Origin of the sequence: Paenibacillus sp. FSL H7-0940 (assembly GCF_037979415.1) — a bacterium.
GTDB classification, from domain to species: Bacteria; Bacillota; Bacilli; order Paenibacillales; family Paenibacillaceae; genus Paenibacillus; species Paenibacillus amylolyticus.
In genome coordinates this window covers 1,326,446-1,384,116 of sequence record NZ_CP150280.1, presented here as the reverse complement: position 1 = coordinate 1,384,116, position 57,671 = coordinate 1,326,446, and the positions used below count along the sequence as shown (strand labels likewise).

Sequence of the window (57,671 nt, the reverse complement as noted above, 5' to 3'; positions counted from 1 at the left end):
AAGCTAAAACGTCCGCTGGAGCTATTAAAACGAGCATCCGAGAACATTTCGGCCAACGATCTAGACTTCCGCATTTCCTATGACAGCCAGGATGAGATGGGCGAGCTGATCACGCTATTTGAAAACATGCGCTCACAATTGGAAAAAAACCTTAAGACACTTTGGCGTTCGGTTGAAGAGCGCAAGCAGATCAATGCTATTTTTGCCCATGATCTGAGAACACCCCTGTCCGTGTTAAAAGGAAACGCCGAGCTTCTCTCTACCTATCTTCCCCAGAAGAAGTTGTCGGAAGAAAAGGTGCTGGACCTGATCCATACTATGAACCTTCACATCTTGCGTCTGGAGAGTTATGCAGAGGCCATGAACTCCATTCAGAGGCTGGAGGATGTGCCGTTGAACTTCCAATCGATGGATACGATTTCATTGACGGCTTTGCTGGATGGCAGCGCTGAACAAATCGCGAAACAGTTCGGTATTAGTTTCATTTCTTCCGTGGAATATGATAATGCCTCAGTACATGTAGATCCCTATCTCGTCATGCAGATATTCGAGAATATAGTGGCTAATGGGGCAAGATACGCAGCCAGTCAATTAAACGTTCACTATGACGTGAAGGGTGGCATTATGAAGATTACCGTCTCAGAAGACGGTCCTGGTTTCTCTGACGAAGCACTGAGTAAGGCTATACTCCCTTTTTACCGAGGCGAAGTATGGGATGCGAGCGAACATCGCGGGCTGGGCCTTTACGTTTGCAAGGTATTTTGCGAAAAACATGAAGGTAGTCTTCGGATTGCAAACGGTCCTTACGGAGGTGGAAGCGTCACGGCAAGTATTGGGACCCAAGTTGATAAATAGTTGAAAATGATCTGATAACATCTCCTTATCTTGAATTCAAGGAGTGTTATCATGCTAAAACTGAAAAAAAGAATGTATATCACAATTAGCTGCTTGTTGTTATGTACCGCGTGGGCGTCCCCCTTATCCGCCAATGAAGCCAGAGACAGGACAGAAGTGCTGCAGGAGATCGACGAATATATGAATCGGAGCATGAAGGCCAATCACATTAAGGCTGCTTCACTGGCAATTGCCAATAACGATGAGGTTTATTACGCAAAAGGCTACGGGACATTTGCGGATGGCCAGAAGGTTACGGGCAACACCCCTTTTCCCATTGCTTCACTTAGCAAGTCCTTTACTGCATTGGCTGTTCTGCAGCTGGTGGACAAGGGTCAGATCGACTTGGATGCGACTTACGCTTCCTATTTTCCAGAGCTTTCTCCACAGGACCCCCTCGTTCTTGACATCACGGTCCGTCATTTACTGAATCAGACGAGTGGTCTTAATGACAAGATTAATCCCGATATGACAAAGACTCCGCAATTCCAATCACTGGCTGAAGCGAACCAATTATTAAACACAGTTCAACTTGCTCATATCCCCGGAACTGCCTACAGCTATCATAATCCCAATTACGTGCTGCTGGCGAACCTCGTGGAAAGTGTTAGCGGAGAGCGCTTTTCGGATTATCTGAAAAAACATATTTTTGAACCGTTAGGAATGAATCATACCTTCAGTGTCAATACAACGCAGCAATTCTATGAGAATAATACTATCCCGCTAGGACATTACCTGAGCTTGGGACGCGCTATAAGTCAATCCGAACCGCTTTGGTTCATTGAGGGCCCCGCCGGCATCGTTTCAACCGCAGAGGACATGTCCCTATGGATGCTTTCCCAATATAATGGCCGCCTCGTTTCCCCTGTGCTGATGAAACAATATCATGCCTCAGGAGCGATCGGTCCGTACGGCATGGGCTGGCTTGCAAACCAAGATGCGTCTAACGGCCAAACGATCTCCCACAGCGGCATTTTCTGGACCTACAAGTCCGAAGAACAGGTTTATTTGAACGAGCAAATGGGCATTGCCGTAATGTTTAATTCTGGTATAAACGCTTATGTGAATTACTCGGCATTTATTGATGGAATAGCGGATATTATGAGGGGGCAGGAACCCCAAACCTCGTTTGTAAACGGTCGGAATATGGAAATGATTATGATTGCGCTGATCATCGCTACGCTTGCATGGGGCATCTACGGCTATTCTCGTATACTTCGGAACTACCACCGCCTAACGATCAGCAAATTGATTCTGATCACGGTCGGAAGACTGATCCCGGTTCTAATTCTCTTATTTCTGTCCCACTTGGTTACGTTTATCGGCGGAGGACGTGTTGTGCCTTTGTTTGGCATCTGGACTACCCTATCAACTCCAATCATATGGCTTATGGTATGGTCACTTGTGAATTTCGTGCATTTGGCTTGTTATATCTATGTCTATTTTCAGAATACAAAAAGCGACCCTTTGGAGCTACCTCAGTAATCGATTTTTAGGTTCCTCTATTTAGTCGGCTGTTATAGTATCTGTTGAAGTATTCGGTCAAGAAAAATCAGGAGTTCTATGTATAGCTGACTTATTAAGCTAATTTAGCTTCTGAAACTACAAAAAGCTTCTGTCTCACCGATGGGAACAAGGTCCCTTGGGCGAGGCAGAAGCTTTTTGCTATGCGATACTTTAACGATTAACCGAACAGTTTTGCCGCGTGGCGTTGTTCGTAAGCAGCGATTTCATCATCATGTTGAAGAGTCAGACCGATATCATCCAATCCTTGCAACAGGAATTGACGACGGTGCTCATCCAGATCAAAATCGATATGCAGTCCGTATGCATCAGTAATCGTTTTGTTTTCCAGATTTACATTCATCTCATAGCCTTCATGTGTCGCTGTACGTTGGAACAAGTCTTCAACTTGCTCTTCTGACAACTTGATTGGCAAGATTCCGTTCTTAAAGCAGTTATTATAGAAGATGTCTGCATAAGAGGGAGCGATGACACAACGGAATCCATAGTCCAAAATCGCCCATGGCGCATGCTCACGGGAAGATCCACAGCCAAAGTTGGCACGTGAGATCAGGATGGATGCCCCTTCATAACGAGGTTTGTTCATTTCGAAGGAAGCATTATTGTTGCCCTCTTCATCGAAACGCCATTCATAGAACAAAAATTGTCCAAATCCGGTACGTTCAATCCGTTTCAGGAACTGTTTTGGAATGATTGCGTCTGTATCTACATTGACCCGGTCTACCGGTGCAACGATGCCTTGTAATGTTTTGAATTCTTCCATATTAAACGTTCTCCCTTCTGTCTGTTATAGATTAGATCGCTGCTTCTGTTTTGAAATTCCAATCCCGTACGTCCACAAAGTGACCCTTAACCGCTGCTGCTGCCGCCATTGCCGGAGATACCAGGTGCGTACGTCCTCCGCGTCCTTGGCGTCCTTCAAAGTTACGGTTGGAAGTCGAAGCACAACGTTGTCCTGGCTTCAATACATCCGGGTTCATCGCCAGACACATACTGCATCCCGCATCACGCCATTCAAATCCAGCTTCCGTAAAGATTTTATCCAAACCTTCTTGTTCAGCCTGAATTTTAACACGTCCTGAGCCTGGTACAACAATTGCTGTAACCTGACTGGATACCGTGTGACCTTTAGCCACTTGTGCTGCTGCACGCAGATCTTCGATCCGACCATTGGTGCAAGAACCGATAAATACATAATCAATTGGAATCTCGGCGATTGGTGTTCCCGGTTCAAGTCCCATATATTCAAGCGCTTTTTCAGCCGCTTTGCGTTCGTTTTCTGTAGGCAATTCAGCCGGAACAGGAACTTTCGAAGAAATGTCGGTTCCCATACCTGGGCTTGTTCCCCAAGTTACTTGCGGAATCAATGTCTCTACATCGATTTCAACCACATGGTCGAATTCGGCACCTTCATCGGTTACAAGTTGTTTCCAACCCTCTACAGCTTCATCAAACTTCGCATCCGCTGGTACGTATTCACGTCCACGCAGATATTCAAATGTTGTTTCATCCGGCGCGATCAATCCTGCTCTTGCTCCACCTTCGATGGACATGTTGCAGACCGTCATACGCTCTTCCATGCTCAACTCACGGATGGACTCACCTGTGTACTCAATAACATAACCTGTTGCAAAGTCTGTACCGTATTTGGCGATGACTGCGAGGATCATGTCTTTTGCGGTTACACCCGGGTTACGTTTGCCGACAAAACGAACTTCCATCGTTTTGGCTTTTGCTTGTTGCAAACATTGAGTTGCCATAACGTGCTCAACTTCACTTGTTCCGATTCCGAATGCCAGTGCGCCAAACGCACCGTGTGTGGACGTATGACTGTCACCACATACAATCGTTTTACCCGGGTGAGTCAGACCCAGTTCAGGTCCCATAACGTGTACAACGCCTTGATCAATCGTGTCCAGATCATACAATTTCACGCCGAAATCACGACAGTTTTGCGAAAGTGTATCAATTTGTTGTTTGGAGATAGGATCTGTAATGTTGAAACGGTCTTTCGTTGGAACGTTGTGGTCCATTGTTGCAAATGTCAGTTCAGGGCGACGAACTTTACGTCCGCTGAGACGAAGACCTTCAAATGCCTGCGGAGAAGTTACTTCGTGCACCAGATGCAGATCGATATACAGAATGCTTGGTTTGCCTTCTTCTTGATGAATTACGTGGTTTTCCCAAATTTTCTCAAACATCGTTTTTTTACTCATCATTTTCACCTCATTATAAGTTCGGTCCTTGGAAGAGCCTCTGTTTTCTTTAAAAAGTGAAGCTCTTGAATGACATAAATATATCACCCTGTCCTTCATTGTTCCAAGATATAATATCTATAGATGTAATAGGTTTATCCTATAATGAGAGAAAGACAAATAAACCACTGCTCATCGCAGAGGTTTCAATTGATAACAATTATCATTATCAGATAAGTCTTATACTACGTTTCCGCTGCTTCGCTGTCAATGCTTTTTATCTAGAACATCAAAAAACAGCCCTGAATCCAGAGCTGCTTTGCTAACTACTATATTACAAACCGTTATTCGCGATCACATCTTTGTACCAATAGAAACTCTTCTTGCGTTTTCTCTCCAGTGTTCCATTGCCGTCATTATCCTGATCTACATAAATAAAGCCATATCGTTTCTCCATCTCTGAAGAAGAATAACTAATCAGATCAATTACTCCCCAACTGGTATAGCCGAGCAGTTCAACACCGTCCAGAATCGCCTCATGCATCTGTTCAATGTGAGAGCGGAAATAATCAATACGATAATCATCCTGAATGCTACCATCCGCTTCAATCGTGTCTACCGCTCCAATTCCATTTTCAACGATAAACAAAGGCACCTCGTAACGACTATACAGTTCATTCAGTGAGATACGCAGACCTACCGGGTCAATCTGCCAGCCCCAATCATTCGTTTGCAGATACGGGTTCTTCACCCCTCCAGTTGTATTGCCACTCACCTGCTCCAATCGGTCGCCATCCACACTTGATACGAGGGACATATAATAACTGAATGAGATAAAGTCCACAGTGTGTACTTTCAGAATCTCTTCATCCCCCTCAAGCATATCCAGGTTAATCCCTTTTTCGGCAAAAAACCTCTTCGTAAAGTATGGATACGCTCCCCGCACCTGTACGTCCGTAAACATAAGATTAAATTGATTATCCCGGGAAGCAACAAGTACGTCTTCGGGATTACATGTATGAGCGTATGTTGTCAGTTTGGTAAGCATACATCCAATCTGGGAACCGGGAATGATCTCATGACAGTATTTCACTGCGAGCGCACTCGCTACAAATTGATGGTGTAACCCCTGATATACAGCCTGCTCCACATTTTCGAAACGCTCTGGCACAATACCACCACTCGTAAACGGATGACGAACAATGCTGTCAATTTCATTAAATGTAATCCAATACTTCACTTTGTCCTTATAACGGGTGAACACGGTTTTGCAAAAGTGAACAAAATACTCGACGACTTTCCGATCCGTCCATCCATCATGGTGATTCACCAGATACATCGGCATCTCATAATGCGACAACGTAATCAATGGTTCAATCCCTTGTTTCAGCATGCCATCAATAACGCGGTCATAGAACTGCAAACCGGCTTCATTCGGCTCTGTTTCGTTGCCATTCGGGAAAATTCGGGTCCAAGCAATAGATAAGCGCAACGTTTTGAGACCCATCTCCCCAAACAGGGCCAGATCCTCCTCATAGCGGTGGTAAAAATCAATGCCTCTGCGTTTCGGATATTCTCTGTCCGAGGTAGACTCCATCGCAGTTTTGATCTGTTCTTCATTGATCGCATTATGCTTTTTATACTCACTCTTGGCTACACCTTTTCGATAGATAGCAATGTCGGCTGTAGACAGACCTTTGCCATCCACATTCCACGCTCCTTCCGCCTGATTGGCAGCAATCGCTCCTCCCCATAGAAAATCTTCTGGAAACGTTCTTGTTGTATTGGTCATTGTGTATTCCTCCTTTGATTATCTCTGTGACTCTTTCATTCTTGCTCAATTGCGACTCATGACCCGATTGATATGAATAATCAAATACATCATCTCTTCATTGGAGATCGTATGTTCAAACCGAGCTTCAATATAATCCTTGATTAGCAGTACGCAGGCTTCCTCCTGCGGATATTTATTCGCGATCTGCTCAAAGAGCTCATGATCCTGCGTGTTTAACGTTTTATGTTCAAAAAGCCGTTGAATGAAAAACTGCAAATGGGTCAAAAAGCGTGAATAGTTGATGCTGTGTGTATCCAGCTCCACGTGATAGTGAATTTTGATAATATTGAGTACATCCTTGACGGTATTGGTCATCATCATGACCTGATTCATATTGTCATCATTCTGCTGCGCATTAACGAGATGAAAGGCAATATTCGCCGCTTCCTCTTCAGGCAGGGAGAGTCCAAGCTGTTTTTGAATGAGAGACAGACCATGCAACCCGATGCTGAACTCCTGCGGATAGAACTTTTTCACTTCCCACAACATTCGGTTCTGGATCGTCATATTGTCCTTGAATCGCTTCATGGCCATATACAGGTGATCTGTTAAGGCGACATAGAGATGATCACTCAGATGGCGGGACAATGTATGTTTGGCGTGAGAGATGATTTCATCAGCCAGAATCAGATATTCTTTTGGCGTTTCCTTCATCAGGGCGGTGAGATCCGAAGAGATCGTTTCATTTTCAAGGACATAGATCTTCTCGATCTCATCCTCGCCCACGACATCTCCCGGTTTGCTCCTGTAGCCGATGCCCTTTCCCATCACAATAATTTCCTTGTCATCCTCAACACGTCTGGCAAGAACAATGCTCGAATTCAGTATTTTTATGACTTCCATATCAGGCTGCCTGCCTTTCATTCATATTTCAGCGAGTTATAACACCGTAATTAATGGTTTCCCCGGTCCTGTTGTCGCCGCAGTTTCATTGCCCAGTATCTCCAGATAATCTGATGAATTGGTCACAATTACAGGGGTCGTCGTGTCATAACCTGCCGCTTGTATAGCTTCAAGATCAAATTCAATCAGGAGTTGACCATGAGAGATCTGTTCTCCTTCATTCACTTTTACATCAAAATGCTGGCCTTTCAGTTTCACCGTATCCAATCCGACATGAATCAGAATTTCTACACCTTCTACCGATCTCAGACCGATAGAATGTTTGGTACGGAACACCGTCTCAACGGTACCATCAAACGGGGCAAACACCTTGCCAACACTTGGCTGAATGGCCATACCTTGTCCCATAGCTTCTTGCGAGAAGGCCTCGTCCTTCACCTCTCTTAATGGCAGAACTTTACCTTCCAATGGAGCAAAAACGATCTTTTTCGATTTGATCCCTTTGGATGGCTGGATTTCAGATTCGCCTCTCGCTTTGTTTGTATGACTGCCTGCTATCGACACTGCTGTTGGAACAACATCCTGAAATCCAATGACATATACAGCGACAAACGCGACAATGGCAGAGATCAGCATGGTAATGATCGCATAGATAATATTCATATGATCTTCACTGATAAACATAGGCATAGATGCAATCCCCGGACCCACGGCAGCATATGCCTTGAGATTCACAATACCTGCGAACAACCCAGCGACTCCGGCGCCGATCATGCAGGCAAACAGCGTTTTCTTGAGCCTTAAATGTACACCGTACAGAGCAGGTTCCGTGATACCGAATACACCTGAAATTCCTGCAGACAAAGCGACTTGTTTCAGCTTGATGTCTTTGGTTTTGAATGACACCGCCAGTGCGCCTGCTCCCTGCGCCATATTGGATGCCAGCATCGCGACCAGCACCAGTGTTTCATATCCAGGTGAAGCCAAGGCTGCGAAAATAATGGGATAAAATACTTTATGCATACCGAACATGACAATCAGAGGCATCAGTATAGCCATAATGACAACGGTCAACCATCCAATCTTATCCTGAATCCAATAGATCAGGTTGGACATTCCCGTTCCGAGATACATCCCCAGAGGTCCAAGTACAATCAGGGCAACTGGAGCAACAATGAGAATAACAATCAAAGGTTTAAGGAAAATTTTGACCGGTCCTGGTGAGATCTTGTCCGCGAACTTTTCAATGTAAGACATGAACCAGACCGTTAAAATAATCGGTACCACGGATGTCGCATATTGAACGGATGCAACAGGTATACCAATAAAGGACACCGGATCTTCACCGCCAAGCAGACCAATCATATTCGGGTGTAACATGATTCCACCAAACAGAACGGCAACAAAGGGGTTGGTTTTAAATCTATTTGCACTGGAATAAGCCAGTAGAATCGGAAGAAAGTAAAAGGCAGCATCAGACATGACACTCAAAACGGTATATGTCTGGCTCTCTTTAGACATCAGGCCGGTCACGGTCGCCAGTAGCAAAAGTGCCTTAAGCATGCCCGAGGCAGCAATGGCTGGGATAATAGGTTGGAAAATGCCTGCAATGACACTGGCAAAAGTATTAAACAGTCCTTTGGGGCTATAATCCGCTTTTTGTTTCTCCTGAATTTCGTCTGATTGCCGAGTATCCATCATCTTGGCAAGTTCATTGTAGACGTACGCGACGTCATTACCGATAATAACCTGATATTGTCCGCCGCTATTCACTGCGCCAATAACACCATCAAGGCTCTTAATTTCTTGGGTCTTCGCCATATCCGGATTCTTCAGGGTAAGTCTGAGCCTGGTAGAGCAATGAATTAACGTGTTGATATTATCATTGCCACCGACCAGCTCCATAATCGATTGGGCTAATTGTTTGTAATTCATGGTGCACCTCCGTTTCTTGATGGGAACAAAAAAAGACCTAAAAAGGGTAGGAAAAGAGAAACTCTTCCCACCCAATCTAGGTCTTGCCTGCCGAACAGTAACACGCCATCGTTGGATGAATGTTATTCAATTATATGAACGAAAAAGAATATGAACATTTGAAATGGTTCTGTTAACACTTGAAACTGGTACACATGAAAACGTTGATTTTGTTTTACCCGGGTAAGTTGTTCTTATTAAGCGTTTTCAAAATCAGTATAACAACTCTTCTGATGGAGTGCAAGCGGTTAAGCGAAATTAATGATTTCTTCATCTGTAATGATATAATGGTGGCATAACGAAAGGAATGACCGATGACGATGGAATTCAGACAACTTCAATATACGCTGCAAATTGCGGCCGAACGCAATTTCTCCCGGGCAGCAGAGAAGCTGCATATTGCCCAGCCTTCATTAAGCCAGCAATTATCCAAATTGGAAAAAGAATTGGGAGTCCTGCTATTTCAGCGTAATACCAGTACCGTGGAGTTAACCCATGCGGGTGTTACGTTTGTCGAGCAAGCCCAGAAGATCGTAGATGCCGTGGAGCTATTGCGTCAGGAAATGTCCGATATCTCCCAGCTTCGCAAAGGTAAAGTCGTTGTGGGCAGCATGCCAATCACGGGCTCACACTTGCTCCCACATGTGCTTCCTGCGTTCCAACAAGCTTATCCCGAGATTGAGGTTACCTTATTGGAAGACTCCGGGCTTACGCTTGAGAAATTGACAGCAAGCGGCAAAGCAGATCTTAGTCTGTTATCTCTTCCTTTACAAGAGCCAAGTCTCGCCTACGTTGCCATTGGAGAGGAAAAGATTGATCTGGCAGTTCCCCCGAATCACCCTTTGGCACGCAGGGCAGATCCGGAACATCCGCTTCCTGTGCGAATTGAAGAGCTTCGGGATGAACCTTTTGTTGTGTTGAAAAAAGGGCAGGGCTTCCGCAAACTTACATTCGATCTCTGTGAGCAGGCTGGTTTTGATCCCCAAGTTGTGTTTGAGAGCACCAATATTGAAACCGTTCAGTCGCTGGTCGCCACAGGTATGGGTATTACCCTGGTTCCACGCTTTATCGCCCGTGCGCCGCGCAGTGAGTTCGTGCCTGTGTATGTGCCACTTGCTGAGCCTACTCCTAGCAGAACACTTGTTGTGGCTTATCGTCAAGGAAGAGTGCTGTCGAAGGCAGCCGAAGCATTCATCCATACGTTTCAACAAACCGTGACCGAACTGTCAAAGGGAGACTAAAAAATTTCTCCTATGGGTATGGGTACATTTCATACTGAAACAAAACAAAGGCTTGACCCTTATGGGCCAAGCCTTTGTCATATACTCGTTTCCCGCATCCGCAGGATAGAGTTCTTACATTGCAATCACAGTGACTGGTTACAGTACAATGTTGCTTGTTAAGTTGTTTAGCTACAATGCTAATTTATAATGTTAACGTAGAAACGTACATAAGAAAACTTCATGTCTGGCGGTTTATTTACGCAAATTACGATCGCTTGTCAGCCTGTTTTGCTGATTCATTACACGGCCTTCGTCCTGAACAGTTGAATCAGGGGGTGATAGCCCTCCTGCTCCATTCTCTAAGAATGCCCTTAAGTGATCTTCCCTTGTGTTATCCTGTTCCAGTCTCCTGAGCGTATCTTTCACATGGTTGTCCATTGATTGATCATCCTCCTTGGTGACGGGATAGTTATCATTACCCGCGTCCTGGAAGAATAAACACTTTTTCTGAAGAATTTTATTTCAGTTTTTATTTTCCGCCAAAATAAACGCCAGGTCGACGGTCTTCAAATACGGGAATACGTCCGCGAACCTCGTCTACCAGAGATGGACGAATAATTCCGGTCACGATCTCTTCCCCTTCGCCACCTTCAGCCACAATCTCACCCCAAGGATCAATGATAAGGGAATGTCCGAAAAATTCGGTCTCTCCCCCTTTACCTACACGATTACATGCGATCACATACATCTGATTCTCAATCGCTCGTGCGGTAAGCAACGTACGCCAGTGGTGCAAACGAGGGTTCGGCCATTCGGCGGGTACAATCAATGCCTTGGCACCATTCAAAGCAAGGGTGCGGGCAAGTTCCGGAAACCGGATGTCATAACAGATCGAAGCACCCGCTGTAAGACCGTTCTGCAATTCAAAAATTTCAGGTTCCGCACCTGGCTGTAAATATTTCTCTTCGTCCATCAGACGGAACAAATGTAATTTATCGTATCGTGTTACCTGTTTTCCTTCACGATCATAAGCGTACATTGTATTGTATATTTGACCATCCCGTTTCTCAGCAATTGAACCGCCAACGATGGATATTTGATGTTTTTGAGCAAAAGCAGACAGCCATTCCCGAGATTTCTGGCCTTCCGGGTCAGCGAGTTCATGAATTTGAGTCAAAGCGTATCCGGTATTCCACATCTCAGGTAACACAGCCAGCCCCAGATCCGGATATTGTTCTACCGCACGCTCAAGCAACGTCTGCATATGTTTATGATTAGCCTCAGGGTCTCCGAGTTGAATATCGCCCTGAATCAGGGCTACACGCATTTCTCCCTGTTGTTTTTCTGTCATGACAAGCACTCCTCTGAACCGTAATACCTGCTATCATAGCTTGATCCTCTTGAGGACTGCAAGCCTGTTTTTATTATGAACTTGCACACAACAACTCAGGGAGCAGGGTCAACAATCGATCACTCGTGAGCGCATCACCCACATTCCATGTTGACTCCTCCACAGGATATACCCGTCCATTCTGCACAGCCGGAAGGGCCTGCCAACTGGGACTTTTCATCAGCATCTCTGTAGCCTGTCTTGCCACAACTTCCTCAGGCAGCATAACAAACACATGATCTCCCGCGTACTGACGTACCGCTTCAGCCGAGATTTCCTTATAGGCTCTGCCTGCCACAAGTGCTTCCTTCACTTTGGTAACTGGCCTGAATCCCATTGGATGATATAACATAGGCGCCAGACCGATATTGCCCATAACAAATAATCGTGCACCCCGATGGTATGTAAATACGGATGCCGTTTCCCCCTCTTCAATCACAGTATGGATCTTCGCCCACATCTGCTCAGTACGCTCCGCATAGGAGGTTAGCCATTGTTCAACCTGCGGTTGTCTGCCAAACCAGCTGCCCAATCTGCGCATTCGTTCTTCCAAAGTGGCATGTGAATTGTAAGCAAGCGTCGGTGCAATCCGGTAAAGTTGTTCATACTGCTGTTCATTGCTGCTATCAAAAATAATCAAGTCCGGCTTCATGATAACAGCGGCTTCCACATTAACCGGAGCGACCGCGTCATATGTCCGTTCTTCTAGCAACTGAATGCCCAGCATCAGCATATCCCCAGCGCAATATCCGTAATACATAATTCGCTCCGGATTTACTGGAATATTCACATCATGACCCAACCAATCTTGTACTAATGTCTGCTGCTGAATCGATCTGTCATATTGACGAGGAGATAATCCGGTCATTTGGCGAAAACGCCTGCTGAAATAATACTCATCCTTAAACCCCACGCGGCTCGCAATATCCCGAAGTGGTTCATCTGATTTGCGAAGCCAGTCCTTGGCATGTTTGATGCGTACATGATTCACATAATCGAGCGGCTTGTGACCCGTGAGTTGTCTGAAAAGGGTCGTATATTGTACAGGTCTGATCTCCGCAAGTCGTGCCAGTTTCTGTACAGTGATTTCTTCAGCATAATGGTCGTCCACATACTGAATCGTACTGTGTAGCCTTGCTTCCATACTCTGTTCCGTCTTTGGAGAAGTGTACCGGGTAATGATCATCTCCATCCATTTTTGGAACTGTGCATTCAGATGGCTGTATTCAGCATCTGTTCTATAATTCCGAATGACATACATCTGCTCCAGCAACCCACTTAACGGAGCATAGGGATAACCATTCAATTGGTTTCTGTGCTCAAATACAGCGCGGGTAAAGAGTTCGGGATCACCCGTCAACACATGAATAACATCAAAAGCCATTATGATATATTTCAATTCCGAGTTATTACGATGTTCAATCTGGTACCCCTCTCCCGGAGAAAGCGGATAAACACATCCCGTAGTAAACGGAAACTGTTCATGCCCAATATATAAACGCCCATCCCCTTCTTCACAGATCAGGAAGGCATGTTTCTCGCAAGCAACTTCCAGCATCACCTGTTCAGGTAGTTCAATTCGACGTACCAGATGATCCAGCCGAAACATGAATGCTGAAAAGAACAACGCTCCCCCATCGGCATCCAAAGCCTGCATGTCGGTTCACCTCGTTTTTCTAAAATGAGAATAATTATCAATCATTCTGTATGGTCTGATTATAAGCGAGAGATTGTTAATAATCCAGATATGAGTTTAATCAGCAAAAAAGAGCGTTCAACGAAATGTTGAAGGCCCCTTTCACTTTTTTTATAACTGCATTACTCAAAGGTGTTACTGCTGCCTCACTAGCTCGTCACCATTATTGAATCATCTGTTTTGGCAGCTCTTGTAACAGCCACTCTCTGGAAAGAGCATCACTAGAAGCTTTTACGATATTAAAACGATATACTTTCCCTTCTTTCACCGCAGGCAGGTTCTTCCAGATTGTACTATCCAGCAATTCCTTGGTGGATTGCTTCGCATCGTCGGTCACAGGATCCAGAATAAATATCCGATCACCGGCAAATTCAGATAATTTTTCAGTCGAAATCTCTACAAATCCCATGTCTTCATCCAATACTTTCTGGATTTCCGCGGTTGGCTTCAGCCCGTCTTTTCCGTATAACAACTGTGGCAATCCTGCACCTGCCATGACAAACAGACGATTCCCGGGATACATGGTGAATACCGAAGCGGTCTCCCCTTCTTTTAATCCGTTCTCATGAAGTTGCGTCCACATCTCTTCCGTCGCTTTTTGATGAGCCGTAATCCAATCCTCCGCTTCTTGCTTCTTATTCAATAAGTCGCCAAGGATACGCATGCGATCTTCTATTAAACCAAATGAATCAAATGTAACTGTGGGTGCAACCTTTGCGATCTGATCATATTGAGCCTTGTCACTGTTGGAAAAAATAATCAGATCGGGATTCAGGTCTAACGCCTTTTCCACACTGATCGGAAATCCTACATCTTCTGCCTGAGCAACCTGATCATCAAATACGGTTCCCTCTTGACGAAGTATGCCGACAGGAACAACACCAAGCGCGAGCAGATCCCCTGTAACTTCTCCATGATAGATAACTCGCTTCGGATTTACAGGAATCTCAACTTCATGGCCAGTCCAGTCTTTGAATATCCGGGTCTCGCCCTCATTCGTCTCTTCCACTGCAGTCGTGGTCTCTGTGGTTTCTGTGGCTACTTTGGAATCATCTGCGCCAGCAGCAGGTGTTGCAGCCTGATTTCCACAAGCCAGTAGCAGGATGGATAACCATGTGATCGTTAATAATACTCCCGTATTTCGTATGCCCTTTTTCATTTCTATTTCTCCCCCTATATCATGTGCGTTGTGCTAGAAATTAATGATATTGATTATCATTATCGGATATTATCATAAAACATGGCTTCTCTCAGCTCAATGGACAAAACTAAATGGGCACTTTCAGTTTTGTACAATACTCCGCTCTTTGCTCCTATGTACTGTATATTCAAGTGCATTTCCCTCTATACAGCTCGGGATTTGCGTGATAAATTAATGAGAACTATTTGCCATTATTAATAACCGGAGTGATGAATATAATGACCCAATCAGACCATACATCTGCTCGTTCAGCTTTTAAGATACCGACTTCTGATGTGATGACACAGCTGCCAACGCAATTTTTTGCTACCCTTGTTCAAAATGTAAATCGTGAAATCGCAAGTGGACATGACGTGATCAATCTGGGTCAGGGGAACCCAGATACACCTACACCACCTCATATTGTGAAAACACTGCAAGAGTCGGCTGAGAATCCCCTCTACCACAAATACTCCCCTTTTAGAGGGTACTCTTTCCTGAAGGAAGCCGTCGCCAAACGTTATAAGGAAGATTACAACGTTGATCTGGACCCCGAGACTGAAGTAGCCATTCTGTTCGGAGGCAAAACCGGATTGGTTCAGTTACCTCAGGTCCTGCTAAACCCCGGCGACACCGTTCTCGTTCCAGATCCGGGCTACCCGGATTACTGGTCTGGTGTTGCACTCGCCAAAGCAAACATGTCATTTATGCCTTTGCTCGAGTCCAATGCATTCCTGCCGGATTACGAAGCTGTTACAGCCGAAGATCGGGAGAAGGCCAAGCTGATGTTTCTGAACTATCCCAACAACCCAACGTCAGCAACGGCACCCCTTTCGTTCTACGAAGATACGGTTGAATTTGCCATTCAAAATCAAATCGTAGTAGCCAGTGATTTTGCTTACGGTGCGATTGGATTTGACGGACATCGTCCCGTAAGTTTCCTACAAGCCCCTGGTGCCAAAGAAGTGGGCATTGAGTTCTATACGTTATCCAAAACGTACAATATGGCTGGATGGCGTGTTGGATTCGCGCTCGGTAATGCAGAGATTGTCTCTAAAATCAATCTGCTTCAGGATCATATCTATGTCAGTCTCTTCGGTGGAATTCAGGCTGCGGCAACGGAAGCACTTACTGGCTCACAGGAATGTGTTGCCTCACTGGTTTCACGCTACGAATCGCGTCGCAATACGTTTTATGACGCTCTTTCCTCGATTGGCTGGCAAGCTTCGAAACCCGCAGGTTCATTCTTCAGCTGGTTGCCTGTACCTGCCGGTTATACCTCCGCTTCATTTGCAGACTTGTTACTGCGAGAAGCCAAGGTAGCCGTAGCCCCAGGTATTGGTTTTGGTTCGCATGGCGAAGGCTATGTGCGCGCGGGACTGTTAAGTGATGAAAACCGATTACGCGAAGCTGCCCAGCGGATTGGTAAGCTGAATTTATTCAAGTAATTTACAGGACCATAACCCCTTTGCATATGCCAAGTTTCCATGGTATGTTATAAGAAATATTGAACGAAACGTGATGACGGGACCAGTAAGAGAATATCAGTCGCGCCCAGAGAGTAAATTCCACCCTGCTGAAAGAATTTACCGCGGCTCTTCTCTGAAACCTACCCCTGAGCGGCCTGTTACGTGCAGGACAGTGCCTTCTGTTACAGGGCATGAAGCCGGATGATCTAATCATCAATAAAGGTGGTACCGCGGAAGTAACGAACTTTCGTCCTTTTTAACTAAAGGGCGGGAGTTTTTTTTGTACCCGCTAAAGCCTGCTCCAGAAGCACTTATTAATCATGTTTAAGGAAGTGAAACCATGACTTCACGTATTGTAGTTAAGATTGGAAGCAGCTCGCTTACAACGGAAGAAGGCGGTCTGGATCGCAGTTCTATCACTTTTTTTGCCGGAGAAATTGCAGCATTGGCTAATCAGGGCCATGAAGTACTTCTGGTCACCTCAGGAGCGGTAGCGGCCGGATTCCGGGAGATCGGTTACCCTCAGCGCCCCAAACTGCTACATGAGAAACAAGCCGCAGCGGCCGTTGGGCAGGCATTACTGATGCAGGCATATCAACAGGCTTTTGCAGCGCACCGCGTTACTACGGCGCAAATCCTGTTAACTCGTACAGACTTTCACAGTCGTAAACGCATGGGTAACGCAGGTATGACCGTAGAAGAGCTGCTTAAACAGCGAGTGATTCCGATTTTTAATGAGAATGATACGGTATCGGTGGACGAATTGAAGTTTGGTGATAACGATCTGTTGTCCGCATTGGTTGCAAATCTGGTGAAGGCTCAGCATCTGATCATTCTTACCGATACCAACGGCCTGTACACCGCAGATCCGCGCAAAGATCCATCTGCCGTGCGTTACGACCGTATCCCCGAGATCACGGCGGAGATCTACGCTTTTGCCGGCGGTTCAGGTTCAGCGGTTGGCACAGGCGGAATGCGATCCAAAGTCGATGCAGCCAAGGTAGCTACACGTGGAGGCGTACCCGTATTTGTGGGAAGTGTGAAAGAACCCGGAGATATGCAGAAGGCAGTTGATGGCACGGGCAAAGGAACTTACTTTGAGACACGACTCGCTTCGTTATCCCGTAAAAAGCAGTGGCTGGGCTTCATGTCTACTCCGCTGGGAACCGTCGTTGTGGATGATGGTGCTGAAGAAGCACTTGTCCATGGGGGCCACAGCCTTTTACCTGTAGGCGTCAAGCGGGTACTAGGAACGTTCCACGCCGGAGACGTCGTAGAGGTCATCGGAATGGATGAAACCTTGCTCGGTCGCGGTATTGTCAATTATGATGATGACCAGCTTCGACTCATTGCCGGACTTCCCAGTGGCGAAGTGATGAAACAACTCGCTAGCATCCACAGACTTGAAGTTATTCATAGAGACGAATGGATTACGTTAAAATAAACATGAAGCTATATTAAGTTAAACTAATCATTTACACGTAACGGAGAGGACAGAAAAAACCTGAAAAAGCGGAGCGTTCGCCTAAAAGCTTTCTGAAAGAAAGCTACATCGGAAGCATACGCTTATCTCCGGATTTTCCCTTTAGAAAAGGGAATCAAAAAAATCTGGGGATAACAGCGATTGGAAGGTTATTCTGTCATCGTAGTGTATGTGTAAATAATCTTTAGTCCAACATGAGGTTAAAATTTTAACTTTATATATATGAGGAGGAATTACGATGAGTGAAGTCAGAGAAAAAGCCAGCAAAGCCCAAGCCGCGGTTCCACAGCTGAACCGATTGAATACAGAACAGAAAAATACGGCCCTGCGTGTCATGGCAGATGCTTTGATTAAGGAGACGGATTCCATCATTACGGCAAACGCCGAAGATCTGGCACGAGGCAGAGAACAAGGCACGCCGGAATCCATGCTGGATCGTCTCGCACTTAATCCAGAGCGGATCGCAGGCATTGCTGAAGGGTTACGTCAGATTGCAGATCTGCCTGATCCAGTCGGCGAAGTGTTAGAGACATTCACCCGTCCTAACGGATTACATGTTGAAAAATTAAGAGTGCCGATTGGCCTGATTGGCATCATCTACGAAGCTCGTCCTAATGTAACTGTAGACGCAGCCGGATTATGTCTTAAAACAGGTAATGCAGTGCTTCTGCGCGGCGGCTCCTCTGCCCTGTCCTCCAATCGTAAAATTGTGGAGGTGCTGCATCAGGCACTCACAACGACAGACATGCCTGCTGATGCTTTGCAATTGGTTGAAGATGCAGATCGTGCTTCCGTAGATGAGATGCTCAAGTTGAACGGATTGCTGGACGTCATCATTCCACGCGGAGGAGCTTCCCTCATTCGTAATGTGGTTGCCAATGCAACCGTACCTGTCATCGAAACTGGGGCGGGCATCTGCCATACCTATGTGGATGAATCAGCCGATCCAGTTATGGCAGCCGAAATTGCCATCAATGCCAAGGCACAACGTCCATCAGTATGTAACTCCATGGAAACGTTGCTGCTGCATGCCGCATATGCGGAAGAGCATCTGCCTGCTCTTGCCGAGCAATTCCGTGAGGCCAATGTGGTCTTGAAAGGTTGCGACACGGTGCGCCGTCTTGTCCCTTCCGCTCTTGAGGCAACCGAGGAAGACTATGCGACCGAGTACAACGACTATATTTTAAATATCCGGGTGGTCGAGAACCTGGACGAAGCGATGCAGCACATCGCACATTACGGAACCAAACATTCCGAGTGTATCGTAACCCGGGATACAGCCCATGCAGAGCGCTTCATGCATGATGTGGATGCAGCAGCCGTCTATCACAATGCGTCCACACGTTTCACTGACGGATTTGAATTTGGCTATGGAGCCGAGATCGGAATCAGTACCCAGAAACTGCATGCACGTGGGCCGATGGGACTTCCAGCACTCACGTCGACCAAATATCGGATTACAGGCAATGGACAGATTCGTCAATAATATCCCAGCACCAGTTATATAGGAGGAACGATAAATATGAGTCAAGAGCAACAGACGTTACTACAACAGAAGATTACTTTCCACGGAGCAGGCGCGATGGCTGAAGCCATCGTGCGCGGACTGATCTCCCGCCTAGTCGTTCGTCCTCAGGATATTACGATGCTGAACCGCAGCAACCAGAAACGTCAGGAGGAGCTCAGCACCCGTTATGCTGTACATACCGGAACTGCCTCGCAATCCTTGGATCACCTTGCCTCCACTCCGGTCATTGTACTCTGTATGAAACCCAAAGATGCTGCTGCAGCGCTGCGCGAACTTGGGCCACTGTTATCACCGGATCAACTGATCGTATCTGTCATTGCCGGATTATCAATCCGCACGATGCAGTCCTTGCTTGGTCGTAAACAACCGATCGCGAGAACCATGCCGAACACATCCAGTACCATTGGACTCGGTGCAACCGGGCTTGCCTTCTCTGCGGAGATTACGGATGAACAGCGTAGTACGGTGATGACCATGTTTGAAGCGGTTGGTATCGTAACCATCGTACCTGAAGATAAACTCGAAGTGCTCACTGGGATTTCCGGAAGCGGCCCTGCTTATGTATACTATTTAATGGAGGCCATGATTGCGGCAGGTATTCGTGGTGGCTTATCCAGCCAGCAATCTCGTGATCTCACTGTTCAGACGGTGCTGGGCGCATCACGTATGGTACAACAAACCGGTTTGGAACCGATGAAGCTTCGTAGTGATGTGACATCCCCGGGAGGGGCAACCCAGGCAGCACTGAAAACGCTGGACGAAGGTGATTTCTTCGAAAATGTAATCGCAGCCGTCAACCGCTGTGCAGAGCGCTCACGGGAGATGGGAGCTGCTTTGGAAGGGGATTTAAAATGAATAACATGTGCACAGCCACATATCGTCTGCATGATGATCATGCAGACTTTCGCAAGAAAGCTCAGTCCATCGCGATTGGCATGACCGTGGGTAGCTGGACTGAGTTGCCGCAAGCACAACGTGAAGCGATGCAGAAGCATCTGGGCGAAGTAATCAGCGTAGAAGTCCATGAAGCTGATGGCATGGCTGCGGGTGAGCGTTACGCTGATATTACTATCGGATATCCTGATGTTAACTTCAGCCGTGATATCCCTGCCCTGCTCGTGACGGTCTTTGGCAAAATCTCAATGGATGGCCGGATTAAATTAACCAAGCTTGGTTTCTCGGATGGCTTCCTGAGTGCATTCCCGGGTCCAAAATTTGGACTGAATGGTGTTCGTGATCTGCTTGGTGTGCATGATCGTCCACTGTTAATGAGTATCTTCAAGTCAGTTATTGGGCTAAATGCAGATGAACTGCGTGAACAATTTATTCGTCAGGCTCTTGGTGGCGTTGATCTGATCAAGGACGATGAGATTCTGTTCGAGAATAAATTGACACCTATCGAAAAAAGAGTAGAGGTCTGCATGAAAGCTGCCGAACAGGCACGCCAGGAGACCGGCAAGAAACTTCTGTATGCAACCAATCTTACAGGGCCTACATCTCGTCTGAAGCAACAAGCTGAACGTGCTATTGGTGCAGGAGCCAATGCCCTGTTATTCAACGTATTGTCTTACGGATATGATGTGCTGCATGAACTCAGCAGTGATCCTGACATCAATGTGCCAATTATGGCTCACCCTGCTCTTGCAGGAGCACTGTATCCTTCACCACATTATGGCATGTCGGCTTCGGTTGTACTTGGTCAGTTGATGCGTCTTGCAGGTGCCGATCTGGTGCTCTTCCCTTCTCCTTATGGTTCGGTTACGATGCCGAAGGAAGAAAATATGGCGATCACGGAGCAATTACTGACAGCTGATCTGCCAGTACGAACCAGTATGCCAGTACCTTCAGCAGGCATCCATCCAGGCCTTGTACCGCTCATTTTGCGTGACTTTGGCACAGATGTCATCGTTAATGCTGGTGGCGGTATTCATGGGCATCCTATGGGCACTGAGGCAGGCGGACGTGCATTCCTGCAAGCCATTGAGGCAGCTCAGCGTTCCATTCCACTCGCGCAATATGCAACCGAGCATCCGGAGCTGAAAAGCGCATTGGACCTGTGGGGTGGCGAACGATGAGAAGTGATAAAAAAACAGTCATTTTCTGTGACTTTGACGGTACGATCACGCTCTCGGACAACATCGTAGCGATCATGAAACATTTCAAACCTGATGGCATTGAAGCGATTATGAAAGATACGATTGAGCAAAAAATCTCGCTTCGTGAAGGTGTTGGAGCCATGTTTGCTCTGTTGCCTGCATCGCAGAAAGATGAAATAGTGGAATTTGTGCTTGGACAAGCGGGGATCCGTGAAGGATTCAGCGAGTTTCTTGACTACGTTCGCAGCGAAGGTATCGAATTCAATGTGACCAGCGGTGGTATGGACTTTTTCATTGAACCGTTACTCGCACCATTTCATATCCCGCAGGATCATGTCTATTGCAATGGAGCTGACTTCTCGGGTGAAACCATTAAGATTGAATGGCCGAATCCCTGCCAGCCTCCTTGTGAGAATGGCTGCGGCATGTGCAAAACAACAGTCATTCGTACCTTCCCGGAAGAACAATACAATCGAATCCTCATTGGAGACAGTCTGACGGATTTTGAAGGTGCCAAAATTGCCGATCTCGTCTACTCCCGCTCCATTTTAACGGACAAATGTATTGAGCTGGGTGTGGACCATGTGCCATTCGCTACCTTTTACGATATCATCGAAGATATGAAACAGAAGCAAACACAAGGAGTGCTGTAAACGATGGGCTTTGAAAAGATTACATTGGAACACAAACGTCAGGTCCTTGAAGAACTGGCTGATATTAAAGCGTTGTTTGCCAGTCGTAACTGGTTCCCTGGAACAAGCGGCAATCTGTCGATGCGTGTAGGAGACTTTGACCCGGAGCAATTTTATTTTGCGGTTACCGCCTCAGGCAAAGACAAATCCCTTCGCACTCCGGAAGACTTCCTTTTTGTGGACAAACACGGCAAAGCGATTGAGACAACCACGTTGAAACCAAGTGCCGAAACATTGATTCATTGCGAAATCTATCGTTTGACTGGTTGTGGTGCTGTATTCCACGTGCATACCGTGTTTAACAACCTGATCAGTGAATTCTTTGGAGCAGATGGACACGTACCGATTCAAGGAATCGAATTGATCAAGGCTTTCAACATTTGGGAAGAAAATGCGGAGATTCGTGTACCCGTTCTGCCTAACTTTGCGGATATTCCATCTATCGCTGAATTGGTGCCAGGTGTACTTGATGCCAACGTACCAGGAATTTTGCTGCGTAACCACGGCATATATGCGTGGGGCAAGGATGCTTTTGAAGCGAAACGTCATCTGGAAGCGTTCGAGTTCCTGTTCGAAGTGATGTACCGTCAACTTCTGCTGAAGGGCGCTACGAAATAGCAATCATTTATTCGAAAACAAAGCTGCAAAACCAAAAACACGCCAGAGGCTGATATACATAGCCCTTGGCGTGTTTTTTTGTTGAGGGATAACAGCGATTGAAAGGTTGCTCTGTCATCGTAGTGTCAGTGTAAATAATCTTTAGACCACTCTACAGTCGATCATCCCGATCCTTGAATAGAAAGAGGCTGTCTGCTCCCTCATCATTTCCTTGAGCAGCACTATGGATACCCGTCCCCCTCTGCTTGCCTAACAGCAGTTTCAAACCGCCAAAAATGAGCAGCAAGGATACGATGACGGTGTTTAAATAGGAACGGATTTCGTATGTCATAAATGCATTAGGGAACAGCTCATTCAGCTGTGGAATGACAAGCCGGATCGTCAGGTAATATAGACCCAGCGCGGCGATCCCGAATCCAATCAGACGCTGATGGCGGGCCCAGTCCTTGAAGATCGGTTGATCAACCAAAGGCTCGCGTCCATAACGACTGGAGCACTGGAGCCCGTCAAAGAAGCTGTAGAACCAGATCAGTGGAATCATGAACAGAAACACCGATAAGTGAAGCAGGTCGAGAACATAGATGCTGCCCAGGAACAGGAACATCAATTGCATGCCTCTTTTCTGCAATCCCAGATATAGATGACCTGCACCTGGAAAAGCGGATAGCAGCGTTGCAAGCACTTTGCTACGTCGTCCGGCTACCCTGCCCATCTCCAATTCTTCGAACAATGTCCGATCCTGCAACACCTCACCAGCCTGCTTACGATGGACATGCTGCACCGCATCAAACATGCAGTATACCCATATTACAGGCAGTATGAGTAGAAACATTAAAAATACCGATTCATTGGTGATCGAAGCTACAAAAACCATCATGGCAAATGAACCAAAGAACGCCATCAAGAACGACAAACCGCGATGCAACAATCCCAGATGAAGGTGTCCCAATCCCGGAACAAATGAGAGCAAAATGGTGAAGAACCGTTCACCCTCACTGCCTTTTCGGTATATGGGTTGACCATAGGGTCCCTCAGGATGGCCATATTCACCACCTGGATGTTGATGTAGCTCATCTTCATTCATCTGCTCCGTAGGACCTTGCTGACCCATGTATGCTCCCTGGTAGGCTGCTCCTTGGTGTGGAGGCGCTCCATAAGCCGCACCGTATCCCCTATAATGTGCTTCTCGGGCAGAAGGTGTACGGAGCAGAACAATAACCATATCCAGCATGCTGATCCCCCAGAAGAAAGCAGCAAAAAGTGCACCGAAAATTAATAAATCTTGTTCATTAGTGACCATGGCTAACATGAATGAGCCAACAGCTGTTCCGAAGAAAAGCAATGGATAGATCACGGCTCTTGCAGCCCGTCCCCAATACATGAAACCGAGACCTGGTATCAGGTTTAATAGAAATGCGAGTAATTTGTTACGATCTGAGTGCACAGTCGTCATCCTTTCTTATCAGGCAATGCGAAACTATTTATGGTTTAGGCTTGAGGTTATCCAGCCATGAAGTGGCTGCCTCCGTCCATTTCTCGGTAAATGACCCTCTGTGGTCGCCATCCTGGAACTTGTGATATGGTGCTACCTTGTCAAAAAGTCCAGACGAGAGGAAGATCAATGTCAAACAGGCTGCTACCGCGTAATGGAACACTTTATGATCAAGCCAGCGCCGGTTTCGCCCAGCACGGGACTTGCGTTGTACCTTGGGTGATTGAATGCCCTCAATCCGATGCATGACTGAATCCGCAAACCCTGTTGGGTCATGTAGCGGAGGCAGTTCTCCATGGATACCAAGCGCTTCCAGATAGATGTCCATCGCATCCGGATCTTCCATCAGAAGCTGTTCCATTTGGTTCGCTTGAGTTTCACTCATACGGCCTTCAATATAATCAGTCCATTGCGCAGCGGTATACTTCTCCTGTTTACTCACGCCATTCATCCTCCTTCCAATTTTTTCGAATCCACTGCCGGGCACGATACAAGCGGGATTCCACAGTCTTCACAGCCACCTGTGCATCACTGGCAATCTGCTCATAATTTTTTTCGCTTAGATAATACGCAGTGATAATGTCACGATGCTGAGCAGGCAACTGATTAATTCGTTCGCGAAGTTTATCCTGACGTTCTTCACGAACGAGACGGGTAAGAACGTCTTCATCCCGTCCGGGCATATTGATTATTTTTTCTTCTCCACCCAGATCCTCAGCAGTTCGTCTGCCCAGCTTGCGTTTGGCATCAATCGCTTTGTGAAAGGCAATTCGGGTTAACCACGTTTTGAAACCTTCAGAACGGTAGTCGGGGAGAGACTTATACATCTGTATGAACGCCTCCTGAGCTGCATCCTGTGCTTCCTGATCGTTCCTGAGTACGGAATAGGCCACATGGTATACATGCTGGCTATATTTATCAATCAGAGTACGCATCTGGGATGTATCTCCTTGACGGATTTGTTCGATTACGCGCGCTTCATCAATAACTCTCCCCTCCTCTCCAATACAATAGACGACAGCTTGTGCGTTAACCCCTGCGTGATCTATCAAATTTTTGTAAAACAAAATGAAATCATTGCCTGAAAGGTTGATGTTGCTGATCACTCATCCAATCTTTAATCCAAAAAAAACAGGCACAGAATGACTTCTGGCCTGTTTCTTGTCCCTGCCTACGCTGGAATTAACGTCCACCATTACGAAACCGCTGCGTGTACGCCTTCGCGTCTTGAACGGTCTTGACACGATTGCGACTCCACTCAAGCAGAATTCGATCGATATACCTGAAATGTACTTTGCCTGCAAAAACCGCTTCCTTCAGAGCCATTAGAATTAATTCCTCTTGATAACGGTCCTGATCCAACCAGCCGGATATCGTCTCGCACTCCATTGGAGAGAGCGGACGTCCAAATTCTTTTTCAAAGATGGAGAACATGTTCCGTTCTTCCTCTTCTTTTTGAACACTGTTCGAATCTTGACGTGCTGTATTGTTACTCTGCTGCTCCGCACGGAATGCGGCTACTTCTTCAGCAGTGCACTTTGCAAGCTTGGCATATAATCCATGTAAATCATATCGCTCGTACTGGATGTCCCGTTCTTCGTCACGGTGCTCGTCAATAGCAATATACCCATCCCTCATCAGACGTTGCAACATTCTGGCAATGCCTTCAGGTGCAAGTCCCATGCGCGCCGCAAGCTCTTCAAGCGTGGGAAACTCATTGAACTCTGCCTGACGGAACCCTAGCAGTTGAATCAGAAGAAGCACTTCTGCATCTGATAGACCAAGCTGGTGATAAAAACGTAACAAGGCATACGGCAGATGGGCTGTACCCGAAGTCATGCCATAAGCTGCTCCATCCAACCAAGCTTTGGATGTGGTGTCTTCCATAGACGCTCCTCGGTTAAACATTAAGGGTACAGACGATAGAGCATACGTGGGAATGCGATTGTTTCACGTACATGATCCAATCCACAGATCCATGCTACCGTCCGCTCCAATCCCAGACCGAAACCGGAGTGAGGAACCGATCCGTATTTACGCAAATCCAGATACCATTGGTAAGCTTCATCCGAGAGATTGTGCTCCTCAAAACGTTGTTGCATCAATTCCGGATCATCGATACGCTGCGAACCGCCAATAATCTCTCCGTAGCCTTCTGGTGCAATCATATCAGCACAGAGAACAACTTCAGGACGATTTGGATCTGGTTTCATATAGAAAGCCTTGATTCCAGCAGGGTAATGCGTGATAAAGACAGGTGTATTGTACTTCTCAGCAATAGCTGTTTCGTGTGGTGCACCAAAGTCTTCTCCCCAAGGAATATCAAAGCCTTGTCCATGCAGGAATTCAATCGCTTCATCATACGTAATACGCGGGAATGGCGCTACGATGCCTTCGAGTTTGGATACGTCACGACCGATAGATTCCAGTTCTGCACGGCAGTTTTTAACCACGGATTGAACGACATGAGCGATAAATTTCTCTTGTACGCGCAGACTTTCCTCGTGATCTACAAATGCCATTTCCGGCTCAATCATCCAGAACTCAATCAAGTGACGACGTGTTTTGGACTTCTCTGCGCGGAATGTTGGACCAAAGGAATATACTTTGCCCAGCGCCATGGCTGCGGCTTCCATATACAATTGACCACTTTGTGTCAGATAAGCATCTTCATCAAAGTATTTGATGTGGAACAGGTTCGTTGTTCCTTCAGCAGACGATGGTGTCAAAATCGGAGGATCAACTTGTGTGAATCCGTTACCATCAAAGAACTGCTGAACAGCGCGAATAATCTCTGCCCGAATCACCATAACAGCACGTTGCTTCGTAGAACGAAGCCACAGATGACGATGGTCCATCAAGAAATCAACACCATGCTCTTTAGGCGTGATTGGATAGTTTTCAGTCAGGTGAATGATTTCAACCCCTGTAACAGTCATCTCGTAACCGGACGCACTGCGAGGTTCTTCACGAATAATACCTGTAACATACAAAGAGCTTTCTTGAGTCAGGCTCTTGGCATTGTTCCAGATCTCTTCACTAACTTCACTTTTCACAACAACCCCTTGGATATATCCGGTTCCATCACGTAGCTGCAAAAACTGAATTTTACCGCTGGAACGTTTGTTGTTAATCCAGGCACCGATTGTTACGGTTTCGCCCACATGCTCGTTCACATTACGAATTACACAATTCGTATTCATGCCCATATCTCCCCTTGGTTCCTGAATTTGAAAATGCAGCGGGCAGGCTTATGCCTGTCCCCTGCACTTCCTTGTCATTCTATATTTACTTTACAGTTAGATTACTGAGAATTCAATACGATTCGGTGTGTATCACGTGCAATTACCAATTCTTCGTTAGTTGGCACAACGAGAACTTCCACTTTGGAATTCGCTGTTGTGATCCGGCGTGGTTCGCCAGAACGAATGGCATTCAACGCTTCATCCAGTTCAACGCCCAGATAAGTGAGCTGCTCACATACTTTTTGACGAAGTACAACGGAGTTCTCACCTACACCAGCCGTAAAGACGATCACGTCTACACCGTTCATTGCAGCTGCATATGAGCCGATGTATTTACGCAGACGGTACTCGTACATTTCAAAAGCAAGCGTGGAGTTGGCATCGCCATTCTCCATACCTTCCGTAATCTCACGCATGTCACTGCTGATTCCGGAGATCGCAAGCAATCCACTGTGTTTGTTCAACATGGAGTTCACTTCGCTTACGCTCAGTTCTTCCTTGTTCATTACATAAGGTACGATGGCTGGGTCAAGGTCACCAGAACGCGTTCCCATCATCAATCCTTCAAGCGGAGTCATACCCATCGAAGTATCAACGGATACGCCACCTTTAACTGCTGTTACACTACCGCCGTTACCGACGTGACAAGTGATAATTTTCAGATCTTCCACTGGACGATCCAGATATTCAGCAGCTGCCTTGCTTACGAAATCATGGGATGTACCATGTGCGCCGTAGCGACGTACTTTATATTTTTTGTAAAGTACACGCGGAATAGCATACAGATATGCTTTTTCCGGCATCGTTTGATGGAACGCCGTATCGAAGACCATTACCTGTGGCACACCAGGCATATTTAATTCAGCCGCACGAATACCCATCATTGCTGCAGGGTTATGAAGTGGAGCCAAGTCGAACAAACGACGAATTTCAGCTTTGGCAGCATCATCTACCAATGCAGATTCTTTAAATGCTTCACCACCGTGAACAACACGGTGTCCAACAGCTTGAATTTCACTTACAGAATCCAGTACACCATTTTCTTTGTGAGTCAAAATATCAATGACTTTACGGATCGCTGTTGTATGCTCCAGAATCTCACTAACTTCTGTAACATCCTCACGGCCTGTCGGTTTGTGTGTCAGGATGGAGGAATCCATTCCGATCCGTTCTACCAAACCTTTAGCCAGTACAGATTCGTCAGTCATATTATACAGTTGATATTTGAGCGAGGAACTCCCCGCATTAATTACGAGTACTTTCACAGTCGGTCACCATCCTTGTCGTACTTGAAGAATCCTTCGCCTGTTTTGGCACCCAGGTGTCCTGCACGCACCATTTTCTTCAGGACTGTAGAAGGACGATATTTCAATTCTCCGAATTCACGGAACATTCTTTCGAGTGCAGCTTCAACAGAATCCAATCCGAAACGGTCAGCCATTTCGAGTGGTCCATGTTGGAAGTTGTATCCGATACGCATTGCATCATCGATATCTTCAGCAGATGCAACACCTTCTTGCAATACATGCAACGCTTCGTTAATCAGCAGGCAGATCAGACGGGAAGTTACGAATCCAGGGGATTCATAAATCATGACTCCTTTTTTGTCCGCTACTTCTTCAACAAAACGTCTGGTCTCTTCGAATGTTGTATCCGAAGTTTTCAGTCCACGAATAATCTCTACAAGATCAACCCGGGATACCGGGTGAATAAAGTGCATACCAATAACACGCTCTGGGTATTTGGTCGAGCTTGCAAGCTCGGTCAAACTCAGCGTGGATGTATTACTTGCCAGAATGACATTGCTTGGACAAACTTGGTCCAGTTGGCTGAATACTGCTTTTTTCGCATCCAGATCCTCTGAAATTGTCTCAATGACCATGTCGCAAGTTCCAAGTTCAGCTAAATGAGCTACCTTGGTAATACGGGAAAGAATCAATTTCTTCTCCGCTTTTGTAATCGCCCATTTCTCCAGTTGTTTATCCAGATTGGTTTCGATCATGTCATATGCATGATCCAGCTTTTGTGTTGTATGCTCCACGAGAAGCACATCAAGTCCTTTGGCTGCGAGCATCTGGGAAATACCTTGTCCCATCGTACCGCCGCCGACAACTCCTATTTTTTTGAAAAACATGGTTCTGCTCCATCCTTTCGGTTCTCTATTTCTCTATTGTACCCTGTTCGCCGAAAATTACAAATTTCGACCCAACATATAATAATATCTTAGCACGAGTGAAATGTAAAAAAAAATAACCAGCATAAATAAATTATGCTGGTAGAAGGGCACTGTCACGAAATTGACAACGAAATTGCTCGCCAGACAAAACTTCCTCACGAATCAAGATGTCGAGTGAATTGTCGAAAATTGTCCGTTGTTCTTCAAGCAACCGCTTTGTCTGTTCCATCAGTTCTTGCAGAATTAATTTATTCTCTCGCATCAGTTCCTCGGTTGTGACCATATCCATGTTCACAATCCCAAGTGAAGTCAACCCCGAAGCCATCATCGTCTGTACAACATTGGTGGCCTGATCAAAGTCATTGCGTGAACCTGTGGAACGACCACCGTAGTACATTTCCTCCGCAGCTGCTCCTCCGAGTGCAATCATGATCTGCTCTTCCAGAAAGCGCTTCGTATAGAGGAACTGTTCCTGTTGCGGGTTATGACGTACATATCCCAGTGCCTGACCACGCGGACTAAGTGCCACCTGGCTAACACTGCCTGGACGAACGAGTTCAGCCATAATGGCATGTCCCAACTCATGAATGGCGACCCTTTTCTTCTCTTCCACGCTCGACTCACGGTCTGTCTTCTCACCCATCATGACTTTATCAATAGCCAGGGATAAATGCCGCTGTTCGATGTTTAACAGCCCGTCTCTCATGGCGTATATTGCTGCTTCGTTCATCACACTTTCGAGCTGTGCACCGGAGAAACCATATGATTCTTCCGCTGTTTTCTCCAGATTAACTTCCTTCAACAGAGGTTTGTTCACCGCATGCAGTTCCAGAATATGCTTTCTGCCCTTTTTGTCAGGCAAGTCCACTTGAATGTGGCGGTCAAAACGTCCCGGTCGCGTCAGGGCGCTATCCAGCATCTCTTTACGGTTCGTTGCAGCGATAACAAGAATTCTTGGCGTATCAGAAGAATAGATTCCATCCATTTCCGTCAGGAGCTGATTCAGGGTCTGATCGTATTCACGCTGTTGACCACCCTCACGTTTCCCCCCGATGACATCGATTTCATCGATAAAGATAATAGCGTTTTCCTTATTTTCCTTGGTGGCACGGGTTCTCGCGTCCTTGAACAAATCCCGAATTCTGCTGGCACCCACACCAACATACATTTCCACGAACTCACTACCCGATGCTGCTACAAAAATAGAATCGGTGTAATGGGCAGCAGCCTTGGCCATCAACGTTTTCCCTGTCCCTGGAGGGCCCGTCAGCAAGATCCCTTTTAACGGGCGAATCCCGAACTTCCGAATTTCTTCATGTTTGATGAGAAAATCAAGCGCTTCACGCAATTCCTGCTTGGCACTGTCCTGTCCGCCAATTTCTTCAAAAGTAAGCTTGGAAGGTCCTTTTTTCTTCCGTTTACGTTCCTGTGCAGCGCCTACTGTAATCCCGCCACGCATTTGCATCATGAACAGCAAAGCTCCGACAAGCACTGCTGCAATCAGGATCGGAACAATATTAACACCAGTAAAAGCAAGGAAAATAATCAATACGGGAAAAAATCCGATGGCAACTTCTTTTGTCCACTTAGGCATTAGGCCACACTCCTATCTGACCGGGCACACGCGGCAGAATAATAAACTTGCTGGCATCTCCGTCTCTGAGACTGACATATACATTGTTGTCATCCATCGCTGTATTTACCTTAATTCCATTCGTCGCCATCTTTGACAACGTTGGTGTAATCTCGGTATATTGCTTGTTCTCCATCGCCTGAGCTACGGTGAACATCGCATCACCCCACCAACTTTCCAGTGCTTCACTGGAATGATCCACAACATCCAACTTTAGTGAGCGTGTTCCAATCAGGGTCTGTCCTTCTTTGTGAATATATTGTACCAGTCTGCCCAAATCAACATCAGGTTGCAGATCCAGTTTCAATTGTACGTCATTGCGGTTAATAGTTAATTGAACGTCATTGACTCCATCGTACTGGGTAACCATCTTTTCAATCGGATTCTGCACGGCCACTTGACGATATACAAACCAACCTCCAAACAACACAACGGCTGAAATGACGGCAGTTATAGCAATAGGCAATACTTTTAGCTTCAAGTGAATTACCCCTCCCAGATTTTGGCCCAACCTACTGGCTTATTGGTATATACGAATATGTGTACATTGACTCCTGCGAGAATTTCGACAGGATTATTTGTTTTTGAATGTAACTTTGAGTACATATCTGAGTATATCACATCGTATATACAATTTCGAAGGCGAAAATATGAATAAATTATTAATTTTAACTATTTAAATCAAATATATTTACAAGCAACACAAAGAACCGGTTCAGTCGGATATCCGTCTGCCGGTTCTTTCATTTCTTTAATTCTCTAGTTATGTCACTCTATTTGTTCTAGCTGTTCGGGAGTGTGTAGACCAAGTCCACCTGTTCTCCGTTGCTAAAACGATAAAAGCGATAGTGGTTATGCGTACCGTCTTTATAATACACTTGCCACACATATATTCCATTCACAACTCCAGGCATGATTCGTTTAATCTCACCGGCAGGAACTTCAGAACTGAAGCGATTGCGTATCTGTGCTTCGGACATACCATTCTGCAGCAGCTCACTGTGTACAGCGTTTGCACCCTTAACCGGTTGATTGTTTGCATCGAATTTAACCCAGACCATAACATCCTGGTTATCCTTGTTTTTGCCGATCAGGGTCCAGTAGATGTTGTCAGAGCCTTCTTTGTCTCCCCAGATGTACTTGCGCAATTCATCATAGGATGTAATGCCCAGTTGCTCCTGTGCTGCTTGTATGGCGAGCGCTTCTTCCTTGCGTTGGTCCTGCGTGACATGGACGTAATAACGCTGAAGTCCAAACAGAATCAGAACCAGTGCAAGCAGCGAAATCCATATCCACTTCTTTTTTTTCTTCAAAAGCCGAACTTCCTTTCCCTATGATGCTGTCCTGCAATTAACGAGCAAGCAGACCATCAAATGCCAATTGAGACTCACACAAAATGCGTTCTTCATCCAGCGTCAGGCATTCGCCATGTTTCACCACTTGTTTCCCATCCACCCATACGTGCTCAACATCCTTGGCAGAAGCCGAGTAGATTGTATGTGAGATCAGGTCTGTATGTGGATAGAAATGTGCCTGTTCAATGTCCAAGGCGATAAAGTCAGCCTTCATGCCGACCTGGAGTGCTCCGGTATTGTTCAAGAAGATAGATTTGGCACCGTATGACGTTCCGAGTAGTAACGCTTCGCCTGCTGGCACTGCCGTCGGGTCACCAGATACACCTTTGTGGATCAATGCAGCCAGTCTCATTTCCTCGAACATATCCAGGTTGTTGTTGCTTGCCGGTCCGTCTGTTCCGAGTGACACGGTAACTCCTGCTTTCAGCAACGCAGGTACCCGCGCAACACCGGAAGCGAGTTTCAGGTTACTTCCCGGGTTATGGGATACAGCCACATCATGACGGGCCAGAATCTCAATCTCTTCATCATTCAGATGCACCGCATGTGCAACCAGGGATGGACGAGAGAAAAAGCCCAGTTTCTCCAGATGTGCCACAGGACGCAGTCCATAATCAGCCACGTTCTGCTCGACTTCACGAAGCGTTTCCGACATATGTGTATGAAGGGGAAGGTTTAGGTCGTTCGCGACCTGCACAAGCTTCTCTATGTAGTCAGGAGGGCATGTATATGGTGCATGTGGCGAGATTACGGTTGTAATGCGACCATCTGCCTGTCCATTCCACTCACGCGCAAACGCAGCCGACTCCTCCAGCTTCCGCAATTGTTCTTCTTCCGAGCACAACCCGATTACACCACGTGCCAGTGCTGCTCTAACGCCGGATTGCTCCACAACTTTGGCAACTTGATCCATGTGATCGTACATGTCCAGGAAAGCTGTAGTTCCGCCTTTCAACATTTCAAGCACCGATAGCGAAGTTCCCCAATATACGTCTTCTGAAGTCATTTTCGCTTCCATCGGCCACATTTTTTCCTGCAACCATACTTGCAATGCAAGATCGTCTCCGTGCCCTCTGAGCAACGACATCGCTGCATGACCATGCGTATTGATCAGACCCGGCAGGAAGAACAGTCCTTTTCCATCCACTTTGGTACAATTTTTGTCTTCATCCGGCAATGTCTCACCAATATGCACAATCTTGTCATTCTCAACAACCATGTATCCGTGGACCACGTTCCATGTTGTGCCGCCTTCATTAACGGCAAATTTGCCGTTGTGAATTACCCATCTATTTGTTGTCATCTTCCTCGTCGTCCTTTCCAGTCTCCAAGTAATAGGCCAAACTAAGCAGATCCGTTGTAAAGTCAGCATGGTGAATGCGGATATGCGGCGGTGTTTTTAGAATGGTTGGTGCAAAATTAAGGATCGCTTCAATTCCTGATTCAATAAGCTGATCGGCTACATTTTGGGCTTCCGTATCCGGAACCGTGATAATTCCGATGCGAATGTTTTCCGTTTTAACCGCTTCCGTCAATTCATCCATTGGTTTTACCGTCAAACTGTTGATTTGACTACCAATCTTCGGTCCATATGCATCAAATACAGCAACAATCTTCATGTTGTCTTTCAGATACGCGTTATAGTTGGACAAGGCCTGTCCGAGATTACCCGCGCCTACCAGAGCTACATTAATTTGCTGATCGATTTTGAGAATGTGACGAATTTTCTCGATCAAATAGGATACATCATACCCGATCCCTTTACGACCAAAATCACCGAAGTAAGCCAGGTCTTTACGAATTTGGGCCGGATTCAGATCCAGCCTCTGTCCAAGCTCTTGAGAAGAAACAGTAGCCACCTCACGCTGATGCAACTCGTTCAAATAACGCAAGTAAACAGGCAGGCGTCGTACCACCGCTTCCGAAATTTTATCCGATTTCATTCTTGCTCCCCCTTACCAAGGCCACGATAAAATAATAGATGAAAAGATGAGCATTCTGTATAAAACTCAAAGATAAACGTGACATTTTATACAGAATGCTCCTTGTAATTTAGGTTATAAGTTCTTACGTGCAACTGCTTTAATCGGATACGGAAATATCTAATAAAGTTTAACGCCAAACGATAGTGTCATGCAATGATATAACGAACAAAACAACCATTATTTTTGTTCATTAGCAGGTTTTTCCAACCACTCGGTAATTCGTGGAACCATTTGCTCCGTGAGCATGTGCTCCATTTTGGGACCAGGTAATGAGTACAAAAAGAATTTACCATAATACGCTTCAATCACCCGTGTATCATAAACAATGACAATTCCTCTGTCCTTCGCTGTACGCACCAACCGGCCAAATCCCTGCTTGAAACGAATGACCGCTTGCGGCACGGACAGTTTCATGAATGGATTTTTCTTCTGTTCCTGAAGCAACTCACTCTTGGCTTCCACCAACGGATGATTCGGTGGCTGGAAAGGCAGTCGCACAATAGCGAGACAGGTTAGCGCCTCTCCCGGGATATCTACACCCTCCCAGAAGCTGCTTGTACCCAGAAGTACCGTAGCTTTGGCATCTTGGAACCTGCGAGTCAGCTTGGAGCGGCTTCCACTGTCAACGCCTTGCCCAAGCAACGAGATGTCGTTACCAGATAGCGCCTCCTTCAGCGGATCATAGACCTGTCGCAACATCTTGTATGAAGTAAACAGAACCATCATGCGTCCACGCGTGGCAATTGCCGTCTCTGCAAGTGATTGCACCAGCATATTAACAAAGTGCGCATCACCCACACTACCCTTCACACTCGGGAAATCACGCGGAATCACCAGAAGTGCCTGATCGCGATAGTTGAAAGGTGATGGCAGCATCGACGTTAACAACCGATTATTCTCGGAAGCTTCCTGCAAGCCAAGCTGTTCAATCATGAACTGGAATGATTTATCTACCGAAAGCGTAGCCGATGTAAGCACAACACTTTTCTTTTTATCAAAAAATAAATCCTTAAGTTGTGCACTGACATCTACAGGTACAGCATACAGCTGGAGAGATTTGCTGCGGAATTGACCGCTGGCTTCCATCCAGTACACCGTTTTGGCATCATCCATACGCATGAAGAAACGCAGATTCTCCTTCAATGTGGTCAGATCTTTCAGCAATCCTGTAATGTCCGTAATCAGACTATCCGATTGATAATCATCCTGATCCTCTTTCACTTCAAGCAGCAATTTGTCCCCTTTGCGAACCAAATCGCCCAGAGTCACATAGATCTGGTTCTCCAGATCCTGCAACTCCTGCCATTTTGCAGGTTTCTGAGAAGCTTTCAGACGCAGGGAAAATTGCCCCGTCTCTCCCGGTGAAGCATCACTTCGTTCAGGCAACAGACCGAACAAGGCATCACTCATACGATCCCACAGCTCCTTAACTTCAAGAGCGAGCGGGAACATCTGATCCACCATGGAGCCCCATTGCACCGAATTTTCATGCCCGGATAACTGCGAACGAAGCATAGGCAGCTGTCCATTACGACTGTCTTTAAACAGGCGGGTCAGTGTATGAACCAAGGTGAAATATTTCATATGCATTCCAAGATGTTTACCAGCGACATCCTCCAGATGATGTGCTTCATCGATCACAAGACTCTCATAGGCTGGCAGCAGCTGATGCGCGGCTTTCACATCCGTAAATAATTTGGAGTGATTGGTGATTACAATATCAGACAACCCGGCCTCATGTTTGGCACGATGGTAGAAACATTTGCGGAACCATGGACATGATCTTCCCAGACAAGACTCAGATTCGCTCTGTACCGTCTCCCAGAAGTCCCCTCCGCGTCCGCTAAGGTTAAGTTCCTCATCATCTCCGGTTTCGGTCTGCGTAAGCCAGACAATCATCTGAGCAGCTGTGAAATAATCCTCTTTAGGTGTGGCGAATTCACGTTTATTGATTTTGTGTTCAAATTTGCGCAGGCACAGGTAATGTCCACGTCCTTTGAATACAGCAGCCTTAAACGGGAACGGAACCACTTGAGTCAGCATCGGAATGTCCCGCTCTCTCAATTGCTCCTGCAGGTTGATTGTATGCGTGCTGACCATAACTTTCTGTTCTTGCTTCACACTTTCGTAAATAGCAGGCAAGAGATAACCCAGAGATTTACCAGTGCCTGTTCCTGCTTCGATCAAGAGATGTTTCTCTTCATCCAGGGCTTGCCTTACACTGCTGAACATCTGAGTCTGCGCTTCACGCTCTTCGTAATGATCCAGCGTATCCTTCAGGTTCTCCCGAACCTGGTCCATAAACTGTTCGAAGCTTACACCATCGAGGGGGTTAGCCTCCCGCTCATCGCGTGGTGCACCTATATCAGTCCAATCACTTACATTAAGAGCAAGCTGACGATAATAGGTATGTCCGTCCAGATCCTGAATCGGCTCTGCTTCCTTCTCACTGCGCATTCCGTCCAAAAACCAACCCAAGTCACTGTCTTCTGGTGCAAACAGATCACTGAGGCGCTGAATCGTTATGAGCGGTAATTCCTTTAACTCATCCAGACATTTGAGCAGCACATAGGCTGTCGCCAGTGCATCACTGTCTGCCTGGTGAGGGCGATCATGTTGAAATCCAAATTCGGAAGACACATAACCAAGTTGATAAGAACCCAGTGATGGGAATGTAATCTTCAGAAAATCAATCGTGTCCAGAATGCGGCCAGTGAACGGCAAATACCCGCAACGGTCAAGAGCATTCTGCAAAAAGTGAAAATCAAAAGCGACGTTGTGTCCAACAAGCACCACATCATTAAGCAGCGGAACCATCTCCATCATCATCTCTTCGAGTGAAGGAGCGTCCGCCACATCTTCATCGGTAATACCCGTCAATCCCGAAATAAACGGGGGAATCGGTACACCAGGGTTCACATAAGAACTATATATTTGAGTTATGCTGTAGTCATGATCTATGATGGCAAGTCCGGCCTGTATAATCTCACCGTCGGACTGCGTGCCGGTTGTTTCGAAATCCAATACGGCAAATTTCATTGCAATGTACGGTCCCTTCCATTCCAGTCTATGTTACAGCATAGCAAAAAAAAGGGGATTTGAAAATTAACTGACAAAAAAGCGGTGTCCCCGCCGCTATGCCAAAGGAGGGAACACCGTTTTTTGTCGCCGAATTCCCGCTTAATGAAGGGTCGTCAGCTGATTAGCATATTGCAATTTTCCCCTGTTCAACCTGCAAGCTTCCATGTTGTACAGTGGTTCGGTCAATGTCGGGTCATACTGAAGGGCCTGTGCAAAGAGAGAGCATGCAGCTTCGGGATTCGCAAGCTTGGCTTGAATACAGCCCAGGGCGTTACATACAAGCCCTTTTAATCGAGGAGAACCCTTAAGGTACATGATCTGCTGCAAATGTGTCCCGGCTTCCGCCATTTGTTCCAGATTCAGATACGCGAGCGCCAGGTAAAAACGTGTCAATGCACTCTCCGGATGGTCGGTCACAACCCGGGAGAACTGCATGATCGCCTGCGGATACATCTGTAATTTGAAATAGCCCTGACCTCGACTGAAACATTCCAGATGGAGTTCAGGCAGAGCAGTAACAGCTTCCTGTTCCGGTTCAAGGGAAGTAGGCTTATCCATCTCCCGCTCCCTCACCTGGCTCATCTTTTCTTCAAACATCAGCCATTCATCCAGCATTCCGTCACTCATCCGCTTAAGCAAATTCCACTTTTGCAGCAATTCCTGTTTGTTCAGGCCTTCAGCGGAAGGATAGCTCTTGATAATTTCATCTAACATGTCGTTCATTTCTGCGAAAACATGCTGGAACATCGATGCATCCCCACCCTTGAAAAAATGGATTAGTGCAGTGACCTGTACTCATTTTTTGCTTCAAGGGCCGATTTCATTCTCCTTACCAGTCGATTACATAATTGTTGCGTGGACTTCCTGTTTCATCGTTTGTACAGGTTTATTCTGTCCATCTACAAACACAACGGTTGGTTTGTGAGTATTTGCCTCTTCTTGCGACATCATGGCGTAAGAAATGATAATGACGTTATCTCCAGGCTGCACCAGACGTGCAGCTGCGCCGTTAAGACATATGACCCCGCTTCCGCGTGGTCCTGGAATCACATAAGTTTCCAGACGTGCACCATTGTTGTTGTTCACGATTTGCACTTTTTCGTTTTCCATCAAGTCGGATGTTTCCATCAAATCTTCATCTATGGTAATGCTACCCACATAGTTCAAGTTGGCTTCCGTTACAGTAGCCCGGTGAATTTTGGATTTCATCAGTGTTCTAAACATGGGACAGTACCTCCGATTTTTGCAACCTTATATTGTCAATCAATCTTGTTTTTCCGAATTTCACCGCAAGTGCAATGAGCAGATCATCACGTCCTTGAACTTCTTCCTGATCTGCGAGCGGCTCCAGGCTTGGAAAAGCCTGAATCTCGGCGTAGTCGATAACCGCAAGTGGTGAGGTTGCAATCTGCTCGTGCAGAATACGACGGATATCTGCGGCGTTTATAGCTGCACCTGTATCTGCGGCTTCCTGAGCTGCACGCAGTGCCTTCGACAGAACCAACGCCTGTGTACGCTGTTCAGCGCTAAGATAGACATTTCGTGAGCTGAGGGCAAGCCCATCCTCTTCGCGAACAATTGGACAGGGTACAATTTCTACAGACATATTCAAATCATTCACCATCTGTTGAATGACCGCAACCTGCTGAGCGTCTTTCATACCAAAAAATGCACGCTGTGGCTGTACGATGTTGAAGAGCTTGGAGACTACAGTTGTTACCCCATCAAAATGACCCGGACGGGAAGCACCACATAAGCGATCCGTCAGTTTTGAGACAGATACCGTCGTTTGCGTTGCCTGTGGATACATCTCTTCCACAGAGGGAATAAATACGATATCCACTCCTTGTGAGCGTGCTGTTTCCACATCTCTGGCTTCATCCCGCGGATAGCTGTCAAAATCTTCATTAGGGCCAAATTGAATCGGATTAACAAATATGCTTAATACCACGATATCGCTCTGTTGTCTGGCTGCCTGCATCAAGCTTGCATGACCTTGATGAAGATAACCCATTGTTGGTACCAGACCTACAACGGATGTATTGGACCTAATCGCTTGACGCTTCAAGCTTAGTTCCTGTCTTAACTCTGCGATTGTCCGTAATACTTTCATGAGTTACTCCCCACCTTTTCCTTGCGTTGTCCGCCGTACAGTTGATCCAAAACACCATCCGCAGCATTAAATACATGCTCTTCGGCCGGGAACGAACGATCTTTCACTTCTTTCACGTATGCTTCGATGCTGGTTCTGATTAATGTACCCACATCTCCATAGGTTTTGACAAAACGTTTGGGCGTATACGGAGAAGCGTATTGAACCACATCATGGAATACCAGTACCTGACCATCACAGCCTCGTCCTGCTCCAATTCCTATGGTAGGGATGGATAGTTCCTCCGAGATCGCCCGTGCAACTTCTTCCGTAACCAGTTCAAGCACAATACCGAACGCACCAGCAGCTTCCAAGGCCTTGGCTTCGTCCATCAGACGTTTCGCATCCGCTGCATCCTTGCCCTGAATGCGGTAACCACCAATCTGATTAACCGATTGAGGTGTCAGTCCGATATGTCCAAGAACCGGCACGCCTGCTTGCACGACTGCTCTGACGGTGTCCGCTATCTCAACTCCGCCTTCCATTTTAACCGCATGGGCATGCCCCTCTTGCATCAGTCGACGTACACCCTTAAGCGTCTCATCCACGCTGCCATGATACGTCATAAAAGGCATATCAGCCACAATAAATGTCTTCTCAGCACCGCGCACAACGGAACGTGTGTGGTACACCATGTCGTCGATGGTCACAGGAAGCGTCGAATTATAACCCAGTACTACATTGCCAAGTGAATCGCCAACCAGGATCAGATCGATACCTGCTTCCTCTGCTAGGAGTGCTGTTGGATAATCGTAAGCCGTGATCATGGTAAGCGGCACGCCATCCTGCTTATATTTTTTCATTTTCACAATATTCAATGCTTGTTTGTTCGCCATTTTCTCTCATGGCTCCTTTCTTCTTTTCAAATAAACGCAACAAAAAAACCTTTTAGTTTTCCACTAAAAAGTCCCGAAAAGTCAAAAAAGAGTCACTTGCGATCGTCCCTTCTGTCTCGGTCCTCTTCGGCTCAGAGCAGAATCCAACAACTCACTTAAACGTATTTCATTCTTGCACTGCGGTCTGCTTATATAAAACACATCAAAGCAGAACAAAGGTTACTGTTACGGGAGTGCAATTCGGTCTGCATTAGCCGATATCGCCTCACGAACACAGTATACCAAAGTTCTGCTCAAACTTCACGTCTTATGTTCATTTTACCAGTGAAAATTCGACAAATTGTTTATGATTTCCAGGAAATCTCACCAGAGATGATTAGTGTATGTTCTCCATCGTGCTTCTCCACGATAAGTGCTCCAGAAGGGTCAAGACCGATTGCCTTCCCTTCAATGACACCATGAGGATTCGTCACTGTAATCTCTCGATTCATCGATACGGACAGGGCCTCCCATAGGGCTGAGATTACGCCAAATCCTTCTTTTTGATACAAAAAATATAACTGTTCAAGCTCCGTCAGAATGGCAGCCGTTAGTTTGGTGCGATCTACGGATTGCCCCGTCTCCATCTTGAGTGAAGTAGCTATCGTTGTCAGATCTCCCGGATAATCCTCGGGATCAAAATTCACGTCAACGCCTATACCTGCAATACAGTACCTGACTTCATGATCTTCCACCGTGGATTCAAGCAATATGCCACATACCTTGCGTCCATCAATCAACAGATCATTGGGCCATTTGATGCCTGCATCAGCTCCTGAACAAGCTCGAACGGCACGACATACAGCCACACCTGTTAATAAAGTTAGCTGCGGCGTGTGCTGAAGTGGTAGATCAGGGCGTAACAGAACACTCATCCAGATTCCTTTACCTGGAGGAGAGAACCACTGTCGACCGAAACGTCCTCTTCCTCCTGTTTGTTCTTCCGCAATGACCACAGCACCTTCTGCCTGCCCTTGCTCAGCTAGCTTGAGAACATCCCCTTGCGTAGACAGGGTCGAGGCCAACAAAACAGCCTTACGGCCAAATACGGTTGTATCCAGTGCCAATTGGAGGCCAGTAGCATCAATGCTATCCGGCTTCGTTACCAGACGGTATCCTTTGCGGGATACAGCTTCAAACTCATACCCCATGTCTCGCAACTTGTTCACATGTTTCCACACAGCGGTCCGACTGATGGACAGATTACGGCTAATCTCTTCACCCGATACGAATCGTCCTTCTGCATTTAATAACATATGTAACAGATCTTCATGTTTGGTCATCTTGAACCACCCGCTTCACTTCTGCACTTAGTGCTTCATGCTGATTCGCTATCGTTCCAATCGCTGTTTCTCGTAACAAATGTTTCATCAGTTGCCCCAGCCAAGGCCCGCCTTTGCGCTGCACCATTTGTAACACTTGTTCCCCTGTGATATCCAGCTCTTTCAAGTCATGCACAGAAATCGATTGACTCCATTCGGCTGCAAGCTCTTGAACCAAAACAACCTGCATTTCTGCCTGTTCGGATTGATTCCGCCATCCTGCTGGCAGTGTAGACTGTATTCTAAGCCAATCATCTGCCGCCTGAACACCACAAGCCAGAACAGTAACAATCCAATCGGAACGGAGACTGACCGTATCCTTCTGCTCCTGAACGGAAGTATGAATCAACTGCTCCACCTGAAGGACCCCTGTTATACGAGAACGATGTTCATTGGAGAATGTCCACTGACGTAATAATACGTCTGCTTCGTCCTTGCTATAACCGCCAGCAATCAGAATAAGTGACCAACGGAGCAACACATGCTCACCTGACAGCTGTTCCAGATTGGATAACAACATCTTGTTGAATCGGGCCGAGCTTATCGGCGCTTTGATATGCGCAAGCGCATTACTTCTGTATAGCAGTTCCAACCCTCTTAATGGATGCGGTCCCGACATCATTTTTACCATCTCGGTCCGTACCCGTTCCATCGCTATATGTTGAAGCAGGTCCTTCTGCCTTACAAGACCCTTCCACGTATTATGAGCAATTTTGAAATCGAATACCGATGCAAACCGGACACAGCGGAGCATCCGCAGTGCATCTTCACCAAATCGTTCCATCGCAGAACCTACACATCTGACTCGCTCTTCCTTGATATCTGCCTGTCCACCGAATGGGTCAACGATTGTCCCAGTGACGTCCATAGCAAGAGCGTTCATCGTGAAGTCGCGCCGCTGTAAATCTTCCTTGATATCCTGAACAAATTGAACTGCAGCAGGTCTGCGATTATCCTGATATTCGGATTCTGTTCGAAATGTGGTCACTTCAAAGTAATAACCGCCTGAACGAACGGTAACCGTACCATGCTGCAAACCTGTAGGAATACAATCGTCAAACCGTTCCATGACTTGCTGAGGAGAAGCAGATGTCGTGATATCCATATCGTCTACAACTCGTTCCAGCAATTCGTCACGAACGCAACCACCTACCCAATATGCCTTGTAGCCATGTTTGTTTAATGTTGTGAGTACATTCTCACTTTGCATTGCCATTTGACGATCAACCTGTGTCCATTGAACCACCACATATCACCTCTTCTCTTGCCTGTTGTGGTATGCACAGTATGATTTCGTCTAAGAAATGATTAACCGCAAATCGGCTTCAGATTCGGAACTTCCCTTCCCAACACCCGGTAATATATCTGTTCATATTCATGCCGAATAGCATCATTGCAAAAGTCGTGATGCGCGCGCTGAAGACATGCTTCCCTGAACTCCGCAGCCAAACGATCATCCGTCAATAAACGGATGGTGTTCTCGGCCATGGATTGTGTATCCCCGATCGCGGATAAGAATCCCGTCTTACCATGTAAGACCAGTTCCGGAATTCCTCCGGCCTGTGAACCGATCGTAGGTACGCCACAAGCCATTGCTTCAAGCGCCACAAGTCCGAAACTTTCCTTCTCCGATGGAAGCATCAACACGTCAGCCATGGAAATGACCTGAGCAATGTCATCCTGTTTGCCAAGGAAATGAACTTTATCATTCAAGCCGAGATCATTAATCTTCCATTGCATCTTGGGCAAATCAGGTCCTTCACCAACAAATAACAGTTTGGCAGGAACCTGCTCCTGTACCTGACGGAAGACCTCTACCACATCCTGAGTTCTCTTCACCGGTCGGAAATTGGAGATGTGCATTAATATTTTTTCGTCGGGCGCAGCAAAGTCTCTTCGCAGACTGGCAGCATCCCGCGGATAATATATTCGTTTGTCAATAAAATTATAGGTTAGATCGATTGGACGCTGAATATCCAGCAATTCGACCGTTTCCCGAATCAAATCTTGTGATACGGCAGTAACCGCGTCACTTTCATTAATGGCTAGACGGATCAGATCCTTAAGAGATTCATCCTGAGCCAGAACCGTAATATCCGTTCCATGTAACGTGGTAACCACTTTAAGGCCGTCCCCTACCATTTGTTTCGCAAGAAAGGCACATACTGCGTGTGGAACGGCGTAATGAACATGCAGCAGATCCAGCTGCTGTGACTTAGCCACCTGAGCCATCTTTGTTGCCAGTGACAGGTCATACGGAGGGTAACGGAAAACATAATAATCATTTACTTCAACTTCGTGATAAAAAATATTTTTCTGGAACGTACCCAGTCTGAACGGGATACTGTTGGCAATAAAATGAACCTGATGCCCCTGTTCGGCAAGTAATTTGCCCAGCTCCGTTGCGACAACGCCAGACCCGCCGAGGGACGGATAACAGGTGATGCCGATTTTTAGCTTTTTATCCATCCTGTGGACGCTCCTTTGATCTCCCGCTTCATGCAGGTTGATATCTTGCAATGGAATAATGAAACCCTTCGTTTCATTAAACGTAAAATGTGAAATCGTTTATTGGGCACCCGAGCCAAATTGATGAACCACGTAAGGTGTAATTGTAGCAAAACCTTCTGCAAACGGGATGAGACTACGCTGTCCAAGCAAGGAATCACGGGCTCTTACACGTTCAATATACCCTTGATTCAATGGCGTCGAGACCGCTCCGTCTCCCAGTTCGAATTGGGAACGATAAGAGAGCAATGAAGCTTCTTTTTGCTCATAGTGTTCCGTAATATCGACAATCAAATCCGTAGGCCCGATGTCATTAATAAAGTAAAAATAAAGTTCCTTCACCTGCACGGCAGGCATATCCGGCATGTAGTTGCGAAGCTTGGCGTTAAATACAGCCTCCTGCACAAGCTTACTGCAATTGACATGATCCGGATGACGATCTTCCCAATACGGAGCAAACACCATCCGAGGGGCATGACGTCGTATCTCAGCCGTCACCGCCTGTACATGTTCAGGCGTAAGATATAAGCCACGATCAGGAAGCCCCAGATTCGTTCGACACGAAAGACCGAGGACGCGGGAGGCTTGCTCCGCTTCCTCGGTTCTGCGCTCTACTGTTCCGTTGGAAGACATCTCAGCACGAGTCAGATCACACACGCCTACTTTCAAGCCAGCAGCGGTATGTTTGGCAATCGTTCCACCCATACCAATCTCCGCATCGTCTGCATGTGCTCCAAAGATGAGAATATCCAGACTCATTCGGAATCACCTGAATTCAATCCAGCCTCCGGCTTGTACTTATGTACCAGCTCTCTCCAGGCAAAATCACCACGATCCAGAGCCTTAACCAGAATCTCAGCGGTTGCGATATTCGTGGCAAGGGGAATTCCCTGCACATCACAAAGACGTAGCAACGCATTGATATCCGGCTCGTGAGGTTGTGCCATCAGTGGATCTCGCAGGAAAATAATCAGATCCATCTCATTTTGCGCAACCAAAGCTCCAATCTGCTGATCTCCGCCCAGTGGGCCTGATTCGAATCGATGAATCTTCAGAGATGTTCCTTCCATAATACGAAGGCCTGTTGTTCCTGTAGAATATAATTGATGGTCCGTAAAAACAGGCTCATATGCCGTCACGAAGTTAACCATCTCTTCTTTTTTACGATCATGGGCGATAAATGCTATTTTCAACATGACAATCTCCTTTAGTCGATAAAGTGGTCAAATCCGTAGATCATTCCTGTATACTCCATAACCTTTTGCACACCAATCTTAACACCAGGCATATAACCTGCGCGCTCGTAGGAGTCATGCCGAATTTTGAGTGACTGTCCATAGTCTCCGAAAACAACTTCCTGCTGCGCGAATACGCCAGGCAATCGTACACTGTGAATTCGGAAGCCATTGTAATACCCGCCCCGTGATCCTTCAATCGTTTCTTCCTCATTTGGATTACCTTGACGAAGTTCTTCCCGATTGGCAGCAATCAGTTCCGCTGTTTTGATCGCAGTTCCGGAAGGAGCATCCAGCTTCTGATCCCCGTGATATTCGATAATCTCCACATTTGGCATATGTTTGGCAGCCTGTGCTGCGAATCGCATCATCAAAATGGCACCAATCGAGAAGTTAGGGGCAATAAGCCCTCCAATTCCTTTGTCCTGGCACTGCTTGTCCAACTGTTCGATCTGCTCCGGCGTGAAGCCGGTAACACCCATGACAGGTCTGACTCCATGACGGATCGCGATCTCAGTATGTGCAAACGCAAATTGTGGTACTGTAAAATCAACCATAACCTGCGGTTTTGTTTCGGCAAAAGCCATTTCGATATCATCAGTCACCAGCACCCCACACTCTGGCAAACCAACAAGGGTTCCTGCATCCGTGCCTGCTCCGGAGCGGTTGACAGCCGCTGCAAGCTCCAATTCCGGGTCCTGAAGTACCAATTTCACAACTTCACGGCCCATACGGCCAGCCGCTCCGATCACGGCAACTCTGATTACTTCACTCATATTGACTGCATCTCCTCGCTATGTTGGATCATATCGTTGAATCCATTTCTACTCAAAAGAAATCTTTGCAAAATGAATTCTTATTGAATGGATTTCATACGTTGCTTGATTTCCTGTAACATCTGATGCAGTTGCACATTCTGCGGATCCATCAAAATCGCCTCACGCAGCGCCTGAATTGCATATTCAAATTCATTCAAATCACTGTAAGCCAGCGCAAGCATCACATGAGCTTCCACTGAGAGCGGATCAAGTTGGACCGCTTCTTGCAGAAGCGTAGACGCTTCCACATAGCGCTCCTGTGTTGCAGTACCCGCCTGCTCCAACAGCAACTTCGCTCTGGAGGTCAATTGTTTTGCTTCCAACGTCTGCAGATGCAAAATATACTCTTCTGTTCCTGGCGACAATTCAACCGACTTGCGTGCATATTCAAGCGCCGGAACCAGATGTTTGCTGCGGGCGTGTGTAATGGAACAGCGATAATATAACTCCGCATGTTTTGGATAAGCGTGAATGGCTGACTCGAACCAACGAATCGCCTGCTCAAAATCATTTTGTAATATACAGCGATAAGCCTGCTGCATATATTCTTCCGGTTTCATCATTAAGCTGACCCTCCCCGATCGGGTGATGGTACAGCATATGTAATCTACGCCTAATCGGTGTTTTTGGGAGTCCACCGATTGGCATCGCGGGTGTTAAATTTATGCATGACTTTATCGTGCGCCTCAGCCAGATCAATTCCCAGTGAGTTCGCAAAACAAATCGTGATAAATAAAATATCTCCAAGCTCAAGTTCAATGGAATTGGCTGCTTCGGAAGATTTCTTCGGCTTCTCGCCGAATTCATGATTCACTTCTCTGGCGAGCTCCCCAACCTCTTCAGACATCCGGGCCAACATGGCCAGAGGACTGAAATACCCCTCCTTGAACTGGGAGATATACTGATCAACCTCACGCTGCATTTCTGCGATGCTTTTCTCCATGAGAACGGATTCTCCTTTTGAAATGATGTCGTATTTGTTCCTAATAATATCAGTTATTTAGATTCACTTCCACCATCATCATCTACAAATCATTTTTAAAGAATCAATAAACAGGTATACTAGATGGGAATGATTGCTTCTTCATTCTAATTTATCTACAGCGAGGGATCTTATGAGCACTGCCAAAACCTGGATTCAAGTTAAACTGGTTCTTCCCATCGTGCTGGGTACAGCCTTATATGCCTTTGGGCTCCTCTATTTTATTATCCCCAATCAGCTTATGGAAGGCGGCCTTACTGGGGTTACGGTGCTGATCAATTACGCTTTTGGCATCTCACCTTCACTTACAACCTTGATTCTGAATGTTCCCCTCTTTCTGATCGGGCTCAAAATTTTGGGCGGCAGACAGATGATCTATACGGGTATCGGAATCGGGGCACTAACCGTTTTTCTATGGTTGTTTGAGAAGTTGATTCATCTGGGCTGGATTGAACCATTACATACCGAGAATGACTTCCTGTTAGCTGCACTATATGCAGGTGTCACCCTTGGAGCCGGTCTTGGCATTGTATTCCGTTGGGGTGGAACGACGGGCGGTTCAGACATCATCGCTCGTATTCTCAACCGCAAGTATGGATGGAGTATGGGCCGAGTATTACTGGGCATCGACTTCGTCATTATCGGGCTCTCTCTCATCTACATCCCCAAAGAAAAAATTCTGTACACGCTCGTAGCTGTATTTATCGCCTCTAAAGTCATCGACTTTATTCAGGAAGGTGCATATTCTGCCCGGGCATTTATGATCATTAGTGACCATGCGCCCGAGATTGCTGAGCAGATCACACGGGATATGGATCGTGGCGTTACCCTCATTCCAGCCATTGGCGCGTACTCTAAACAGGCCAAACACATGGCCTACTGTGTGATCTCCAGGCAAGAGTTCAGGCGTCTGCAGACCATTGTACGTGCCATTGACCCCAGAGCTTTTGTCATCATCAGCGATGTTCACGATGTACATGGAGAAGGTTTCAAAGAAAGCTGATATAACACAGAAACTACAAGAAAACCTCTTTTTACATGAAGAGCCGTTAGCGTGGCTGTTCATGTGGAAAGAGGTCTTTTTTTATATACCACTTATAGACCAGGATCAAGTTCATATCCGATTAGCGCCGAAAAGGAAAAATCCCCTGCTGCTGCGCACGATATTTTCGATATCCGGCGTAACTTAACGTCGCCACAATGACCGAACTAATGAGCAGTCCGGCTGCCCTGCGATCAGGGCCTTGTACAAAAGGTACAAAGGCACTCTCGTCCTTCTCGCGACCAAATAACTGGTTTACCAGTTCCTCCCCATGGCCCACCATGCTCTTTAACTGAGCCAGATCAGGTTGCTTGGCAGCGGTAAGGCCTTTGGTATGAGATAACCAGGCGTCCATCTGAGCAATCTCATACGGTTCACGGCGAATCAGTGCGGCAGGACGAATCGTCTCATAATGCTCCTCCAGAACGGTGTAACGGTTTGCCAGTACGGCCGCAGTTTGCCCTTGATTTGTAGCAGCGGATAAAGCGTCCAGATCGTTTTTCACAATTTTATAATACTGAAGCCATAAAGGCTTGGTTGGATTCGCGAGACTATCTGCTGCAAGTCTGAGTTTGGCAGAGGACTGCTGAAGAGAAGCATCGTCATTTTTCACCTTCACAACGGCTTGTTTCACTTCAACAATGGTTTCGGACAAGGCGTGAATGCCCTCAACTGTCGTTTGTCCCTCAAAGGAAATATGCTCCAGACTTTTACTGATACGCAGAATGCTGCCTCGCACTTCTTCAATATTATTCTCAAGCGCCTGTCGATACAATATGGCTGCTTCCTCATTCAGTTGTGCAATTGAATTGCTTGTGGACACTTGCTGATCTGAATTCAAATTCAATGCTTCACTTTGCGCGGATACACGATATGCTAAGTTCGTCCAAAGCAACAGAGCCATGAACGATACCACCAGTAAGCCAGTTTTGATCCCAAACGTTCTCTTCATGGACATCCCTCCCACCACCAATGTATGGCGGGGGACAGTTCATTAGAACAAGCTCAAGATCGGATATTAGGTTCGTTTCGCTTGTCTTAAAGCCAGCCACGCGCACAGAATGCTTACCAGTGTCAGTCCGAATGTGAAATTACGCACACCATCTACATGATCATAGAGGGATGCGGGTAACCAAGGGTAAATATCATATGTATAATCCATCGTATCATTCAATAGTGTCCAGAGACCTGCAACGACAAGGGAAGCCCAGCGGAAGCCGAAAAAGCGTACATAAATAAGAGCTTCAATGGCCATCGCACTATGCGAAGCAATCAACATCCAGTCTTGCCAGTGCTGTGTACCACCTTGCATCCAGCCAGCGAAAATAATGGATACGGCCCACACGCCATATTTCACAGATGTGACCACGGCAAGCGCCTGAATCACATGTCCGATCCGTTTGATAATGATGGACCGTGGTGGGTACAAGACCCATAACAATGCTAAAGTAAAAAACAAACTCGCTGTTGGACTATCTGGCACAAATACGATCTGCCACACCGGCTGCTCCGCCAGCGTCAATTTCATTTGCTCCCCGTACCAGATGTATCCGTATACCGTTCCTACCGCATTACACCAAAATAATAGCCACAGGAAATAACGATTGGTCAGAAATTCCCTACTCCAGAAATACGATAAAGCCACATTCCCTGCCCCTTCCTTGATCATATATTGCGCACGATACAGTGCTGTCCAAAAAAACACTTCAAAAAAACCTGACCGCATAAACGATCAGGTTTCATTGGTTATTTCGATTTTACTGTTCTGCTTTCTGTTTCGCAAGCCATTCGGTCAGATGAGTAATCTCTTCATCCGTTACACCTTGAGCAATCGCTTGATCGTACATCGCAGGCATCTCGTTATAACCTTCTTTGATAATAGTCAGAATCTCTTCCTGACTGTGCTTGTCACCCACACCCCGAAGTGAAGGTCCACTTGCACCCTTCATATCAGCCGCATGGCAGCCAATACACCCAGCCTTTTTGTACGTTTCCATTGCAGGATCATCCTGTTCCACGATCGCAACTTCTTCTTGCTGTCCAGGTGCATTGGAAACGGGCGGAAGCCCCTGTTCTCGCCTCTCCAGTGCTTCTTCTTCACGTTGAATATGCTCAGGCTTCTGTCCACTTGCTTCCAACTCATGCTCGTAATGTGTCCACGCTACATTCGTCAGATAGAATACAGAAATGACCGACAAAATCATCAGTGATGAAGCAATGGGGCGTTTATAGAAACGCCTCTCCTTACCTGTGTCCAGGAATGGTGCCAGCAGCAAAGCTCCAAAAGCGACTCCGCTGACTCCCAGTACCCCGAGCAGAACGTAATCGCCCGATGCGTATGGATACTTCAAGTACTGATACAGAAAAAGGAAGTACCAATCCGGCATGGGTATAACGGATGCGCTTGGATTGGCCGGATACCCCAAAGGTGCAGGTTCTGAGATCGTTAGTACCAGAATCCCCACCAATACAACGACACCAACCATCCATTCTTTCAGCAGGAAGTTGGGAATAAAGGCTTCTGATTTGCCGGGATACGCCGTGTAATCAGGCGGGGTAATAAATCCCGCCCCTTTACGGACCCGTGAATCACCGACAAAGATAACCTTTTCCTCATCATCCTTCTTATGTCCGTGAGCCATTGCGATTCCTCCCTTCTCAGTTTATAGTGGTCCCGAAATGCCCTGTCTGCGGATCATGATAAAGTGTCCGACCAGAAGCACCAGAAGCACAGCGGGGAGGAAGAATACGTGCAGGGCAAAGAATCGGGTTAGTGTCTGTGCACCAACAATCGTACCGCCTTGCAGGAATTCTTTAATAATCGGTCCCAGCCAAGGAACCGTATTGGCAATCTCCAGTGTTACTTTTGTTGCAAAATAGGCTTTGTTATCCCATGGCAACAAGTACCCTGTCAGCCCCAGGCCCAACATGACGAAAAAGATCAGCATGCCGACAACCCAGTTCATTTCACGCGGTGCCTTGTAAGAGCCTGTAAAGAACACACGCATCGTATGTAAGAACATCATTACGATAACCAGACTGGCTCCCCAGTGGTGCATGCCGCGAACAATTTGGCCGAAGGCTACTTTGGTCTGCAGATACTCCACACTTGCGTAGGCATTGATAATATCAGGTACGTAATACATGGTCAGGAACATGCCTGACAAAATCTGAATAACAGTAATAAAGAACGTCAATCCACCAAAGCAGTACACGAATGCGGAAAAGTGATGAGCCGGATTTACATGCTCTGGAACTTCATGATCCGCAACGTCCCGCCAGATTGGCGTGATGTCGAGACGCTCGTCAATCCAGTCATAGACATTTTTAAACATCTGCGTTCACGCCTCCTAATTCACTCGGGTGTTCGGAACAATGTCGCCCAGATATACCCAACCCTGCTCTTCCTTGACTACGTACTCATCCAGCGGTTTGGGGGCTACGGCAAGATTCTTCCCTTCCTTGTCATAGTGCGCGCCATGGCAGGGGCAATGATACTCGTCAGGGTACTGCTTGTCACTATTCCAGCCTACTGTACATCCCAGATGTTTACAGATAGGTGAGAGTGCATAAATTTTACCCTGCTCGTCTTTGCGAATCCACGCCACTAACGATGCATTACTCAGATACCAACCATCCTGTTGTTTAAGTTCAAAGGTGAATTCTTGAGGCTCATTCGTAATTTTGCTGATTTCAGCTACTTTGACAGAGGTGCCTTCTCCCTTATGTTGCAAAATCGGGTCCACCGCAAAACGGACCATAGGAAGGATTGCACCGGCGGCCATGTAGGCTGTAGCTCCACCAAGCGTGTACGTCAAGAACTGCCTGCGTGACATCTCCATGCGGCTTGGCAATTTCAATGAAGCTTCGTGGTCATGCTCACTGCTCATACTGTCTCCAACCCCCTTTTTCAGCCAACTCTCTCAAACGTTTTCATTTTCATAAATTCCACGACTTACTAGAACATACATAATCATATAGTAGCCCTAGAACACCGTCAAGAATTTGTCACACATTTTTAAGGTTCAATTGTAAGCGTTATTAAAAAATTGTTGGTAAATTGTCACATTTGTCGCTAAAAACTATTTTTTCCACAACTCTCGTATCTTTTCCCCTACAAATCTCGCAATCCCTTCTTCTCCAACCTCATGAGTTAAGACGGACCGACTCAAAACCAGATCAGCAGCTGGAATGTCCACGCCATCCAAATGACCATCTGATGTCATAATAACCACATATTTGAATCCTGAAGATTTAAGCTGTGCGGACAAGGAATTTAATGTCATTGACAATTCCGAATTAGCATAATGAAAGGCTGGATAAGTCATGATTCTCCCTTTGAAAGGAATTTCGACCAGATCCAGAAAATCTCTCAGCCGCTCCAATGCCTCGGTAGCTTCAACTGGCGACTGCTCACCGCTAATAGCTGTGTATGGAATAAGGCATGTATCCAGATAGAGTTGCAGTTCAGCCCAGCTGTCTTGAGTCATCTCACTGAATTTCAATTCCCTATATCCCCTCTCTATCCATTTTATTCCCATATTATATATGACCATATCTTATAAATCCAGACATTCATTTCAGAGTTACACATATCAAAAAAGGAAATACGCCTCTGCGCATTCCCTTTTATCTCAGAAAGGATATATTTTGCCTATCAGTTTATGGTCCTCAGTTCATCCGTCAGACTCCGGAAAGCTACTTCGTCTCCGGTAGCTAACGCTTTATCGATTTCCAAATAGAGCTTCTCGCTGCGCTGTTTGCGAAGCGCTTCGTCCCAAACCATCTCAGCTGCCAGCCCCAACATGACTTCATACGTAACTTTCATTTTATCCAATAGGATGCACCTCCAAAACGGATTTAAGAGCTCCTATATTCTTTTCCTTTGGTAACATAACCCAGTGAAGTTCTGGACATCCGCTCCAGATCGGCATCAGTCAGCTCACGTATCACTTTGGTAGGTGTCCCCAAAGCAAGAGTATAGGGCGGAATTTTACTATTCTCAGTAACAACAGAACCGGCTCCAATCAGCGTATATTCGCCAATATCGGCTCCATTCAGCAGAATGGCGCCCATGCCGATTAATGATCCTGTTCCAATAGAACAACCATGAATGATCGCTGTATGTCCTACTGAGACATCATCTCCCACAATCAAAGGTTGATCAGTATTGACATGCCCGACAACGTTATCTTGAATATTACAGCGCTTTCCAATGATAATAGGAGCCAAATCAGCCCGCAGGACTGCATTGAACCAGACGGAAGACCCTTCTCCCATTCTCAAATCACCGATCAGTTTTGCACCTTCAGCCATATATACTGAAGGGTGTAACTGAGGTTGTAGACCTTTGTATGGAATTATCATTATTATCACTCCTTAATTTGGGAGTGATTTTAGCAACTTGTCCTTCACTTGTCAAACATAATAGGCGTAATGTCTCCTGAGATGGAGCGACAGGATGCAGCAAGACGTGTGCCCCAGGCTGTCATTTGTATCGTCCGGCCTTCCTCATGTTCCCCAATACGGACCATGCCAAGATGCAACATCATTTTAACAATTCTGTTATCATAAATGGCCTCGGCCGTATCATAGTAAAACGGCTGAATGAACGGACCGATCTGACGAAACAGTGACTCGGCGGTTGACCATTCCTGGGCACATTCGCCTGTCCAATACACAATAGAGGACAAATTGGGAATAGCACCTTTATACAATCTTAACCAAAACCTAAATAGCTGTATCATTTCGGCTGTTTTCTCAGCTGCCAGCTTGTCTTCTCCAGCTGGTGATAACTTCAGCGTGCCTTGCTCCTCACGAACCAGCCGATGGTGAAATGCATAGTCGTAGAGAAGTGCGAAACGATCCGGGTAATCCTTGAAGGAACGGCCATATCCGAATCTCCATCCACCTTTGCCCACCAATTCCTCACTAATGTGCAGATGCTCCATAATCTGCTGTTGAGAGCGACGGTACATCATGCCTTCAGCGTTAAGGGCAATTTCGTGCTGCTGGACAAACTGCAGGAACAACTTGAGATCATCCGCTAAGAGATGATACTCATCCCGATACATGGGTGGCTCCGTTGTTTTGGTAATCCCTGCTCGCAGATGTGTGGATAACACATCCCTGAATCTTAATTTCAGATCCTGGGGTACCTGATACAAATACCTGGTCTGCTGCGTTGTCCCATTGAACAACCATCCACTCTTATTGAAGCGAACGATGAGATCACGTGGACTCGCGCCAGCCTCACTCTCCTTTTTGTCCATCGATTGACGGGCTATGGCAATGAGTTCTTCCATACCATAATACTGGCGAGGATCAAACAACAAGTTGTTCAAAAAGCGCTGATCTGCTTGATTCAGTTGACGTACCTGCTGCTCAAAAAAGGGTCTGCTGCCCAATGTAGTGAGAATACTCTGGATGAGTTCATGTTTGGAATTGGGCTTGCATTCACATTGGTAATAGTCTGCTATTCGATTAAGCTGGCCAATATCGGCAAAAGTAAGCATATCCGCTAGATTCATGGGTCCATCGCCTCGCCCGTTAACTACTTCGACTACTGATTCAGAGCCTGAAATAGTTTGGTTTTGTAAACATCGTTGACGGAATTCCCATAATCTAAACCTCTTTTTGGAAATCTTTTATGTTTTAAACCATACTATGCCCCGAGTTGGTCAATCAGAAGAAAAATGAGAGGTTTGAAATCATATACAGTCTTTATTTGCCCATAAAAAGCAAAAAAAACAACCCAAGTTGGATTACTCAGGTTGTTTCGCTGTGTCCAAAGACAGATGTCGTGTGCAATTATATAACAGTGGACTCCAGTCATCACGTTCCTTTTCCAGGATCGTCAGTGACAGGTTTCCAATCCGTTCTGTATACCGATCTTTAAACAAAGCTGTTAAAAGGTTGGCTAAGAAAGCTCCGTGAGTGACAATGAGTACGTTTTGGTCCGAATAGGCAGACCATAGATCTTCCAGAAACGCCAGTGCACGAATCTGGATATCCGCTATCTGCTCCTGTCCCAAGTCCAATGTCTCCCAGGATTGGCCCCAACGGGCAACCCGTTCTTCTGAAGTCAGACCTTCAATCTGACCAAAAGCCCTTTCTTTCAACCGTGCGTCTGGCTTGAGCAAAGGTACATTCAACAGCTTGGAGATAATCTCCCCTGTTTCCTGTGCCCGCGATAATCCACTTGTGATGATATAGTCCCATTGGTATTCTTCCGTCAGCAGACGTCTTCCCAGGCGCTCTGCCTGTTCACGACCTTCTCCATTCAGAGGAATATCCGTCTGACCCTGTATACGGCCCGCCGCATTCCAGTCTGTAAGACCGTGACGAATAAGCCCGATTCGCACTTACATCCCTCATTTCTCCACACGGCGAACGAAAGGTTATTACCTATGCACTCGCACCTTGTTTGCGTTTATTCGTTGTTCGATGCATACGTCCAAGAGAAAATAACGCCATTCCTATTGCAAGTAAAGAGAGGGCCATCCAATACTGCGGATAAGCAGGTCCCATGCTCACAACAAAAGGTTCTATGATACTTCCTCTGTCCGCTCCAGTCATGTTGTACTGATACATTCCAGAGGACGATGGTCCGCTTCCGGCAACCCCTGTCTCCAGGATACCCGTAGTAACAACTTTGGTTTGCTCAGCTTCTGATACGTCTGGCTTAAACATTGCCATATACAGAAAGCTGCATAAAAAAATAGCCAGGAACGCGGCAATCCACAAAGACATATGCTTGCGGATCACAGCAGAGAAACGATTAACCTTTACCTCTTCCGGCAGTAACCATGGAGACTCCGCGTAGATCCGGTCCATAACGTTACGGTTCACTCTCTCTGCTTGTTGTTCTGTCACTGGAACCGGAATGCTGTGCAGCAAGATCTGAGCTTCTTCCCAGACCTCAAACTGCTCGGAGCACTCTTCACAACCAGCGAGATGAGCATGAAATGCAATCCGCTGAGGATGAGTTTCCGGCAAGTCCCAGACCAGTGCAAACAGTTCCTGGGCTTCATTGCAATTCATCGGTTCTTCATCCCTTCATATGGCTCGTACACCGGTTCGAAGAAATAAGGTTCCAATTGAGTTTTTACGCTTGATCTTGCTCTGAATAATAGCGATTTCACAGAACTGACGCTCTGCCCAAGAATATTCGCAATCTCTTGGTAGTCTAGTTGATCATACTCACGGAGTATAATCGCAGAACGCTGCTTCTCCGGCAAATTGTTAATCGCATCCCTAACCAGCATCACCCGCTCGCTGCGTAGTACAGCATACTCCGGTGTATTCTCCGAAGGAGCAACGGGAACAATCCCGCTCTCTTCAAGTGGGACATTTCCGCTGCGCTGTTTGCGAAGCTCACTCAGTACCGTATTTCTCGCAATGGTATATAACCAGGTTGAGAATGAGGCATCCACCTCACGGAAAGAGTGCAGACTGCGGAACGCCTTATAGAAAGTCTCAGAACAGAGATCTTCCGCAAGCAGCTCCATATTGGAACTTTTCAACATATGATATACGAAAGCCAGTATTTTACGCTGATAACGACTCATCAGCTCGGAATATAACTCCAGGTTACCTTCCTTGATCTCTCGAATCAACTGGGAATCCGTCATTTGAGTGCGACCCCTCCTCGCCCATCCATGTGCTTCTCCCCGTTCGACTCTATCCATGTATTACCGAACAGGCACAAAAAAGTTGCGGTTCTCACCGCATATAAAAAGCGTTCAGCGCCATAACTGGCCTTCCCGCCAAATTCCCCTATGTAATGGCAATTTCCCCAACGTTTCTACATTAACAGTATTTATTGTACAACGGTCTGCATCATCCTGGCAAATCCATTGGCATCCACAAAACCCGACCTGTCATTCATATGCGGTCATTTTCACGTTCATGACTTCATTTTGAGCCTTTTTGGTAACCCTTGCTTATATAGACGGACGATATACTGAAAAGGTTACAAAAATGTGATATTTATTGGATCTAAGGTATCCTAACAGATTAAGGAGGGAGATGTAAATAGAGGATGTAAGTTCAAATGTAACTATTAACATATCAATGCCTTTCCCATAACTTTCTTAGACAAAAAAAAGACCGCTTACATAAGCGGCCAT

At 46.4% G+C, this 57,671-nt stretch carries 57 protein-coding genes and 1 other annotated feature (1 of these 58 cut by a window edge); of the genes, 11 read left to right on the top strand and 46 right to left on the bottom strand.

The genetic code is table 11. The features are described 5' to 3' along the window. A protein-coding gene (locus MHB71_RS06245) for a HAMP domain-containing sensor histidine kinase (protein WP_340029082.1) crosses the window boundary here: on the top strand, positions 1–855 show its 3' portion. 243 nt of this gene lie to the left of the window's left edge; only the last 855 of its 1,098 coding nucleotides appear in the window; its start codon lies beyond the left edge, outside the window; it ends in the stop codon at positions 853–855. A gap of 51 nt (positions 856–906) precedes the next feature. Beyond that, positions 907–2,379, top strand: coding sequence for a serine hydrolase domain-containing protein (locus MHB71_RS06240; protein ID WP_340029081.1), 1,473 nt, complete (start codon positions 907–909; stop codon positions 2,377–2,379). 199 nt (positions 2,380–2,578) lie between these two features. Here the strand turns inward: MHB71_RS06240 and leuD are convergent, their stop codons facing one another. The 5 genes from leuD to MHB71_RS06215 form a co-directional block, all read right to left on the bottom strand. Continuing rightward, the gene (gene leuD / locus MHB71_RS06235) at positions 2,579–3,181 is read right to left on the bottom strand and encodes a 3-isopropylmalate dehydratase small subunit (protein ID WP_036607574.1); all 603 of its coding nucleotides are present in this window, start codon (positions 3,179–3,181) and stop codon (positions 2,579–2,581) included. A gap of 31 nt (positions 3,182–3,212) precedes the next feature. After that, complete coding sequence (gene leuC / locus MHB71_RS06230) at positions 3,213–4,634, bottom strand: 3-isopropylmalate dehydratase large subunit (RefSeq protein WP_036607575.1); 1,422 nt, start codon at positions 4,632–4,634, stop codon at positions 3,213–3,215. Positions 4,635–4,947: 313 nt separating this feature from the next. Further along, positions 4,948–6,405, bottom strand: a complete 1,458-nt coding sequence (locus MHB71_RS06225; protein ID WP_340029080.1) for a glycoside hydrolase family 1 protein — start codon at positions 6,403–6,405, stop codon at positions 4,948–4,950. 45 nt (positions 6,406–6,450) lie between these two features. Continuing rightward, on the bottom strand, positions 6,451–7,290 hold the full coding sequence (locus tag MHB71_RS06220; RefSeq protein ID WP_074095604.1) for a PRD domain-containing protein: 840 nt from the start codon (positions 7,288–7,290) through the stop codon (positions 6,451–6,453). A gap of 36 nt (positions 7,291–7,326) precedes the next feature. Next, positions 7,327–9,225, bottom strand: coding sequence for a beta-glucoside-specific PTS transporter subunit IIABC (locus MHB71_RS06215; RefSeq protein WP_340029079.1), 1,899 nt, complete (start codon positions 9,223–9,225; stop codon positions 7,327–7,329). A 359-nt stretch (positions 9,226–9,584) separates the two neighbouring features. Between MHB71_RS06215 and MHB71_RS06210 the strand changes: the two genes are divergently transcribed. Further along, positions 9,585–10,505, top strand: a complete 921-nt coding sequence (locus tag MHB71_RS06210) for a LysR family transcriptional regulator (protein WP_076318119.1) — start codon at positions 9,585–9,587, stop codon at positions 10,503–10,505. Positions 10,506–10,739: 234 nt separating this feature from the next. Here MHB71_RS06210 and MHB71_RS06205 read toward each other — a convergent pair whose 3' ends face one another. The 4 genes from MHB71_RS06205 to MHB71_RS06190 all read right to left on the bottom strand — a co-directional run bounded on the left by MHB71_RS06205 (position 10,740) and on the right by MHB71_RS06190 (position 14,732). Further along, positions 10,740–10,925 (bottom strand): hypothetical protein, encoded by a 186-nt coding sequence (locus MHB71_RS06205; RefSeq protein WP_017687767.1) that lies wholly within the window; start codon positions 10,923–10,925, stop codon positions 10,740–10,742. 91 nt (positions 10,926–11,016) lie between these two features. Beyond that, positions 11,017–11,838, bottom strand: a complete 822-nt coding sequence (locus tag MHB71_RS06200; protein ID WP_340029078.1) for a carbon-nitrogen family hydrolase — start codon at positions 11,836–11,838, stop codon at positions 11,017–11,019. Between the two features lie 73 nt (positions 11,839–11,911). After that, positions 11,912–13,534 (bottom strand): AraC family transcriptional regulator, encoded by a 1,623-nt coding sequence (locus MHB71_RS06195; RefSeq protein ID WP_340029077.1) that lies wholly within the window; start codon positions 13,532–13,534, stop codon positions 11,912–11,914. Between the two features lie 202 nt (positions 13,535–13,736). Beyond that, positions 13,737–14,732, bottom strand: coding sequence for an ABC transporter substrate-binding protein (locus tag MHB71_RS06190; RefSeq protein ID WP_340029076.1), 996 nt, complete (start codon positions 14,730–14,732; stop codon positions 13,737–13,739). 260 nt (positions 14,733–14,992) lie between these two features. Between MHB71_RS06190 and MHB71_RS06185 the strand changes: the two genes are divergently transcribed. The 7 genes from MHB71_RS06185 (at position 14,993) to MHB71_RS06155 (ending at position 22,639) form a co-directional block, all read left to right on the top strand. Then, positions 14,993–16,201: a pyridoxal phosphate-dependent aminotransferase gene (locus MHB71_RS06185; protein ID WP_340029075.1), complete on the top strand. Its 1,209-nt coding sequence runs from the start codon at positions 14,993–14,995 to the stop codon at positions 16,199–16,201. A gap of 64 nt (positions 16,202–16,265) precedes the next feature. Then, positions 16,266–16,480 (top strand) — a binding site (T-box leader). An 82-nt stretch (positions 16,481–16,562) separates the two neighbouring features. After that, positions 16,563–17,666: a glutamate 5-kinase gene (proB, locus tag MHB71_RS06180; protein ID WP_340029074.1), complete on the top strand. Its 1,104-nt coding sequence runs from the start codon at positions 16,563–16,565 to the stop codon at positions 17,664–17,666. Positions 17,667–17,943: 277 nt separating this feature from the next. Further along, entirely contained in the window at positions 17,944–19,191 is a 1,248-nt protein-coding gene (locus MHB71_RS06175; RefSeq protein WP_036671975.1) for a glutamate-5-semialdehyde dehydrogenase, read from the top strand. Between the two features lie 36 nt (positions 19,192–19,227). Beyond that, on the top strand, positions 19,228–20,088 hold the full coding sequence (gene proC / locus MHB71_RS06170; protein ID WP_036671976.1) for a pyrroline-5-carboxylate reductase: 861 nt from the start codon (positions 19,228–19,230) through the stop codon (positions 20,086–20,088). Beyond that, on the top strand, positions 20,085–21,308 hold the full coding sequence (locus MHB71_RS06165; RefSeq protein WP_310336529.1) for a 2,3-diketo-5-methylthiopentyl-1-phosphate enolase: 1,224 nt from the start codon (positions 20,085–20,087) through the stop codon (positions 21,306–21,308). The genes proC and MHB71_RS06165 overlap by 4 nt, the downstream gene beginning before the upstream one ends. Beyond that, positions 21,305–21,982 carry a 2-hydroxy-3-keto-5-methylthiopentenyl-1-phosphate phosphatase gene (locus MHB71_RS06160; protein WP_340017805.1) on the top strand — a complete coding sequence of 226 codons (678 nt, stop codon included), beginning with the start codon at positions 21,305–21,307 and terminating at the stop codon, positions 21,980–21,982. The genes MHB71_RS06165 and MHB71_RS06160 overlap by 4 nt, the downstream gene beginning before the upstream one ends. Positions 21,983–21,985: 3 nt before the next feature. Beyond that, positions 21,986–22,639, top strand: a complete 654-nt coding sequence (locus MHB71_RS06155; RefSeq protein WP_036607600.1) for a methylthioribulose 1-phosphate dehydratase — start codon at positions 21,986–21,988, stop codon at positions 22,637–22,639. 151 nt (positions 22,640–22,790) lie between these two features. Here the strand turns inward: MHB71_RS06155 and MHB71_RS06150 are convergent, their stop codons facing one another. The 25 genes from MHB71_RS06150 to MHB71_RS06030 form a co-directional block, all read right to left on the bottom strand. Next, a complete protein-coding gene (locus tag MHB71_RS06150) occupies positions 22,791–24,092 on the bottom strand; it encodes a multi-tm2 domain protein (RefSeq protein ID WP_340029073.1) in 1,302 nt (433 codons plus the stop codon). A 28-nt stretch (positions 24,093–24,120) separates the two neighbouring features. Next, a complete protein-coding gene (locus MHB71_RS06145) occupies positions 24,121–24,573 on the bottom strand; it encodes a hypothetical protein (RefSeq protein WP_036671982.1) in 453 nt (150 codons plus the stop codon). Continuing rightward, positions 24,566–25,066, bottom strand: a complete 501-nt coding sequence (locus tag MHB71_RS06140; protein ID WP_235193861.1) for an RNA polymerase sigma factor — start codon at positions 25,064–25,066, stop codon at positions 24,566–24,568. The genes MHB71_RS06145 and MHB71_RS06140 overlap by 8 nt, the downstream gene beginning before the upstream one ends. A gap of 247 nt (positions 25,067–25,313) precedes the next feature. After that, positions 25,314–26,018, bottom strand: coding sequence for a DnaD domain-containing protein (locus MHB71_RS06135; protein ID WP_076250018.1), 705 nt, complete (start codon positions 26,016–26,018; stop codon positions 25,314–25,316). Between the two features lie 20 nt (positions 26,019–26,038). Next, positions 26,039–27,334 carry an asparagine--tRNA ligase gene (gene asnS, locus MHB71_RS06130; protein ID WP_017687752.1) on the bottom strand — a complete coding sequence of 432 codons (1,296 nt, stop codon included), beginning with the start codon at positions 27,332–27,334 and terminating at the stop codon, positions 26,039–26,041. Between the two features lie 101 nt (positions 27,335–27,435). Further along, positions 27,436–28,641 (bottom strand): acetate kinase, encoded by a 1,206-nt coding sequence (locus tag MHB71_RS06125; protein ID WP_036671987.1) that lies wholly within the window; start codon positions 28,639–28,641, stop codon positions 27,436–27,438. Next, a complete protein-coding gene (locus MHB71_RS06120) occupies positions 28,638–29,510 on the bottom strand; it encodes a 3-hydroxyacyl-CoA dehydrogenase NAD-binding domain-containing protein (protein ID WP_017687750.1) in 873 nt (290 codons plus the stop codon). The genes MHB71_RS06125 and MHB71_RS06120 overlap by 4 nt, the downstream gene beginning before the upstream one ends. A 133-nt stretch (positions 29,511–29,643) precedes the next feature. After that, positions 29,644–31,146 (bottom strand): AAA family ATPase, encoded by a 1,503-nt coding sequence (locus tag MHB71_RS06115; RefSeq protein WP_047843540.1) that lies wholly within the window; start codon positions 31,144–31,146, stop codon positions 29,644–29,646. Continuing rightward, complete coding sequence (locus MHB71_RS06110) at positions 31,139–31,666, bottom strand: hypothetical protein (protein ID WP_036671991.1); 528 nt, start codon at positions 31,664–31,666, stop codon at positions 31,139–31,141. The genes MHB71_RS06115 and MHB71_RS06110 overlap by 8 nt, the downstream gene beginning before the upstream one ends. Before the next feature lie 301 nt (positions 31,667–31,967). Next, positions 31,968–32,498, bottom strand: coding sequence for a DUF5590 domain-containing protein (locus MHB71_RS06105; RefSeq protein ID WP_047843541.1), 531 nt, complete (start codon positions 32,496–32,498; stop codon positions 31,968–31,970). A 37-nt stretch (positions 32,499–32,535) separates the two neighbouring features. Next, the gene (locus MHB71_RS06100; protein ID WP_340029072.1) at positions 32,536–33,843 is read right to left on the bottom strand and encodes an amidohydrolase; all 1,308 of its coding nucleotides are present in this window, start codon (positions 33,841–33,843) and stop codon (positions 32,536–32,538) included. Continuing rightward, the gene (locus MHB71_RS06095) at positions 33,830–34,483 is read right to left on the bottom strand and encodes a redox-sensing transcriptional repressor Rex (RefSeq protein WP_036671997.1); all 654 of its coding nucleotides are present in this window, start codon (positions 34,481–34,483) and stop codon (positions 33,830–33,832) included. Before MHB71_RS06095 ends, MHB71_RS06100 begins: the two co-directional genes overlap by 14 nt. A gap of 219 nt (positions 34,484–34,702) precedes the next feature. After that, entirely contained in the window at positions 34,703–37,564 is a 2,862-nt protein-coding gene (gene dinG, locus MHB71_RS06090; RefSeq protein WP_340029071.1) for an ATP-dependent DNA helicase DinG, read from the bottom strand. Between the two features lie 141 nt (positions 37,565–37,705). After that, positions 37,706–38,353, bottom strand: coding sequence for a tetratricopeptide repeat protein (locus MHB71_RS06085; RefSeq protein WP_091017999.1), 648 nt, complete (start codon positions 38,351–38,353; stop codon positions 37,706–37,708). Positions 38,354–38,446: 93 nt separating this feature from the next. Continuing rightward, on the bottom strand, positions 38,447–38,830 hold the full coding sequence (panD, locus tag MHB71_RS06080; RefSeq protein WP_017687742.1) for an aspartate 1-decarboxylase: 384 nt from the start codon (positions 38,828–38,830) through the stop codon (positions 38,447–38,449). Beyond that, complete coding sequence (gene panC / locus MHB71_RS06075) at positions 38,823–39,719, bottom strand: pantoate--beta-alanine ligase (RefSeq protein ID WP_091018001.1); 897 nt, start codon at positions 39,717–39,719, stop codon at positions 38,823–38,825. Before panC ends, panD begins: the two co-directional genes overlap by 8 nt. Then, the gene (panB, locus tag MHB71_RS06070; RefSeq protein WP_036672039.1) at positions 39,716–40,594 is read right to left on the bottom strand and encodes a 3-methyl-2-oxobutanoate hydroxymethyltransferase; all 879 of its coding nucleotides are present in this window, start codon (positions 40,592–40,594) and stop codon (positions 39,716–39,718) included. The genes panC and panB overlap by 4 nt, the downstream gene beginning before the upstream one ends. Before the next feature lie 344 nt (positions 40,595–40,938). Continuing rightward, positions 40,939–41,916, bottom strand: a complete 978-nt coding sequence (locus MHB71_RS06065) for a biotin--[acetyl-CoA-carboxylase] ligase (protein ID WP_091018004.1) — start codon at positions 41,914–41,916, stop codon at positions 40,939–40,941. After that, positions 41,903–43,201 carry a CCA tRNA nucleotidyltransferase gene (locus tag MHB71_RS06060; protein WP_340029070.1) on the bottom strand — a complete coding sequence of 433 codons (1,299 nt, stop codon included), beginning with the start codon at positions 43,199–43,201 and terminating at the stop codon, positions 41,903–41,905. Before MHB71_RS06060 ends, MHB71_RS06065 begins: the two co-directional genes overlap by 14 nt. Positions 43,202–43,263: 62 nt before the next feature. Next, positions 43,264–44,424 (bottom strand): N-acetyl-alpha-D-glucosaminyl L-malate synthase BshA, encoded by a 1,161-nt coding sequence (gene bshA / locus MHB71_RS06055; RefSeq protein WP_091018005.1) that lies wholly within the window; start codon positions 44,422–44,424, stop codon positions 43,264–43,266. A gap of 99 nt (positions 44,425–44,523) precedes the next feature. Next, on the bottom strand, positions 44,524–45,222 hold the full coding sequence (gene bshB1, locus MHB71_RS06050; protein ID WP_036607631.1) for a bacillithiol biosynthesis deacetylase BshB1: 699 nt from the start codon (positions 45,220–45,222) through the stop codon (positions 44,524–44,526). Next, positions 45,219–45,659: a methylglyoxal synthase gene (gene mgsA, locus MHB71_RS06045; RefSeq protein ID WP_017687735.1), complete on the bottom strand. Its 441-nt coding sequence runs from the start codon at positions 45,657–45,659 to the stop codon at positions 45,219–45,221. Before mgsA ends, bshB1 begins: the two co-directional genes overlap by 4 nt. 11 nt (positions 45,660–45,670) lie before the next feature. Then, positions 45,671–46,474, bottom strand: a complete 804-nt coding sequence (gene dapB, locus MHB71_RS06040) for a 4-hydroxy-tetrahydrodipicolinate reductase (RefSeq protein WP_036607633.1) — start codon at positions 46,472–46,474, stop codon at positions 45,671–45,673. An 80-nt stretch (positions 46,475–46,554) separates the two neighbouring features. Continuing rightward, positions 46,555–47,079 (bottom strand): tetratricopeptide repeat protein, encoded by a 525-nt coding sequence (locus MHB71_RS06035; protein ID WP_091018007.1) that lies wholly within the window; start codon positions 47,077–47,079, stop codon positions 46,555–46,557. A gap of 50 nt (positions 47,080–47,129) precedes the next feature. Beyond that, positions 47,130–47,459 (bottom strand): nucleotide pyrophosphohydrolase, encoded by a 330-nt coding sequence (locus MHB71_RS06030; protein WP_017687732.1) that lies wholly within the window; start codon positions 47,457–47,459, stop codon positions 47,130–47,132. Between the two features lie 172 nt (positions 47,460–47,631). Here MHB71_RS06030 and MHB71_RS06025 point away from each other — a divergent pair, with 172 nt between their 5' ends. Then, positions 47,632–48,501 (top strand): YitT family protein, encoded by an 870-nt coding sequence (locus MHB71_RS06025; protein WP_091018009.1) that lies wholly within the window; start codon positions 47,632–47,634, stop codon positions 48,499–48,501. A 121-nt stretch (positions 48,502–48,622) separates the two neighbouring features. Here the strand turns inward: MHB71_RS06025 and MHB71_RS06020 are convergent, their stop codons facing one another. The 12 genes from MHB71_RS06020 to MHB71_RS05965 all read right to left on the bottom strand — a co-directional run bounded on the left by MHB71_RS06020 (position 48,623) and on the right by MHB71_RS05965 (position 57,173). Beyond that, positions 48,623–49,492 (bottom strand): sporulation protein YpjB, encoded by an 870-nt coding sequence (locus MHB71_RS06020; protein WP_179198573.1) that lies wholly within the window; start codon positions 49,490–49,492, stop codon positions 48,623–48,625. Positions 49,493–49,558: 66 nt separating this feature from the next. Then, positions 49,559–50,185 carry a DUF1405 domain-containing protein gene (locus tag MHB71_RS06015; RefSeq protein ID WP_091018277.1) on the bottom strand — a complete coding sequence of 209 codons (627 nt, stop codon included), beginning with the start codon at positions 50,183–50,185 and terminating at the stop codon, positions 49,559–49,561. A gap of 112 nt (positions 50,186–50,297) precedes the next feature. Beyond that, a complete protein-coding gene (locus tag MHB71_RS06010) occupies positions 50,298–51,182 on the bottom strand; it encodes a menaquinol-cytochrome c reductase cytochrome b/c subunit (RefSeq protein ID WP_091018012.1) in 885 nt (294 codons plus the stop codon). A gap of 21 nt (positions 51,183–51,203) precedes the next feature. Then, the gene (locus tag MHB71_RS06005; RefSeq protein ID WP_017687726.1) at positions 51,204–51,875 is read right to left on the bottom strand and encodes a cytochrome b6; all 672 of its coding nucleotides are present in this window, start codon (positions 51,873–51,875) and stop codon (positions 51,204–51,206) included. A gap of 15 nt (positions 51,876–51,890) precedes the next feature. Further along, positions 51,891–52,430 carry a ubiquinol-cytochrome c reductase iron-sulfur subunit gene (locus MHB71_RS06000; protein WP_036607648.1) on the bottom strand — a complete coding sequence of 180 codons (540 nt, stop codon included), beginning with the start codon at positions 52,428–52,430 and terminating at the stop codon, positions 51,891–51,893. Positions 52,431–52,622: 192 nt separating this feature from the next. Then, on the bottom strand, positions 52,623–53,045 hold the full coding sequence (locus tag MHB71_RS05995) for a DUF2487 family protein (protein WP_091018014.1): 423 nt from the start codon (positions 53,043–53,045) through the stop codon (positions 52,623–52,625). 152 nt (positions 53,046–53,197) lie between these two features. Then, positions 53,198–53,377, bottom strand: coding sequence for an IDEAL domain-containing protein (locus MHB71_RS05990; protein WP_017687723.1), 180 nt, complete (start codon positions 53,375–53,377; stop codon positions 53,198–53,200). A 23-nt stretch (positions 53,378–53,400) separates the two neighbouring features. After that, positions 53,401–53,907 carry a gamma carbonic anhydrase family protein gene (locus tag MHB71_RS05985; protein ID WP_091018016.1) on the bottom strand — a complete coding sequence of 169 codons (507 nt, stop codon included), beginning with the start codon at positions 53,905–53,907 and terminating at the stop codon, positions 53,401–53,403. A gap of 44 nt (positions 53,908–53,951) precedes the next feature. Continuing rightward, entirely contained in the window at positions 53,952–55,070 is a 1,119-nt protein-coding gene (locus MHB71_RS05980; RefSeq protein WP_340029069.1) for a hypothetical protein, read from the bottom strand. Between the two features lie 234 nt (positions 55,071–55,304). Then, positions 55,305–55,904 (bottom strand): histidine phosphatase family protein, encoded by a 600-nt coding sequence (locus MHB71_RS05975; protein ID WP_100527233.1) that lies wholly within the window; start codon positions 55,902–55,904, stop codon positions 55,305–55,307. A gap of 43 nt (positions 55,905–55,947) precedes the next feature. After that, entirely contained in the window at positions 55,948–56,583 is a 636-nt protein-coding gene (locus tag MHB71_RS05970; RefSeq protein ID WP_036607660.1) for a zf-HC2 domain-containing protein, read from the bottom strand. Further along, complete coding sequence (locus tag MHB71_RS05965) at positions 56,580–57,173, bottom strand: sigma-70 family RNA polymerase sigma factor (RefSeq protein ID WP_036607662.1); 594 nt, start codon at positions 57,171–57,173, stop codon at positions 56,580–56,582. The genes MHB71_RS05970 and MHB71_RS05965 overlap by 4 nt, the downstream gene beginning before the upstream one ends. Between the last annotated feature and the right edge of the window lie 498 nt (positions 57,174–57,671).

What these genes read in the sequence shown, in the direction of transcription:
- MHB71_RS06240 (WP_340029081.1), top strand. Translation starts at nt 907, where the DNA reads ATGCTAAAACTGAAAAAAAGAATGTATATCACAATTAGCTGCTTGTTG.
- leuD (WP_036607574.1), bottom strand. Translation starts at nt 3,181, where the DNA reads ATGGAAGAATTCAAAACATTACAAGGCATCGTTGCACCGGTAGACCGG.
- leuC (WP_036607575.1), bottom strand. Translation starts at nt 4,634, where the DNA reads ATGAGTAAAAAAACGATGTTTGAGAAAATTTGGGAAAACCACGTAATT.
- MHB71_RS06225 (WP_340029080.1), bottom strand. Translation starts at nt 6,405, where the DNA reads ATGACCAATACAACAAGAACGTTTCCAGAAGATTTTCTATGGGGAGGA.
- MHB71_RS06220 (WP_074095604.1), bottom strand. Translation starts at nt 7,290, where the DNA reads ATGGAAGTCATAAAAATACTGAATTCGAGCATTGTTCTTGCCAGACGT.
- MHB71_RS06215 (WP_340029079.1), bottom strand. Translation starts at nt 9,225, where the DNA reads ATGAATTACAAACAATTAGCCCAATCGATTATGGAGCTGGTCGGTGGC.
- MHB71_RS06210 (WP_076318119.1), top strand. Translation starts at nt 9,585, where the DNA reads ATGGAATTCAGACAACTTCAATATACGCTGCAAATTGCGGCCGAACGC.
- MHB71_RS06205 (WP_017687767.1), bottom strand. Translation starts at nt 10,925, where the DNA reads ATGGACAACCATGTGAAAGATACGCTCAGGAGACTGGAACAGGATAAC.
- MHB71_RS06200 (WP_340029078.1), bottom strand. Translation starts at nt 11,838, where the DNA reads ATGACAGAAAAACAACAGGGAGAAATGCGTGTAGCCCTGATTCAGGGC.
- MHB71_RS06195 (WP_340029077.1), bottom strand. Translation starts at nt 13,534, where the DNA reads ATGCAGGCTTTGGATGCCGATGGGGGAGCGTTGTTCTTTTCAGCATTC.
- MHB71_RS06190 (WP_340029076.1), bottom strand. Translation starts at nt 14,732, where the DNA reads ATGAAAAAGGGCATACGAAATACGGGAGTATTATTAACGATCACATGG.
- MHB71_RS06185 (WP_340029075.1), top strand. Translation starts at nt 14,993, where the DNA reads ATGACCCAATCAGACCATACATCTGCTCGTTCAGCTTTTAAGATACCG.
- proB (WP_340029074.1), top strand. Translation starts at nt 16,563, where the DNA reads ATGACTTCACGTATTGTAGTTAAGATTGGAAGCAGCTCGCTTACAACG.
- MHB71_RS06175 (WP_036671975.1), top strand. Translation starts at nt 17,944, where the DNA reads ATGAGTGAAGTCAGAGAAAAAGCCAGCAAAGCCCAAGCCGCGGTTCCA.
- proC (WP_036671976.1), top strand. Translation starts at nt 19,228, where the DNA reads ATGAGTCAAGAGCAACAGACGTTACTACAACAGAAGATTACTTTCCAC.
- MHB71_RS06165 (WP_310336529.1), top strand. Translation starts at nt 20,085, where the DNA reads ATGAATAACATGTGCACAGCCACATATCGTCTGCATGATGATCATGCA.
- MHB71_RS06160 (WP_340017805.1), top strand. Translation starts at nt 21,305, where the DNA reads ATGAGAAGTGATAAAAAAACAGTCATTTTCTGTGACTTTGACGGTACG.
- MHB71_RS06155 (WP_036607600.1), top strand. Translation starts at nt 21,986, where the DNA reads ATGGGCTTTGAAAAGATTACATTGGAACACAAACGTCAGGTCCTTGAA.
- MHB71_RS06150 (WP_340029073.1), bottom strand. Translation starts at nt 24,092, where the DNA reads ATGACGACTGTGCACTCAGATCGTAACAAATTACTCGCATTTCTATTA.
- MHB71_RS06140 (WP_235193861.1), bottom strand. Translation starts at nt 25,066, where the DNA reads ATGCGTACTCTGATTGATAAATATAGCCAGCATGTATACCATGTGGCC.
- MHB71_RS06135 (WP_076250018.1), bottom strand. Translation starts at nt 26,018, where the DNA reads ATGGAAGACACCACATCCAAAGCTTGGTTGGATGGAGCAGCTTATGGC.
- asnS (WP_017687752.1), bottom strand. Translation starts at nt 27,334, where the DNA reads ATGAATACGAATTGTGTAATTCGTAATGTGAACGAGCATGTGGGCGAA.
- MHB71_RS06120 (WP_017687750.1), bottom strand. Translation starts at nt 29,510, where the DNA reads ATGTTTTTCAAAAAAATAGGAGTTGTCGGCGGCGGTACGATGGGACAA.
- MHB71_RS06115 (WP_047843540.1), bottom strand. Translation starts at nt 31,146, where the DNA reads ATGCCTAAGTGGACAAAAGAAGTTGCCATCGGATTTTTTCCCGTATTG.
- MHB71_RS06100 (WP_340029072.1), bottom strand. Translation starts at nt 33,843, where the DNA reads ATGACAACAAATAGATGGGTAATTCACAACGGCAAATTTGCCGTTAAT.
- MHB71_RS06095 (WP_036671997.1), bottom strand. Translation starts at nt 34,483, where the DNA reads ATGAAATCGGATAAAATTTCGGAAGCGGTGGTACGACGCCTGCCTGTT.
- dinG (WP_340029071.1), bottom strand. Translation starts at nt 37,564, where the DNA reads ATGAAATTTGCCGTATTGGATTTCGAAACAACCGGCACGCAGTCCGAC.
- MHB71_RS06085 (WP_091017999.1), bottom strand. Translation starts at nt 38,353, where the DNA reads ATGTTCCAGCATGTTTTCGCAGAAATGAACGACATGTTAGATGAAATT.
- panD (WP_017687742.1), bottom strand. Translation starts at nt 38,830, where the DNA reads ATGTTTAGAACACTGATGAAATCCAAAATTCACCGGGCTACTGTAACG.
- panC (WP_091018001.1), bottom strand. Translation starts at nt 39,719, where the DNA reads ATGAAAGTATTACGGACAATCGCAGAGTTAAGACAGGAACTAAGCTTG.
- panB (WP_036672039.1), bottom strand. Translation starts at nt 40,594, where the DNA reads ATGGCGAACAAACAAGCATTGAATATTGTGAAAATGAAAAAATATAAG.
- MHB71_RS06065 (WP_091018004.1), bottom strand. Translation starts at nt 41,916, where the DNA reads ATGACCAAACATGAAGATCTGTTACATATGTTATTAAATGCAGAAGGA.
- bshA (WP_091018005.1), bottom strand. Translation starts at nt 44,424, where the DNA reads ATGGATAAAAAGCTAAAAATCGGCATCACCTGTTATCCGTCCCTCGGC.
- bshB1 (WP_036607631.1), bottom strand. Translation starts at nt 45,222, where the DNA reads ATGAGTCTGGATATTCTCATCTTTGGAGCACATGCAGACGATGCGGAG.
- mgsA (WP_017687735.1), bottom strand. Translation starts at nt 45,659, where the DNA reads ATGTTGAAAATAGCATTTATCGCCCATGATCGTAAAAAAGAAGAGATG.
- dapB (WP_036607633.1), bottom strand. Translation starts at nt 46,474, where the DNA reads ATGAGTGAAGTAATCAGAGTTGCCGTGATCGGAGCGGCTGGCCGTATG.
- MHB71_RS06035 (WP_091018007.1), bottom strand. Translation starts at nt 47,079, where the DNA reads ATGATGAAACCGGAAGAATATATGCAGCAGGCTTATCGCTGTATATTA.
- MHB71_RS06030 (WP_017687732.1), bottom strand. Translation starts at nt 47,459, where the DNA reads ATGGAGAAAAGCATCGCAGAAATGCAGCGTGAGGTTGATCAGTATATC.
- MHB71_RS06025 (WP_091018009.1), top strand. Translation starts at nt 47,632, where the DNA reads ATGAGCACTGCCAAAACCTGGATTCAAGTTAAACTGGTTCTTCCCATC.
- MHB71_RS06020 (WP_179198573.1), bottom strand. Translation starts at nt 49,492, where the DNA reads ATGAAGAGAACGTTTGGGATCAAAACTGGCTTACTGGTGGTATCGTTC.
- MHB71_RS06010 (WP_091018012.1), bottom strand. Translation starts at nt 51,182, where the DNA reads ATGGCTCACGGACATAAGAAGGATGATGAGGAAAAGGTTATCTTTGTC.
- MHB71_RS06005 (WP_017687726.1), bottom strand. Translation starts at nt 51,875, where the DNA reads ATGTTTAAAAATGTCTATGACTGGATTGACGAGCGTCTCGACATCACG.
- MHB71_RS06000 (WP_036607648.1), bottom strand. Translation starts at nt 52,430, where the DNA reads ATGAGCAGTGAGCATGACCACGAAGCTTCATTGAAATTGCCAAGCCGC.
- MHB71_RS05985 (WP_091018016.1), bottom strand. Translation starts at nt 53,907, where the DNA reads ATGATAATTCCATACAAAGGTCTACAACCTCAGTTACACCCTTCAGTA.
- MHB71_RS05980 (WP_340029069.1), bottom strand. Translation starts at nt 55,070, where the DNA reads ATGAATCTAGCGGATATGCTTACTTTTGCCGATATTGGCCAGCTTAAT.
- MHB71_RS05970 (WP_036607660.1), bottom strand. Translation starts at nt 56,583, where the DNA reads ATGAATTGCAATGAAGCCCAGGAACTGTTTGCACTGGTCTGGGACTTG.
- MHB71_RS05965 (WP_036607662.1), bottom strand. Translation starts at nt 57,173, where the DNA reads ATGACGGATTCCCAGTTGATTCGAGAGATCAAGGAAGGTAACCTGGAG.